This window comes from Alteraurantiacibacter aestuarii, from assembly GCF_009827405.1.
GTDB lineage: Bacteria > Pseudomonadota > Alphaproteobacteria > Sphingomonadales > Sphingomonadaceae > Alteraurantiacibacter > Alteraurantiacibacter aestuarii.
The window spans coordinates 394077-448111 of the sequence record NZ_WTYY01000001.1; the positions used below are offsets into that span (position 1 = coordinate 394077).

At 62.3% G+C, this 54035-nt stretch carries 62 protein-coding genes, 1 tRNA gene and 1 riboswitch (2 of these 64 cut by a window edge); of the genes, 30 read left to right on the plus strand and 33 right to left on the minus strand.

Translation table 11 applies throughout. The features are described 5' to 3' along the window. Both GRI32_RS01900 and GRI32_RS01905 read left to right on the plus strand, forming a co-directional pair. Positions 1–503, plus strand: partial view of a TauD/TfdA dioxygenase family protein gene (locus GRI32_RS01900; RefSeq protein WP_160589418.1) — the 3' portion only. Its footprint begins 454 nt before the window's first position; only the last 503 of its 957 coding nucleotides appear in the window; its start codon lies off the left edge, out of view; the stop codon is at positions 501–503. Continuing rightward, positions 503–1300 (plus strand): hypothetical protein, encoded by a 798-nt coding sequence (locus GRI32_RS01905; protein WP_160589419.1) that lies wholly within the window; start codon positions 503–505, stop codon positions 1298–1300. The genes GRI32_RS01900 and GRI32_RS01905 overlap by 1 nt, the downstream gene beginning before the upstream one ends. A gap of 209 nt (positions 1301–1509) precedes the next feature. On the opposite strand, the gene GRI32_RS01910 is transcribed toward GRI32_RS01905, so the two are convergent. Further along, the gene (locus tag GRI32_RS01910) at positions 1510–1752 is read right to left on the minus strand and encodes a hypothetical protein (RefSeq protein ID WP_237437312.1); all 243 of its coding nucleotides are present in this window, start codon (positions 1750–1752) and stop codon (positions 1510–1512) included. Between the two features lie 118 nt (positions 1753–1870). On the opposite strand from GRI32_RS01910, the gene GRI32_RS01915 reads away from it, so the two are divergent. Both GRI32_RS01915 and GRI32_RS01920 read left to right on the plus strand, forming a co-directional pair. Further along, complete coding sequence (locus tag GRI32_RS01915; RefSeq protein ID WP_160589421.1) at positions 1871–2356, plus strand: RNA polymerase sigma factor; 486 nt, start codon at positions 1871–1873, stop codon at positions 2354–2356. Then, positions 2353–2934 (plus strand): hypothetical protein, encoded by a 582-nt coding sequence (locus GRI32_RS01920; protein WP_160589422.1) that lies wholly within the window; start codon positions 2353–2355, stop codon positions 2932–2934. The genes GRI32_RS01915 and GRI32_RS01920 overlap by 4 nt, the downstream gene beginning before the upstream one ends. 50 nt (positions 2935–2984) lie before the next feature. On the opposite strand, the gene GRI32_RS01925 is transcribed toward GRI32_RS01920, so the two are convergent. From GRI32_RS01925 to GRI32_RS01960, 8 genes are all read right to left on the minus strand, one after another. Continuing rightward, positions 2985–3305: a winged helix-turn-helix domain-containing protein gene (locus GRI32_RS01925; protein ID WP_160589423.1), complete on the minus strand. Its 321-nt coding sequence runs from the start codon at positions 3303–3305 to the stop codon at positions 2985–2987. Continuing rightward, positions 3295–4137 carry a hypothetical protein gene (locus GRI32_RS01930; protein ID WP_160589424.1) on the minus strand — a complete coding sequence of 281 codons (843 nt, stop codon included), beginning with the start codon at positions 4135–4137 and terminating at the stop codon, positions 3295–3297. The genes GRI32_RS01925 and GRI32_RS01930 overlap by 11 nt, the downstream gene beginning before the upstream one ends. A gap of 129 nt (positions 4138–4266) precedes the next feature. Beyond that, the gene (locus GRI32_RS01935; RefSeq protein WP_160589425.1) at positions 4267–5736 is read right to left on the minus strand and encodes a sensor domain-containing diguanylate cyclase; all 1470 of its coding nucleotides are present in this window, start codon (positions 5734–5736) and stop codon (positions 4267–4269) included. Between the two features lie 130 nt (positions 5737–5866). Further along, a complete protein-coding gene (locus tag GRI32_RS01940; protein ID WP_160589426.1) occupies positions 5867–6862 on the minus strand; it encodes a dihydroxyacetone kinase subunit DhaK in 996 nt (331 codons plus the stop codon). A 22-nt stretch (positions 6863–6884) separates the two neighbouring features. Beyond that, on the minus strand, positions 6885–7550 hold the full coding sequence (dhaL, locus tag GRI32_RS01945) for a dihydroxyacetone kinase subunit DhaL (protein ID WP_160589427.1): 666 nt from the start codon (positions 7548–7550) through the stop codon (positions 6885–6887). 13 nt (positions 7551–7563) lie between these two features. Beyond that, the gene (locus GRI32_RS01950) at positions 7564–8292 is read right to left on the minus strand and encodes an HAD-IA family hydrolase (protein WP_160589428.1); all 729 of its coding nucleotides are present in this window, start codon (positions 8290–8292) and stop codon (positions 7564–7566) included. Between the two features lie 24 nt (positions 8293–8316). Next, positions 8317–9195 (minus strand): class II fructose-bisphosphate aldolase, encoded by an 879-nt coding sequence (locus GRI32_RS01955; RefSeq protein WP_160589429.1) that lies wholly within the window; start codon positions 9193–9195, stop codon positions 8317–8319. Between the two features lie 241 nt (positions 9196–9436). After that, a complete protein-coding gene (locus GRI32_RS01960; protein ID WP_160589430.1) occupies positions 9437–9817 on the minus strand; it encodes a hypothetical protein in 381 nt (126 codons plus the stop codon). Positions 9818–10014: 197 nt separating this feature from the next. Here GRI32_RS01960 and GRI32_RS01965 point away from each other — a divergent pair. From GRI32_RS01965 to GRI32_RS01995, 7 genes are all read left to right on the plus strand, one after another. Then, a tRNA-Gly gene (locus tag GRI32_RS01965) sits at positions 10015–10088 on the plus strand. Between the two features lie 144 nt (positions 10089–10232). Then, positions 10233–10409, plus strand: coding sequence for a hypothetical protein (locus tag GRI32_RS01970; protein ID WP_160589431.1), 177 nt, complete (start codon positions 10233–10235; stop codon positions 10407–10409). Then, complete coding sequence (locus GRI32_RS01975; RefSeq protein WP_337190129.1) at positions 10400–13936, plus strand: CHASE domain-containing protein; 3537 nt, start codon at positions 10400–10402, stop codon at positions 13934–13936. The genes GRI32_RS01970 and GRI32_RS01975 overlap by 10 nt, the downstream gene beginning before the upstream one ends. Positions 13937–13993: 57 nt before the next feature. After that, entirely contained in the window at positions 13994–14557 is a 564-nt protein-coding gene (locus GRI32_RS01980; RefSeq protein WP_160589433.1) for a hypothetical protein, read from the plus strand. A 105-nt stretch (positions 14558–14662) separates the two neighbouring features. Then, entirely contained in the window at positions 14663–15124 is a 462-nt protein-coding gene (locus tag GRI32_RS01985; protein WP_160589434.1) for a Dps family protein, read from the plus strand. Between the two features lie 112 nt (positions 15125–15236). Further along, positions 15237–15857 carry a 6-phosphogluconolactonase gene (locus tag GRI32_RS01990; protein WP_160589435.1) on the plus strand — a complete coding sequence of 207 codons (621 nt, stop codon included), beginning with the start codon at positions 15237–15239 and terminating at the stop codon, positions 15855–15857. Beyond that, positions 15845–16330, plus strand: coding sequence for an NUDIX hydrolase (locus GRI32_RS01995; protein WP_160589436.1), 486 nt, complete (start codon positions 15845–15847; stop codon positions 16328–16330). Before GRI32_RS01990 ends, GRI32_RS01995 begins: the two co-directional genes overlap by 13 nt. A 41-nt stretch (positions 16331–16371) precedes the next feature. On the opposite strand, the gene dinB is transcribed toward GRI32_RS01995, so the two are convergent. Continuing rightward, entirely contained in the window at positions 16372–17514 is a 1143-nt protein-coding gene (dinB, locus tag GRI32_RS02000; protein ID WP_160589437.1) for a DNA polymerase IV, read from the minus strand. Positions 17515–17622: 108 nt separating this feature from the next. On the opposite strand from dinB, the gene GRI32_RS02005 reads away from it, so the two are divergent. Together GRI32_RS02005 and GRI32_RS02010 are read left to right on the plus strand one after the other, a co-directional pair. Next, positions 17623–18876: a multidrug effflux MFS transporter gene (locus tag GRI32_RS02005; protein WP_160589438.1), complete on the plus strand. Its 1254-nt coding sequence runs from the start codon at positions 17623–17625 to the stop codon at positions 18874–18876. Next, the gene (locus tag GRI32_RS02010) at positions 18873–20351 is read left to right on the plus strand and encodes a glycerol-3-phosphate dehydrogenase (protein ID WP_160589439.1); all 1479 of its coding nucleotides are present in this window, start codon (positions 18873–18875) and stop codon (positions 20349–20351) included. The genes GRI32_RS02005 and GRI32_RS02010 overlap by 4 nt, the downstream gene beginning before the upstream one ends. Here the strand turns inward: GRI32_RS02010 and GRI32_RS02015 are convergent. From GRI32_RS02015 to GRI32_RS02040, 6 genes are all read right to left on the minus strand, one after another. Then, positions 20329–22275 (minus strand): acetyl/propionyl/methylcrotonyl-CoA carboxylase subunit alpha, encoded by a 1947-nt coding sequence (locus tag GRI32_RS02015; RefSeq protein ID WP_160589440.1) that lies wholly within the window; start codon positions 22273–22275, stop codon positions 20329–20331. The two genes, GRI32_RS02010 and GRI32_RS02015, sit on opposite strands and share 23 nt — an antisense overlap. Further along, on the minus strand, positions 22272–23339 hold the full coding sequence (locus GRI32_RS02020) for a phytoene/squalene synthase family protein (protein ID WP_337190139.1): 1068 nt from the start codon (positions 23337–23339) through the stop codon (positions 22272–22274). Before GRI32_RS02020 ends, GRI32_RS02015 begins: the two co-directional genes overlap by 4 nt. Positions 23340–23389: 50 nt before the next feature. Further along, positions 23390–23983 (minus strand): LOG family protein, encoded by a 594-nt coding sequence (locus tag GRI32_RS02025; RefSeq protein ID WP_160589442.1) that lies wholly within the window; start codon positions 23981–23983, stop codon positions 23390–23392. A 10-nt stretch (positions 23984–23993) separates the two neighbouring features. Then, positions 23994–25526 carry a phytoene desaturase gene (locus GRI32_RS02030; RefSeq protein WP_160589443.1) on the minus strand — a complete coding sequence of 511 codons (1533 nt, stop codon included), beginning with the start codon at positions 25524–25526 and terminating at the stop codon, positions 23994–23996. After that, positions 25526–26719 (minus strand): lycopene beta-cyclase CrtY, encoded by a 1194-nt coding sequence (crtY, locus tag GRI32_RS02035; RefSeq protein ID WP_160589444.1) that lies wholly within the window; start codon positions 26717–26719, stop codon positions 25526–25528. The genes GRI32_RS02030 and crtY overlap by 1 nt, the downstream gene beginning before the upstream one ends. Positions 26720–26824: 105 nt before the next feature. Next, positions 26825–27595, minus strand: a complete 771-nt coding sequence (locus tag GRI32_RS02040; RefSeq protein ID WP_160589445.1) for a DUF2059 domain-containing protein — start codon at positions 27593–27595, stop codon at positions 26825–26827. Positions 27596–27676: 81 nt separating this feature from the next. Here GRI32_RS02040 and GRI32_RS02045 point away from each other — a divergent pair, with 81 nt between their 5' ends. After that, positions 27677–28273, plus strand: a complete 597-nt coding sequence (locus tag GRI32_RS02045) for a DUF2585 family protein (RefSeq protein ID WP_202385895.1) — start codon at positions 27677–27679, stop codon at positions 28271–28273. 69 nt (positions 28274–28342) lie between these two features. Continuing rightward, on the plus strand, positions 28343–29206 hold the full coding sequence (locus tag GRI32_RS02050; RefSeq protein WP_237437313.1) for a MipA/OmpV family protein: 864 nt from the start codon (positions 28343–28345) through the stop codon (positions 29204–29206). A gap of 4 nt (positions 29207–29210) precedes the next feature. On the opposite strand, the gene GRI32_RS02055 is transcribed toward GRI32_RS02050, so the two are convergent. The 3 genes from GRI32_RS02055 to GRI32_RS02065 all read right to left on the minus strand — a co-directional run bounded on the left by GRI32_RS02055 (position 29211) and on the right by GRI32_RS02065 (position 32129). Then, positions 29211–29522, minus strand: a complete 312-nt coding sequence (locus GRI32_RS02055; RefSeq protein WP_160589446.1) for a transcriptional regulator — start codon at positions 29520–29522, stop codon at positions 29211–29213. Next, positions 29522–29980 (minus strand): hypothetical protein, encoded by a 459-nt coding sequence (locus GRI32_RS02060; RefSeq protein WP_160589447.1) that lies wholly within the window; start codon positions 29978–29980, stop codon positions 29522–29524. Before GRI32_RS02060 ends, GRI32_RS02055 begins: the two co-directional genes overlap by 1 nt. 118 nt (positions 29981–30098) lie before the next feature. Further along, entirely contained in the window at positions 30099–32129 is a 2031-nt protein-coding gene (locus GRI32_RS02065) for an alpha/beta hydrolase family protein (RefSeq protein ID WP_160589448.1), read from the minus strand. 183 nt (positions 32130–32312) lie between these two features. On the opposite strand from GRI32_RS02065, the gene GRI32_RS02070 reads away from it, so the two are divergent. Continuing rightward, complete coding sequence (locus GRI32_RS02070) at positions 32313–32909, plus strand: hypothetical protein (RefSeq protein WP_160589449.1); 597 nt, start codon at positions 32313–32315, stop codon at positions 32907–32909. 1 nt (position 32910) lies between these two features. Here the strand turns inward: GRI32_RS02070 and GRI32_RS02075 are convergent, their stop codons facing one another. The 4 genes from GRI32_RS02075 to GRI32_RS02090 all read right to left on the minus strand — a co-directional run bounded on the left by GRI32_RS02075 (position 32911) and on the right by GRI32_RS02090 (position 37461). Then, entirely contained in the window at positions 32911–33315 is a 405-nt protein-coding gene (locus GRI32_RS02075) for a DUF6152 family protein (protein ID WP_160589450.1), read from the minus strand. Positions 33316–33409: 94 nt separating this feature from the next. Then, positions 33410–34393, minus strand: a complete 984-nt coding sequence (locus GRI32_RS02080; protein WP_160589451.1) for a DUF6607 family protein — start codon at positions 34391–34393, stop codon at positions 33410–33412. Between the two features lie 21 nt (positions 34394–34414). Next, complete coding sequence (locus GRI32_RS02085) at positions 34415–36733, minus strand: TonB-dependent hemoglobin/transferrin/lactoferrin family receptor (RefSeq protein WP_237437314.1); 2319 nt, start codon at positions 36731–36733, stop codon at positions 34415–34417. Between the two features lie 98 nt (positions 36734–36831). Beyond that, positions 36832–37461: an SOS response-associated peptidase family protein gene (locus GRI32_RS02090; protein WP_237437315.1), complete on the minus strand. Its 630-nt coding sequence runs from the start codon at positions 37459–37461 to the stop codon at positions 36832–36834. A gap of 110 nt (positions 37462–37571) precedes the next feature. On the opposite strand from GRI32_RS02090, the gene GRI32_RS02095 reads away from it, so the two are divergent. Further along, entirely contained in the window at positions 37572–38699 is a 1128-nt protein-coding gene (locus GRI32_RS02095; RefSeq protein ID WP_237437316.1) for a glycoside hydrolase family 5 protein, read from the plus strand. Positions 38700–38813: 114 nt separating this feature from the next. Here GRI32_RS02095 and GRI32_RS02100 read toward each other — a convergent pair whose 3' ends face one another. Continuing rightward, positions 38814–39962: an N-acetylmuramoyl-L-alanine amidase gene (locus GRI32_RS02100; protein WP_160589452.1), complete on the minus strand. Its 1149-nt coding sequence runs from the start codon at positions 39960–39962 to the stop codon at positions 38814–38816. 242 nt (positions 39963–40204) lie between these two features. Then, positions 40205–40310: riboswitch (TPP riboswitch) on the plus strand. A gap of 53 nt (positions 40311–40363) precedes the next feature. Between GRI32_RS02100 and GRI32_RS02105 the strand changes: the two genes are divergently transcribed. The 4 genes from GRI32_RS02105 (at position 40364) to GRI32_RS02120 (ending at position 44180) form a co-directional block, all read left to right on the plus strand. Further along, complete coding sequence (locus GRI32_RS02105) at positions 40364–40762, plus strand: hypothetical protein (RefSeq protein WP_160589453.1); 399 nt, start codon at positions 40364–40366, stop codon at positions 40760–40762. An 82-nt stretch (positions 40763–40844) separates the two neighbouring features. Next, positions 40845–42704: a phosphomethylpyrimidine synthase ThiC gene (gene thiC, locus GRI32_RS02110; RefSeq protein WP_160589454.1), complete on the plus strand. Its 1860-nt coding sequence runs from the start codon at positions 40845–40847 to the stop codon at positions 42702–42704. Positions 42705–42831: 127 nt separating this feature from the next. Beyond that, the gene (locus GRI32_RS02115; RefSeq protein WP_160589455.1) at positions 42832–43722 is read left to right on the plus strand and encodes an AAA family ATPase; all 891 of its coding nucleotides are present in this window, start codon (positions 42832–42834) and stop codon (positions 43720–43722) included. Next, positions 43719–44180 carry a hypothetical protein gene (locus GRI32_RS02120; protein ID WP_160589456.1) on the plus strand — a complete coding sequence of 154 codons (462 nt, stop codon included), beginning with the start codon at positions 43719–43721 and terminating at the stop codon, positions 44178–44180. The genes GRI32_RS02115 and GRI32_RS02120 overlap by 4 nt, the downstream gene beginning before the upstream one ends. A 22-nt stretch (positions 44181–44202) precedes the next feature. Here GRI32_RS02120 and GRI32_RS02125 read toward each other — a convergent pair whose 3' ends face one another. Further along, entirely contained in the window at positions 44203–44586 is a 384-nt protein-coding gene (locus tag GRI32_RS02125) for a YigZ family protein (protein ID WP_237437317.1), read from the minus strand. Between the two features lie 93 nt (positions 44587–44679). Between GRI32_RS02125 and GRI32_RS02130 the strand changes: the two genes are divergently transcribed. Both GRI32_RS02130 and GRI32_RS02135 read left to right on the plus strand, forming a co-directional pair. Then, complete coding sequence (locus GRI32_RS02130) at positions 44680–45024, plus strand: HPF/RaiA family ribosome-associated protein (protein ID WP_160589457.1); 345 nt, start codon at positions 44680–44682, stop codon at positions 45022–45024. A 163-nt stretch (positions 45025–45187) separates the two neighbouring features. Beyond that, positions 45188–45763, plus strand: coding sequence for a fasciclin domain-containing protein (locus GRI32_RS02135; protein ID WP_160589458.1), 576 nt, complete (start codon positions 45188–45190; stop codon positions 45761–45763). A 165-nt stretch (positions 45764–45928) separates the two neighbouring features. Here GRI32_RS02135 and GRI32_RS02140 read toward each other — a convergent pair whose 3' ends face one another. After that, positions 45929–46408 carry a DUF2141 domain-containing protein gene (locus GRI32_RS02140; protein ID WP_160589459.1) on the minus strand — a complete coding sequence of 160 codons (480 nt, stop codon included), beginning with the start codon at positions 46406–46408 and terminating at the stop codon, positions 45929–45931. Positions 46409–46416: 8 nt separating this feature from the next. After that, positions 46417–46842 (minus strand): ion channel, encoded by a 426-nt coding sequence (locus GRI32_RS02145; RefSeq protein WP_160589460.1) that lies wholly within the window; start codon positions 46840–46842, stop codon positions 46417–46419. A gap of 172 nt (positions 46843–47014) precedes the next feature. On the opposite strand from GRI32_RS02145, the gene GRI32_RS02150 reads away from it, so the two are divergent. Next, a complete protein-coding gene (locus tag GRI32_RS02150) occupies positions 47015–47227 on the plus strand; it encodes a hypothetical protein (protein ID WP_160589461.1) in 213 nt (70 codons plus the stop codon). Here GRI32_RS02150 and GRI32_RS10835 read toward each other — a convergent pair. Further along, positions 47224–47358 carry a hypothetical protein gene (locus tag GRI32_RS10835; RefSeq protein ID WP_272916768.1) on the minus strand — a complete coding sequence of 45 codons (135 nt, stop codon included), beginning with the start codon at positions 47356–47358 and terminating at the stop codon, positions 47224–47226. The genes GRI32_RS02150 and GRI32_RS10835 overlap by 4 nt on opposite strands. A gap of 90 nt (positions 47359–47448) precedes the next feature. Then, complete coding sequence (locus GRI32_RS02155; protein ID WP_237437318.1) at positions 47449–47940, minus strand: YaiI/YqxD family protein; 492 nt, start codon at positions 47938–47940, stop codon at positions 47449–47451. A gap of 123 nt (positions 47941–48063) precedes the next feature. Here GRI32_RS02155 and GRI32_RS02160 point away from each other — a divergent pair, with 123 nt between their 5' ends. Further along, entirely contained in the window at positions 48064–48507 is a 444-nt protein-coding gene (locus tag GRI32_RS02160; protein WP_160589462.1) for a DUF6491 family protein, read from the plus strand. Between the two features lie 45 nt (positions 48508–48552). Here the strand turns inward: GRI32_RS02160 and GRI32_RS02165 are convergent, their stop codons facing one another. Then, positions 48553–48861, minus strand: coding sequence for an alkylphosphonate utilization protein (locus GRI32_RS02165; protein WP_160589463.1), 309 nt, complete (start codon positions 48859–48861; stop codon positions 48553–48555). A 401-nt stretch (positions 48862–49262) separates the two neighbouring features. On the opposite strand from GRI32_RS02165, the gene GRI32_RS02170 reads away from it, so the two are divergent. Beyond that, positions 49263–49475, plus strand: a complete 213-nt coding sequence (locus GRI32_RS02170) for a cold-shock protein (protein ID WP_160589464.1) — start codon at positions 49263–49265, stop codon at positions 49473–49475. A 134-nt stretch (positions 49476–49609) separates the two neighbouring features. Further along, on the plus strand, positions 49610–49870 hold the full coding sequence (locus tag GRI32_RS02175; RefSeq protein ID WP_160589465.1) for a hypothetical protein: 261 nt from the start codon (positions 49610–49612) through the stop codon (positions 49868–49870). 68 nt (positions 49871–49938) lie between these two features. On the opposite strand, the gene GRI32_RS02180 is transcribed toward GRI32_RS02175, so the two are convergent. Continuing rightward, the gene (locus GRI32_RS02180; protein WP_160589466.1) at positions 49939–50454 is read right to left on the minus strand and encodes a cupin domain-containing protein; all 516 of its coding nucleotides are present in this window, start codon (positions 50452–50454) and stop codon (positions 49939–49941) included. Between the two features lie 147 nt (positions 50455–50601). On the opposite strand from GRI32_RS02180, the gene GRI32_RS02185 reads away from it, so the two are divergent. Both GRI32_RS02185 and GRI32_RS02190 read left to right on the plus strand, forming a co-directional pair. Further along, the gene (locus GRI32_RS02185) at positions 50602–51096 is read left to right on the plus strand and encodes an anthrone oxygenase family protein (protein WP_160589467.1); all 495 of its coding nucleotides are present in this window, start codon (positions 50602–50604) and stop codon (positions 51094–51096) included. After that, entirely contained in the window at positions 51093–51545 is a 453-nt protein-coding gene (locus GRI32_RS02190; protein WP_160589468.1) for a COG3650 family protein, read from the plus strand. The genes GRI32_RS02185 and GRI32_RS02190 overlap by 4 nt, the downstream gene beginning before the upstream one ends. A gap of 41 nt (positions 51546–51586) precedes the next feature. On the opposite strand, the gene GRI32_RS02195 is transcribed toward GRI32_RS02190, so the two are convergent. Further along, entirely contained in the window at positions 51587–52207 is a 621-nt protein-coding gene (locus tag GRI32_RS02195; RefSeq protein WP_160589469.1) for a pyroglutamyl-peptidase I family protein, read from the minus strand. 32 nt (positions 52208–52239) lie between these two features. Next, on the minus strand, positions 52240–53682 hold the full coding sequence (locus tag GRI32_RS02200; RefSeq protein ID WP_160589470.1) for a S41 family peptidase: 1443 nt from the start codon (positions 53680–53682) through the stop codon (positions 52240–52242). Positions 53683–53953: 271 nt separating this feature from the next. Here GRI32_RS02200 and GRI32_RS02205 point away from each other — a divergent pair, with 271 nt between their 5' ends. Next, positions 53954–54035: the beginning of a YbhB/YbcL family Raf kinase inhibitor-like protein gene (locus GRI32_RS02205; protein WP_160589471.1), read on the plus strand. The gene runs 539 nt beyond the window's last position; the window shows 82 of its 621 coding nt (coding positions 1–82); its start codon is at positions 53954–53956; its stop codon lies beyond the right edge, outside the window.

Consider the following 54035-nt stretch of genomic DNA (forward strand, 5'->3'; position numbering starts at 1 on the left):
ACCTGTCGCCGGAAATGAAGGCGCTGATAGAGGACAAGGTCGGCCTTAATTCGCTGTGGTGGAGCCGCAAGCAGGCCGGCGCCGATATTGACGAGGCGGAAATCGACGCCCGCCCCAAGGCGCGCCATCCGCTGGTGCATGTGCACAAGGGATCGGGCCGCAAGTCGCTGTTCATTGCCGCGCACACGATGGATATCGAAGGGATGGACAAGGCCGAAGGGCGCGCGCTGCTGCAACAGCTGATCGCCCATGCCACCCAGCCGCAGTATGTCTTCAACGTGAAATGGAACGTGGGCGACCTGGTGATCTGGGACAATCTGTGCACCATGCACCGCGGCGGCGAATATGATTACACCGCCTATCGCCGCGACATGCGCCGCACCACCGTGCGCGAAGGCACCGAACCGCACACGATGGACACGGGCGACGATCCCTTCACCGAACTGTTCGCCGCCACGCCCCGCACGGTCGATATCAACGCCGCAAGGGATGCCGGCCGATAGTGCGCTGGCCGGATAGTCCTCTCCTGCTGGCTGCTTTTTCTGCCCTGGCAATTGGCACAGCAACCGGGGCGCAGGCGCAGGAGACGATTTCCAGGACCGAGATCAGGACGGCCCCGCCACAACAGACGCATGAGCGCCTGCGCGATGTGGTGTGGGGTGCGATCGAAGTGACCGACTTCCGGCGCGATGAACCGGCCACACGGCCGCTCGATGTCCTTGCCTTTGATACACGGCCCTATCTTACCCGCGTCAGGAACCTGTGCAGCTATGACAGGCTGGCGGTCAGTTTCGTGCCGCTTGACGAGGGCGCGGAAGGCCCGGATGCGCAGGTGGTCGCACGTCAGTTCCTAGCATCTTCCTGGTGGAGCTTTGTCGAGCCTCCGCAATTTGGCCAGGCGTGGCAGAGCGAGGAGCCACAAGCCGCAGACTTGTGCAGTGACCTTCCCGAAGACCAGCATTTCTACCGTGCACCAGATCTCGGCACAGCAGCGCAGGCCTATCTCGCGATGATCGGCCTGAAACAGGATATTGCGGCGGGACGCCAGTTCAAGCTGGCTTGTGAGTCCGCTTCAGCAGCAGAGGCGGACTGCAGGGAAGAAATCGCCGATCTGCCTGTCGAGAGCCTGCAGTCGGTTGATCCGTGCAATGCCCATCTCGCCGATGGCTGTTACCATCTGGACTTTGGCGAACGGCATATCACGGTGGAATATGGTGCTGGCATGCATGGCGCGGACCCCCATGTCACCAGCGCGACGCTGGAGCGGTTCATCATCCTTTTTCACCCCCGCCCTGACTAGATGCGCCCTGACTAGATCCGGCCAGAATTGAAACACCCGGCCCTCGTGGGAAGGACCGGGTGTTCCGTTGCACCGGGCGGGAGCGGCCTGGTGCCTGTTCAGAAAATGGCGACGTTGAACATCATGCTGCTGATGGCGACGGCGCAGATCAGCGAGAACAGGCGGTTGGTCATTACGGACATCGAACTTCTCCTTGGGCTGTGTGGTGGTTACTTGCCGCGCTGGCTGATCTTGCCGCGGATGTGCTTGAACACGTTGATCCCGAACCACGCGGCTCCGGCGTAGGCGATCAGCTCGGTCGCGCCGGCCCCTGCTGCCAGGATCAACAGCCTGGTCTTGAGTGCGGGCTGCATGATCGCCAGCGTGGCGAACACGCCCACCCAGATGGTGGCGATCAGGCTGGCGCCAGTGATGAGGAAGAACTTCTTGTTGCGAACAGTGGTGGTCATCATGCGTCTCCTTTATTGTCAGGACGCTGAAACAGTCCGGCTGGCGCACATTTTTCTTACTAATTTTGCGGGAAAAAGATTTTGTAAGAAGGTGCCGGGGGGAGGGGACTACTTTCTTGTAATGAACACGATAGAGCGCATCATTTCCGATCATGGGCAGGGGCTGCGACGGGTCGCGGCAGCTTATGAGGCGGATGCGATGCTGCAGGAGGACCTGTTCCAGGACATCCTGATCGCCATCCATCAGGCGCTGCCCTCGCTGCGTGAGAAGGAGCGGCTGGCGCCCTATATCTATCGCATCGCCCATAATCGCGCGGTCAGCCATGTGGCGCGCGCCGTCGGGCGCAGGAAGGGTGAGGCCGAGGTGATGGTCGAAGGCGCGGACGAAGATGTGCCTTCGCCGGAAAAGGCGCTGCTGCAAAGCGAGCGGGCCGAGAGGCTGGCCCGGGCGATCCGCCGCCTGCCGCTGTCTTACCGCCAGGTGGTGACGCTCTATCTTGAAGAAATGTCCTACGCCGAGATTGCCGAGGCGCTCGATATCTCACTGTCCAATGTTGGCGTGCGCATCACGCGCGCCAAGCAGATGCTGAAGGAGATGCTCGCATGAGCACGGATGACTTCCTCGATCGCCTGCGTGGCGACTGGCAGAGCCGCAGCGCCGATCTGGGCGATGTGCTGGCCCGCGTGCAGGCTGGTGAGGCAAGGCTGCGAAGGGAAAGGCGCCAGCGGATTTTCGGCACAGCGTGCATGGCCTGTTTTGCGATCATCTTTGCATGGGTTGGCTGGACACTGAAAAGCCCGCTGTTCCAGCTCGGTTCGGTCGCATTTCTGGCCGCCATGCTGATGTTCGTGGCAGACCTGTTCTACCTGCGTCAGGCGACGGGCGGGGAATTGCTGGAGGACACACCATCGGTGCTCGCCCGGGCAGAGCGGCAGGCACGCGTCGCCCTGCGACTGACCGAGGCCATGCTCGGCGCTGCGGTGCTGCTGGCGGTCTGTGCAGCGATAGCGCTGGCCTATGGCCTTGCGGGCAAGGTGGACATGGTGCGCGCCACCGTGATCGCTGCGTTCTGGCTGGGCGGGGCGGCCTATTGCTGGCTGCGGCAGCGAAGCCGGCGTGCCCGGGCAGAGGCGGAAATCGCGCATGTTTCCCGGCTACAAGCGCAGCTGGAAGGTGACGGGTGAGATCAGGGTCTGAAGCTGCGAAAGGACCTTGCGCCGCGCGGCTTGGCCGCTCAGCCGCCCAGTTCATCCACCAGCCGGGCCATGCGCGCGACATAGGCTTTCAGCGCCTCGCGCCCGGCAGGGGTGGCGCTCACCACGGTGCGCGTGCGCTTGTTCACGATGCTGCGATCCTGCGTGACATAGCCTGCCTCCTCCAGCCTGGAGAGGTGGGTGGACAGGTTGCCATTGGTGGTTTCCAGATGATCGCGCAGGGCGATGAAATCCGCCTCTCCCGCGCCGGCCAGATAGGCCAGTATGCCCAGCCGCATGCGCCCGTGAACAACATCGTCAATCTCGTTCACGTCAAAGCGGGCGGGCGCCTCAGCCTTCATCGCCGGTTCCTGCCTGACGCATCAGTTGCACGCCGGGGGCAAGCACCAGCAGCAGCAGGGCGATGATCAGCGATCCGAAGAAATCGAAGGTCCAGGCATAATAGAGCGCCAGCACAAAGGACCCGGCAGCCACCAGCCCCATCCACTTGCGCTGCGAAATCCACCCGCCGGCCATCCAGCCTGCGCCCCACAGGCCGAGCATTACCGCAGGCATGAGCATGAAGCCGAACCAGTTGTTCAGCCTTATGCCGGTGAGGGTGAAGGCCGCGATCATCACCGCTGCGCCTGCGAATATCGCCATCCAGCACGCGATCATGGCCTTGTTGGCGCTCGACAATGCACCGGGCTGCCGGCGCAAGGCGTGCAGGGCCAGTGCGCCCGATGCCAGCACCAGGGCCAATATGGCGAGCGGGACAGACGTCACCAGCACTTGCCCGGCGGAATCCGTCAGGCTTGTGCCGTTCCCTGTGGCGGCAGACAGGATCATCCGCCACACGGCCTCTGCGCCAATACCGGCGGCCAGCGCCATGCCCAGCCGTACCGCCAGACCTCTGGCCGGAGCGGCGAAAAGACAGGCGAGGAAGGCCGCAAGCGCGCCAAGCGGGGAAAGAAACACTGTCGGCGGCAGGAGGCCGAATGCCGCCGCCGCCACGCTGGCCGATGCCGGCAGGAAGGCCACGGCAAAGGCCACCAGCATCTCCCCGCCGATGGCCGGGCCGCGATGGCCGGCGTTGATGGCTGCACCCAGCTGATCGATCTGGGTCTTGAGTTCCTGGGACCTGAGCTCCGGGGACCTGAGTTCCGGGGTCCCGAGTTCACCTTGTGAGTTCATTGCGAATCTCCTGCTTTGACAATCGGTTTGTAATACAAACCTTATAGTCATGCAAGTGTCTCTGCCACCTGTATCTGCAAATCGGGTCGGGTGCCGGTCGCCGCGTCCGCCGCGCCCGAACGGGCCCCATCAGGAGATGGGCGCGCCTTCCAGGCAGGCAGTACCGCGGCCGTGGCGCTTTGCGTGATAGAGCGCGTCATCGGCGTTCTTGAGCATTTGCGTGCGACTCGGCTGTGCGCGATCCAGCATGGCGATGCCCATCGTCGCTGACAGCGAATAGCTGATGTCATCGCTGGCTTCATCGGTGAAGCTGAGCCGCAATTCTCGCAGCAGGTGGGACATGGTTGCGTCCAGATCGCCCAACAGCTGCTCATCGCTCAGCACCAGAACGAACTCGTCACCGCCCAGCCGCGCGGCAAAGCTTTGCTGCAGCCAGGGCGCGCGCAATCGCCGGGCCACTTCGCGCAGGACCTTGTCACCCGCGGCATGGCCCTGCGTGTCATTGATCGCCTTGAAATGGTCGAGGTCAATCAGCACCAGCGCAAGGTCGCGATCATCCCGCACGCATTCGAACATGATGTGGTCAAATTCCCGCTCGAACCGGCGCCGGCTGGCAAGCTGGGTCAGGTAATCGGTATCCGCTGCATCGCGCAGTTTTTGTTCGAGGACATTACGTTCGGTAATGTCCTGGAAAACACCGATCAGGGCCTCGGGCTTGCCATTCTTCAGTTCCAGCTCCCCGATGGCGCGGACCCGGCGCTTGTCGCCTTTTGCGGTAATGAAATCCAGTTCCAGGTCATAGGATTGACCGCTGCGGATACAGCGGCTGATCGCATTGGAGATCTGGCGGCGGTTGTCTCCGGGAAAGAAGTCGAGCGCGGTGCTGACTGGTATGGGATCATTGGGAGAAAGACCATGAATGGCATAAACCTGCGGTGACCATTCGACGGTATTTTCCTCCAGGCAAAGCCGCCACGAACCAATGCCCGCCATGCGTTCTGCCTGGTGCAGCTGGCGATGCAGCCTGGTCTTTTCGGTCATGGCTGATGCCAGCGCGGTGGCCTGGCGCTGAACCTTGTTGGCATTCAGCCGGGCAGTCAGCAGCATCTCTGTCAGCCGGGCAAGCTTGATGAGTGCATCGAGCGCTTCTGCAGTGGGCTTTTGCGGCTGGTGATCGATCACGCAAAGCGTGCCAAGTGCAACCGAATCGCCTTCGGCATTGCGCCTCAGCCTGATCGGAACACCGGCGTAGAAGCGGAATTCTGCACCCCCTGGAACCACCAGCGGGTTGTTGGCAAACTGCAGGTCCTGCGTTGCGTCCTCGACAACCAGTATCTCGTCGCGTTCCACGGCAAAGCGGCAGAATGACCATTCGATGGGTGTTTCCGCGATGGAGATATTGTGCCGCGACTTGAACCATTGGCGGTCGGTATCGATCAGCGAGACGAGCGAGATCGAACAGCCGAGCAGACGGGCGGCGGCCTGGGTTATGGCGTCAAATTCGGGTTCGGGATTGGTGTCGAGGATGGCAAGTTCGCGCAGAACGTCATTGCGTTCGGCGGACTGGGCAACCCTCGCCAGTACTGAATCATGTAACATGCGTGTAAGTTAGTCGGAGCTTGGTAAATTTTTCGTGTTGGTTGCAGGTGAAATCGATGGATCGAATCAAAACGCCCGGCCCTGCATGGGCAGGACCGGGCGCGTTGAATTTGCCAGCTGATCGCGGGGATCAGAAAACGCGGGCAGCGATCTCTGCCGGAGCGTTGAGGTAGCCCTCGATCTCGGCATCCAGCTTGAGCATGGTCAGCGATGCGCCGGCCATTTCCAGGCTGGTGCAATATTCGCCGACATAGTTCTTGGCCACGGTCATGCCCTTGCCCTCGGCCAGCGAGTGGGCCTTGCCGTACAGCAGATACAGCTCTGCCGGGGTGGTGCCGCCCAGGCCGTTGATCATCAGCGCAATCCGGTCACCCGATGCGAACGGCAGGTCGACGGCAACAGCGTCAAACAGCGTTTCGGTGATGGCGTCCGCATTGGTGATCTTGGTCCGTTCGCGGCCCGGCTCACCATGGATGCCGATGCCCACTTCCATCTCGTCATCACCGATTTCGAAGATCGGCGTGCCCTTGGCAGGCGGGGTGCAGCTGGTGAGAGCAACGCCCATGGTGCGGACATTGTTGTTCACCTTCTCGGCAACGGCCAGGATCTCGTCCAGGCTCTTGCCTGCAGCAGCAGCAGCGCCGCATGCCTTCATCACGAAGAAGTTGCCGGCCACGCCGCGGCGACCCACGGTGTACAGGCTGTCCTTCACGGCCACGTCATCATTGATGATGAACTGCTTGACCTTGATGTCCTCGGCCTCGGCCATTTCGCAGGCCATGTCCCAGGCCATGCGGTCACCCTGGTAGTTGTTGACCAGCACCAGCACGCCAGCCGGAGTGGCCAGCGCCTTGATGGTTTCATAACACGCATCCACCGGCGGAGCGGCGAACACGGGGCCCTGGCAGGCGCCGTCGAGCATGCCCGGTCCAACCGCCATCATGTGCGCGGGTTCGTGGCCGGAGCCGGAGCCCTGCACGATGGAGACCTTGTCCGCTACCGGACGGTCCTTGCGCTTGACCATCTGGAACTCGACATTGCCTTCCAGCAGGTCGGGGTTGGCGGCGAGCACGCCAGCCATGAATTCAGGCACGAAATTTGCCGGATCATTGACGAACTTTTTCATGAGTATTCCTCTCCCTTAGAAATCAGCGATTCAGTTCTGCAGCCTTGGGTGTGTAATCCACCCCATAATGCTTGCACCAGTCATTGAGGATGGTGGCCACGCCAACGATGCCCGGATCGGGCGTATTCGCGCTGCGCTCGCCCACCTGGCTGGCGCGGCCGCGATGGGCCACCAGCTTGCGGGTTTCATCAATGGCGTTGTCGGCCACTTCGGTCACGGCGCGCAGCATTTCTGCCGGGGTGGCGCTGTCGGCCATTGCCTTCATCGTCTCGGCCATCGGGATCAGCGCGTCGAGCAGGGTCTTGTCACCCAGCTTGGCGCCGCCGCGCGCCATGATGCCTTCGACTGCGGAGCCGATCATCTCGGCCAGTTCGGGCAGGGTGACTTCGGTCTTGCCCTTGGATGCCATGCCGGCCTTCATGAAGCCGGTGCCCCAGATCGGACCGGAGGAGCCGCCCACATGCTTGGAACACAGCATGGAAATCTTCAGCAACATGGCGCCGATGGCGCTCTTGTCGATTTCCGGCAGGTCCTTCTTGATGATGCGAAAGCCGGTGGCGAGCGAGGTGCCGAAGTCACCGTCGCCGGCCAGGCCGTCCAGGTCCGAAAAATACTGCTCGTTGCGGATTACCGTGTCGCAGGCGGTGTCGATCGCTTCTTCGATCTGTGCTTGGTCAAGTGCAGACATGTGTTTTCTCTCCTCAGGCTGCCGCTTGTGCGGCCAGCGCCCCCAGGTCTTCGATTGTGATGTTGATATTGGGCGCATCGCCCAGCTCGGGGACTACCTCTACCGCTTCGGCAAAGTCTTCGTCCACTGTATAAGTGCTGGTGGTGATCAGCGTGGCAATGCCAGCGCCGGTGGCGGCCAGCAGGCCGTTGCGGCTGTCCTCGATCACCAGGCAATCGGACGCGGGCAGGCCCAGCGTTTCCAGAGCCAGCAGATAGATATCGGGCGCAGGCTTCTTGGCCTTCACTACATCGCCCGCATGGACGAATTCGAACGCATCCTTGCGCTCGGCCCCGAACAGGTCGAGCACGGCGTCGATGAACTTGGGGTTGGAGGTGGTGCACACGCCCAGCCGCACGCCAGCTGCCAGCGCCTCGTCAATGATGCGCAGGATACCGGGGCGAACCGGCAGGTCGGTGACGATTTCGGACGTCAGGCGGGTCTTGGTCTTGTGCAGTTCGGCGATCAGATCGTCCTTGCCGCCAAACTTGCCCACCTGCGCTTCGGGCCAGCCGAATTCATCGAAATAGGCCTTCATGCGCTCCTTGCCGCCGGCAACCAGCACCAGCCGGGCATACAGCTCCACGCTCCATTCGGCGTCGATGCCGAATTCCTTGAACGCGAGGTTGAAGCCGACGCGGTGCGCGTCACGCTCAGTATCGACGAGAACGCCGTCGCAATCGAAAATCAGTGCCTTGATCATGGTCTGTGTGTTTCCCTCAGATCATTATTTCATGTTGCTGAGGAAAGCGGAGCCACGGTCCTTGCCGCCAAACTTCTCGATGAAGCCGGAGAACAGGTCCTTGCAGGCAGTGTACTGCGCATCGATCAGGCGCAGCGGTTCGAAATCCTTGGGCTTGGCGTTGTGATAGTCGACAAAGCTCTGCACGAACACGTGCTTGAGGTTGGTGGAGATGTTGATCTTGGCACTGCCGCGCGCGATCGCCTTGGCGAAGGTCTCGTCGGAAAGGCCGGTGCCGCCATGCAGCGCCATCGGCGTCTTCGTGGCGGCGTTGATGGCCGCGATGCGATCGAAATCGACCACCGGTTCACCATGGTAGAAGCCGTGGGCGGTGCCAACGGCACAAGCGAAGGCGGAAAGGTCCAGCGCATCGCAGAACTTCTTGGCGTCTTCCGGATCGGTCAGCACCGAATCTGCCTCGTCCACCACCATGTCGTCTTCCACGCCCATGATCTGGCCCAGTTCGGCTTCCATGCCGACATTATACTTCTCGGCAATGTCGCGCACGCGCTTGGACATTTCGAGGTTTTCTTCAAACGGGAATTCCGAAGCGTCGATCATGATCGATGTCCAGCCGGTCTGGGCGCATTTCTCGATCATTGCGATATCCTTGCAGTGATCCAGATGCAGCACCACGGGCACGGGCGAATTTTCAGCCGCGGTGCGCACCCAGCTGACGATTTCCTCGTGGCTCCAGTAATCGATGGTCTTGGAACTGGTCTGGCAGATCACCGGGGCGTTCAGTTCCTCGGCGGCTTTGACCATCGCCTTGACTGTGCCGTAATCGACGAGGTTGAAGGCGGCGACGGCATAGTTATTGTCCATCGCGTCGCGCAGCAGCGGTTTCATGTTTACCAGCGGCATCGGTTTGCTCCTTGTTTGTACCGGCCCGCTCAATGCTCCCCAGCGCGGGCGTTTCGAATCGGCTCCATAACCAGAGTCAGGAGCGCTCGCCACCCGTCATTACGTAATACTGACGTTTCGAGATTGAAAATGTCCGGCAATTGACCGGCTTCGTGCACAAATGGCGGATTTCGGGCCGTTGATGTGGGGCTGGCGGCACGTAAAGGAGATGCCGACGCGCGCCGTGCGGCCCGCCTTGCCGCTAGTCCTCGATCCAGACCTCGTCCTGATATGTCTCGGCCACAGGGGCCGGATCGAAGTCCGGCTGGCCCGGATTGTCGGGAGTGGCATCATAGCTGAAGCTGATCATCGGCTCGGCATTATCCACCGGCTGGCCCCATGTCGCCCCGTCATCGGGTTCGGCAAACACCTCATCCTCGGCCGCCAGCACCTCATCTGCTGCCAGACTGGGCGTGACGGTATGCGGCGCGCTCATGGAATTGGCCTGGTCCATGTCCTGCACGGCCGCAACTTCTTCGTCATCGGGCGAAGCGGCATCGCGGTTGTTCTCTGTCACCATCACGGCCAGGAACATAACGCCGCCAACGAACATGATCGCGTGGGATCGCCTGCTGAAGACCATTGGTATAACCTCGCCTGTCTGCCCGGATGATCGATTGCCGTCCGGCCTAATCCCCAAGTGCAAATTTTTCGCTAACTCGCCGATCGGGCCATCTATTGCCCGCATGCCGACATCTGTTGACGAGACAAGCCCCCCCGTGGCAATTGGCCACCCCATCGCCGCAGCGGACCGCAATGCGGGCGGCCCCAGGCCGATATGCGGGTGTAGCTCAATGGCAGAGCAGCAGCTTCCCAAGCTGACGACGAGGGTTCGATTCCCTTCACCCGCTCCAGCCGCATATTTTGCCCGGTGATTGCAGGTCTGGGCAGATGATGGCTGCCGGAATGCGGCAATTTACCTACATGTCGATTCATCGGAATTCTGCCTTCCGGGCCTAGTTGAATGATCTTGCCCCTCTTTCTGCGAAAGTTGAGTGATGGATCATACCAACGCCAGCCAGTGGCAAAGCGCCGTTTCCGGCAGTGCCGACTTTGTCAGCCTTGCCGGGCGCGCAGGATTGCAACGCGTGCTGATACGCCGGGTGGCGAGCCTTTTGAGGGGCCTGCTGAGGGTATCGTCACGCCGGCAAGAGGTGAAGGTGTCGTGGCAGTGACAAGCCTGACCGGGACAAATCCTGAACCGCTCACGACGAGGCAGAAAATGCTGGGGATCGCCGCCATGGCGCTGGCCTATGGGCTGGCGGGTTGGCTGGGGCTGCTGCTGGCCGTTCCGCCGGGGTATGCCACATTCATCTGGCCCGCATCCGGCATGGCGATTGCCGGGCTGATCATCTTCGGTCGCAATCTGTGGCCGGGCATCTGGCTGGGGTCATTTGCGGTGAACCTTGCCAATGGCTCGCCGATGACATCCGGGACAATCGAATGGATCGCGGTGGTGAATGCCGGGGTAATTGCCGCAGGTTCATCGGTTCAGGCACTGTTTGCCACCACGGCTCTCAGGCGATTGTTGGGGCAGCCCATCAACATCAAGGGGGCCCGCGATGTTGCCACACTGATCGTGGTGGGCGGTCCGCTGTCGTGCCTGATCGCGGCCACGGTGGGCACCGCCATCCTGTGGTTCAACGGCGCTGTGCCCACCGCAATGGTCTGGAGCAACTGGCTGACCTGGTGGTGCGGAGACATGGCGGGCGTGTTGCTGATCGTGCCCATTGCCCTGTTCGCGGCCTGGCGCGAGCCCAAGCTGATCTGGCGCGGCACGCCCATCACCCCGCTGACCCGCTCCATGACCATTGGCCTGTTCTGCCTGATGGGGGCCACGCTTACAGCATGGATCGTTACCAGCGAGGTTGTCTATGAGCGCAATCTGGCAACCTTCAACGCCATGGCCGCCGACAGTGAGGAGGCGCTCAGTCACCGGCTCCAGTCCTATCGGCAAAGTCTTGATGGCGGGGCTGCGATCATTGATGCGTCCGATCAGATTTCGCGCCAGGACTGGATCGATTACATCGACATCATCGGGATTGAGGAGTTGCCCGGGATCAACGGCATCGGCTTCATCCAGCCGATGGCCAATGGCGATGAGGAGAATTTTGTCAGGCGCGGCATGGCAGATGGCCTGCCCCCTTTCCAGGTGCACCCCGCATCTGACCGCCCCACCAGGTTCATCATCAAATATATCGAACCGATTGAAGGCAACCTGGCCGCGCTGGGCCTGGATATCAGCTTCGAGGTCAACCGCCGCGATGCCGCCGAACAATCACGCGATAGCGGGGAGGCGAGGATCACCCGGCGCATCACGCTGGTGCAGGATGATGCCCAGACACCCGGATTCCTGCTGCTGCGGCCGGTCTATACCAGGGGTCTGCCGCTGGAGACGGCGGCCGACAGGCAGCACGCGCTGCGGGGCTGGGTCTATGCCCCTTTCATCGCCTCGCGCTTCCTTTCCGGGCTGACGTCCAGCCAGGCCGAGCAGTTCACCATCGATGTCTACGACGGCACCTCTATCGATCCCGATCACCAGATCTTTGCAGGGTCATTGCCCGACACCAATCCGGCGTTTACCATCCGCAAGACCATCCCGGTGATGGGGCAGAACTGGACGCTGGTCTGGAAAAGCACACCCCAATTCGAACACAGCTCGATCAACAATGAGCCACCGCTGGTGCTGGTGGGGGGAATTCTCCTGACGCTGTGTTTCGGTGGCCTGCTGCAATCCTATGCCCGCCGCGAGGCGCAGGTTCACGAGCAGGTGATGGAAAAGACCCGCAAGCACAAGGAGGCCGCAGACGCGCTGTACGAAAGTGAGCGCCGCTTCAGCGATCTGGCGGGGCTTTCACCGGCGGGAATCATCCGCACCAATCCATCGGGCACCTGCATTTACGCCAATGACAGCTGGCTGGAGCTATCGGGCCTTGATGAGCCGGCGGCCCTCAGCTCGGACTGGATCGCCGCCATTCATCCCGAGGATCGCGCCGAATTTCATGCGGCATGGATGGGCGCGATTGAAGATCGGGCGGAGCATCGCGGCACGTTCCGCTTTGTCCACCGCGATGGCTCGGTGCGCTGGGTCGACATGATCAGCCGGCCGGAACTGACCGACGACGGGATTCTGCGGGGCACAATTGCCGTGGCCATGGACGTGACCCGGCGCATGCTGATGGAAGGCGCGCTGCAATCGGCGCGCGCGCGGGCAGAGGCGGCGGTGGAGGCCAAGTCCAGCTTCCTGGCCAATATGAGCCACGAAATCCGCACGCCCATGAACGGCGTCATCGGCTTTACCGAATTGCTGCTGGCCAGCCCTCTGGATGACGAACAGCGCCGCCAGACCCAGCTGATCGCGGATTCCGGCAAGGCCATGATGCGGCTGCTCAACGATATTCTGGACCTGTCCAAACTTGAAGCGGGACAGATGCGCATCGCCTCCGAACCGACCAATCTGCGTCAGGTGATCCACGGCTGCATCACCTTGATGCAGGCGCTGGCAACCGAAAAGCAGCTTGAGCTGACCTGCGATATCGATGACGCCGTTCCCGCGCTGATATCCAGTGACGGCCTGCGCATTCGCCAGATCCTGCTCAATCTGCTGGGCAACGCGCTCAAATTCACCAGCAAGGGTTCCGTGACGGTGCGCGCCTGTGTTGACCCGCATGACGGCGAGCGGGCGATTGTGGAAATCGCCGACACCGGCATCGGCATCGCTCCCGAGCGCCAGGCAGCCATTTTCAGCGATTTCGTACAGGCGGATTTCACCATCGCCCGCGATCATGGCGGCACCGGATTGGGCCTGGCCATCAGCAGGAAGCTGGCGCAGCTGATCGATGGTGAGATCACGCTGGAAAGCCAGCCGGGCAGAGGCAGCGTGTTCCGCCTGACCCTGCCGGCAAAGGTGCTGGAAAATGGCGCGCAGAACCAGCTCCCGCCAGATGCTGCCGCACCACAGCTGCGCCGGTTTGCGCGGGTTCCGCGCTGCCAGCGAATCCTGCTGGTGGAGGATCATGACATCAACCAGATCCTGATGAAGGATATGCTCAGCCGGATCGGTCTGGATGTCGAAATTGCCGACAATGGAGCGATTGCCGTCGAAGCTGTCGCGCGTGCGGCCAGTGAGAACAACAGCTTTGACCTGGTGCTGATGGATATGAGCATGCCGGTGATGAGCGGGGTGGAGGCTACCCGCGCCATCCGGGCCGCCGGCCATGATGCGGCTTCGCTGCCGATTGTGGCACTGACCGCCAATGCCTTTGCAGACGATATTGCCAATTGTCTTGCGGCAGGCATGCAGGCGCATCTGTCCAAGCCGATTGGCCTGCAAGATCTGGAATCCGCCATTGCGCAGTGGTCACGCAAGTCCGGCGATGTGGTCTCGCCCGTGGCCAGTGCCGTCGAAGCGCCCCGGCCCGGCTCGGCCCTGCAGGGGCGCTATCATCAGCGCAAGAAAGCAACGCTGGAGCGCGTGGAGGCGTTCGTGAGTGCCGGAGACCTTGACGATGCAACGGTGGAGGAAGTGGCCGACCTGCTGCACAAGCTTGCGGGAACGGCGGGCATGTTTGGCGAGGAGGAACTGGGTAAGCAGGCCCGCATCCTCGAAGTCGGGCTGAAAACCTGGCCTGAACAAAGCTCCGAGCTGGACATTATCGAAAAGGCCGGGAGCGTGCTGGCGGCCATGCGTCAGGCGGCGTGAGGGCACAGTTGCCCGCTCCACTTCCCCGCGCAGCACACATGCCATACAAGCCGGTCCATGCCCGCCCTGTTCCTTTGCCTGCTGGCCTGCGCCCTTGTCACCATTGCCGGGCGCGACCAGCTGCGCGTGGCGCGGCTGTCGGCCAGGCTGGGGCCGGGCGCGGGACTGTTCGCGGCCATCTGGCTGAGCGCGATTGCCACCTGCGCGCTGGCCGCCTGGATCGGCACGCAGCTGGCGGCGATGATGACCGGCGATGCCAAGCTGATGTTCGTGGCGCTGGCGGTGCTGCTGGCCGCGCTGGAGCTGTTTGTTCTGCGCGCGGGCAAGGCGCCCCGGCAGCCCACACGGTCGACCGGCGCAATCCTGCTGGTGCTGCTGGCGGTGCAGGCCACCGATGCGGCGCGCTTCCTGGTGCTGTCGCTCAGCATCATGACGGGAGAGTGGGTGCTGGCGGCCATCGGCGGCGCGCTGGGCAGCGGCATTGCGCTGAGCGCGGCAGCGATGGCCGGGGCCGAATGGGAAGCGCGCGTGCCGCTGCGCCTGCTGGCCAACATCACTGGCGGCATCTTGCTGCTGGCGGCGCTGCTGATCGGAATGACCGCGCGCGGTATCATTTTCTGATCGATTTTTGCGATCACCAAGATTGCCAAATCGCCGGAAACCCGCAGGCCGGTCAGCCGTTGGTTGGACATATGCAAAGGCAAATCCAATCAAAGGGGATACATCATGGCCAACACTGGCGATAATTCGAAAACCGCGCTGATCGAAGGTCTCAACGGACTGCTCGCCGATCATCTGGCGCTCTATTTCAAGACCAAGAACTTCCATTGGCATGTGACCGGGCCGCGGTTCCATGATCTGCACCTGCTGTTCGATGCGCAGGCGGTGGAAATCCAGAGTCAGATCGATGCGATTGCCGAGCGGGTGCGCAAGAATGGCGCCAAAACGCTCACCTCGATCGGAGCGGTCGCCAAGGCGACGCAGATTGCCGATCAGGATGACAGCGATCTGGGCGCAGAAGCCATGATCACCGAACTGCGCGACGACAATGCCGCGCTGGTCGAGAGGCTCAAGGCGCTCAAGGAACCGGCTGACAAGGCGGGTGACAACGCCACCGACGGCCTGATCGATGACTGGACCAACATGGCGGAGGAGCGCGTCTGGTTCCTCACCAGCATTCTCGACTGATTTCCCGGACGGAAATTCCCCGCGCCCCTGCTACCCCCCCCTCCCGCAGGGGCGCAAAAAGAAGGCCGCCGGACCATCGCGTCCCGGCGGCCTTTGGTTTAAGGCGGTAGCCATGACCGACATCACTTTCATCAATGACGCTTCGGCTGGCGATATTGCCGCGTGGCTGGGCGATGTCCTTGCCGCTGCACTGGATGCGCGGGAGGGCGAAGTGGCTATTTCCGTGCCCGGCGGCTCCACCCCGTTCCCGATCATGGCAGAGCTGGTGAAGGCCGATCTGGACTGGTCGCGTATTGCCGTGTGGCCGGGCGATGACCGGCTGGTGGCGGAGGATCACGCGGCCAGCAATGTCGGCAAGATCCGCGCCCTGCTGGAACCTGTCGGCGCGCGCGTGGTGGCGCTGGCAGAAGGCGCGCAGCCGCCGCATTTCGCGCTGGTGTGGCTGGGCATGGGGGCAGACGGGCACATCGCCAGCCTGTTCCCCAATACCGATCCACAGGTGGACGATCCTGTGGCGGTGCGCCGCCTGACACCCGATCCGCTGCCGCCGGAAGCTCCGTTCGATCGCATCACCCTTTCCATTCCGGCCTTGCTGGATAGCGATGCGGTGATGTTCGTGATCCGTGGAGAGGATAAGCGCGCGGTGTTCGATGCGGCGCTGGCGGGAACGCATGACCTGCCCGTGGCGCGGCTGCTGGGCGCGGCTGACCTGCCGGTGACATGCTTCACCTGATTACCCCTCTGATACCTCCGCCGCTGCACCGCACGGGCTATCGCATGGCCTTTGCCCTGCGTACGCGCTGGCTGCGCTGGAGAGGGGGCGAGATTCACGGCTGCACCATGATTGCGCGCGATGAACAGGGCCGGGTGCTGCTGGTGCGCCATTCCTATGGCGCGGCCGTCTGGTCCTTTCCCGGCGGCGGCATGCGCAAGGGTGAGGACCCCCAGCTTGCCGCCTTGCGCGAATTTGCCGAGGAACTGGGCGCGGCGATCGCCGATCCGCAGCATCTGGGCACGCTGACGGAAGATTATCACGGTGGCCGCAACGTGGCGCATATCTTCACCGGGCGCATTGCCGGGGAGGCGCGCCCCGACATGCGCGAGATTGTGGAAGCGCGCTTCTTTCACCACCACGAACTGCCGCAGGACATCAGTCGCACAGTCACCGTGCGGATGCAGCTGCTGAGCCAATGGGAAGCGCGGTGACCAGGCGGAAGTCGGATCCAGGTTTTGGCTCCAGGTGGCAGCTATAGCAGTGACAGCTGCGCATCGTCGCGCGCCGGCTCGTCCTGCGCTTCCCCGTCGCCGCGTTCCAGATTGCTCAGCGTCAGGCCCATCAGGCGGATCGGCATCGGCAAGGGCAGTTCGTCCTCCAGTATCTGCCGCGCGATTCTGGCGAAGGCCTGCTTGTCCGCCACGCCCTTCTCCTGTGACCGGGCGCGGGTGGCGGTCTGGAAATCGTTGTATTTCAGCTTCAGCGTCACCGTGCGTCCGCGCGCCTGCTTTTCGGCGATCCGGTCCCACACGATGTCGATGATCCGCTCCAGCGTGTCGCGCAATTCGTCCGGGTCGGACCGGTCTTCGCTGAAAGTGCGTTCCCCGCCGATGGATTTGCGGATGCGGTTGGCGCGCACCGGGCGCAGGTCTATCCCGCGTGCGGCGCGGTAGAGATATTCGCCGAAACTGCCGAAATGCGCGCGCAGCCATTCGGCATCCTTTGCCGCCAGGTCTGCCCCGGTTTCGATCCCCAGCTTCGCCATTTTCTCAGCCCCGCGCGGGCCGATCCCGTGGAACCGGCGGACGGGCAGCGACTGGACGAATTGCGCGCCCTGTCCGGGGCGGATCACGCACATGCCGTCGGGCTTGTTCTGGTCGCTAGCCAGCTTGGCCAGGAACTTGTTGTAGGAAACGCCCGCGCTGGCGGTCAGCTGCGTTGCCTCCTTGATCTGCGCGCGGATCAGCTCGGCAATGCGCGTGGCGGAGCCGATGCCGTGCAGGTCGTCGGTCACATCCAGATAGGCCTCATCCAGACTCAGCGGTTCGACGTGCGGCGTGTGATGGCGAAAGATCGCGCGGATCTGCTCGGACACTTCGCGGTACACGTCAAAGCGGGTGTTGCAGAAGATCAGCTCCGGGCATTTGCGCTTGGCGGTGACGCTGGGCATGGCGCTGCGCACACCGAACTTGCGCGCTTCATAACTGGCTGCCGCCACCACGCCGCGCCCGCCAGCGCCGCCCACCGCCACGGGCTTTCCGCGCAATTGCGGATTGTCACGCTGCTCCACACTGGCGAAGAAGGCATCCATGTCGATATGGATGATCTTGCGCAGGCCCATTTCATCGCCGCCGGGGGCTTCGTCATCATCGGGATCGGGCGGGGATGCGGCCATTGGTGCAATCTACAGTGCTGCGCGAAATCTGCCACCACCGGGCAAAATCGTCAGTGGTACTTACAATTGACACTTCCGGCCTTCGCACTTGCGGTATAGGGGCGCGCCATGTCTGCAATCCCTGAACACAAATCGCCCCGTTCCATCGGCCGCCGCGAGCTGGTGGTGCTGATCGCCCTGCTGATGAGCCTGAATGCGCTGGCCATTGATGGCATGCTGCCCGCGCTCGACGAAATCGCGCGCGAGCTGGGTGCGGAGGAGGGCAACCGGCGCCAGCTGATCGTGGCGGTGTTCCTGCTGGCGAATGGCGCGGGCTGCCTTGTGCCCGGCTCCTTTGCCGATCGCTTCGGGCGCAAGCCGGTGCTGATGTTCTCGCTGGTGTCCTATGTCGTGACCTCGCTGATCATCGCCTTTGTCCACCACTTCGAAACGCTGCTGGTCATGCGCGGGTTGCAAGGCCTGCTCAGCGGCGGCCTGATGGTGGCGCCCACTGCGATCATTCGTGACAAGTTCGAAGGTGACAAGATGGCGCGCACGCTGTCGATCGTCTTTGCCGTGTTCATCATCGTGCCGGTGATCGCGCCCAGCCTGGGGCAGGCGGTGCTGCTGGTGGCCGGCTGGCGCTGGATCTTCATCGGCCTGGCGCTGATGGGCGCGCTGGCAATGGTCTGGACGTGGAAGCGTCTGCCGGAAACGCTGGCGCCTGAAAACCGCCAGGAGATCAACGTCCCGGTGATCGCCGCCAACATGAAGGTCGTGCTGATGACGCGCGCCTCGATCGGCTATGTCCTGGGTGTCACCCTGCTGGTGGGTGCGGTGTTCGGCTATGTGAACAGCGCCCAGCAGCTGATCGGCGAGCATTTCAAGATGGGCACGTTATTCCCGGTGGTGTTCGGCGGTACGGCGGCGATGATGGCGGTCTCCAACATCGTCAATTCGCGCATCGTGGAAAGATTTGGCGCGCGGCGGGTTTCGCATACCGGCGTGCTGGTGTTCATCGTTGTCAGCGCCCTGCAGGTCTGGGCTTCGCATTACCACGGGGATTCGCTGGCGCTGTTCCTGCCGCTGATGGCGATCAACCTAGCCCTGCTCGGCTTCCTGGGTGCCAATTTCGGTTCCATCGCGCTGCAACCCTTCGGCCATATTGCCGGTGCGGCCAGCAGTGTGCAGACCTTCTTCCGCATGTTCGGCGCTGCCGTGGTCGGGCTGGTGATCGGCCAGTCCTATGATGGCACCGCGCAGCCCTTTGCCCATGCGCTGCTGATCTGCAGCGTTCTGGCACTGGCTCTGGTGCTTTACAGCGAGAAGGGTAGACTGTTTCGCCGACTGAACGCTCCGCAACGAAGGAATACCGTCCCGTGACCACATCCGCCGCCTTTGATCTTGTTGTAATTGGCGGCGGAGTGAATGGAGCAGGTGTTGCCCGCGATGCTGCGGGACGCGGCGCAAAAGTGCTGCTGCTGGAAGCGCGCGACCTGGCCAGCGGCACATCGGGCAATTCCACCAAGCTGGTGCACGGCGGGCTGCGTTATCTGGAATATCGCGAATTCGGCCTGGTCAGGGAGGCGCTGAAGGAGCGTGAGACATTGTGGAGCATCGCCCCGCATATCATCCGCCCGATGCGCTTTGTGCTGCCGGTGTCCAAGGCCATGCGCGCCCACTGGAAGCTGCGCGCGGGCCTGTTCATCTATGACCATATCGGCGGCAAGAGCAGCCTGCCCGATGCCGATGCCATTGATCTGAGCGAACATCCCGCCGGCGGCCCGCTGGAGAGCGACTATACCAGCGGCTTCGAATATTCGGATGGCTGGGTGGATGATGCGCGGCTGGTGGTGCTCAATGCCGTGGATGCCCGGCGCCGCGGCGCGGATATCCGCACCAATTGCCCCGTCACCGCGATCCGCCGCGAAGGCGATCTGTGGCATGTGGAGGCAGGCGGGGAGAGCTTTACCGCCCATGCGCTGGTCAATGCCGCAGGCCCGGCGGTGGACGATCTGGCCAGGCTGGCCGGGGCAAAGCCCAAATACGGCATCCGCCGCGTGCGCGGATCGCATATCGTGGTGCCCAGAATATTCGATCACGAATACGCCTATATCTTTCAGCAGCCCGACACGCGCATCTGCTTTGCCATCCCGTATGAGGATGATTTTACCCTGATCGGCACCACCGATGCCGAGCACAAGGGATCGCTCACCGATGTCCATGCGGACGCGGAGGAGCTGCGCTACCTGTGCGATGCGGCGAACCGCTATTTCCTCAAGGACATCACGCAGGCTGACATTGTCTGGTCCTATTCCGGCGTGCGCGCGCTCGTGGATTTCGGCACTGATCGTCCCGAAGCCGCCACGCGCGGATACCGGCTGGTGCTGAGCGAGCCGGAGGACGGCGCGCCGATGCTGGGCATTTATGGCGGCAAGATCACCTCATACCGCCATGTGGCGGAGGAAGCGGTGGACCGGCTGTCAAAGCGCCTGCCTGCGCTGTCCGGCCCGGCATGGACGGCGGATGCAGCGCTGCCCGGCGGCGATTTTCCCAAGGATGCACAGAGCCTGCTGGTGGGCGAATTGCTGCGCGAATATCCCTTCCTCTCCAAGGGCGAGGCCAAGAGACTGGCGCGTGCTTACGGCCTCGATGCGATCCTGTGGCTGGGCGATGCCAAGGGCTGGGCAGACCTTGGCCGCAATTTCGGCGCCGGGCTGAGCGAGGCCGAAGTCACCTATCTGCGCGAGGAGGAATGGGCGGTGAGCGCCGATGATATCCTGTGGCGCCGCACCAAGCTGGGCCTGCATATGGACGATAGCGAAAAGGCCGCGCTCACCCAGTTTCTGGGGTCTTAGCCTTCTCTACCTTGGCCAGCAGCGCCTCCACCTGAACCTGCGCGCCGACGCTGGCGGACAGCTCCACTACCGTGCCCGCAAAGGGAGCGGTCAGCGCATGTTCCATCTTCATCGCTTCCAGCACCAGCAGCCGCTGGCCTGCTGTCACCACATCGCCCTCGGCCACATCCACCGCAATGACCTTGCCCGGCATGGGGGCGATGATGTCGCCGTCGTGGGCGGAGGTGGGACCCTCCGAACCTGTACGAGCGATGTGGAGCATGCGGGTCACACCGTCATCTGTGACAATGAATCCATGCGGTGTTTCTTCAACCCACAGACTATCGTCGATGGACTGGTCGGCAAATGCGAATGCGTAGTCGGTCTGTCCGTCGGAAAGGCGAATTGAAACCTCAGCCGGTGCACGGTTCAGGCGGAAGCCCTTCATGCTCCACGGCCCATCGTCAGTATTTTGATATGTAGAACGAATATCCGTCGCATTTCCGCCGATGGACCTGTCGACGACCAGATGCGCCACTGATTGCAGAGCATTTTCGGACGCCTCTACATCTGGAATGTAATCATTGAGATTGTCTCCGATAAGGCCAGTGTCCATTGTCCCTTGCTCGAACTCCTGATCGTAGAGGAGCAGATTGAGGAACCCGGCATTTGTCTTGACCGGCCAACATTGAACATTCGCGGTCATCTCTTTCATCGCCTCGATCGCACCTTGGCGGGTATCGGCATGAACGATGAGCTTGGCGATCATCGGATCGTAAAATGGTGAAATCTCGTCTCCGCGCTGGACGCCTGTCTCGATGCGATAGCGGCGTTTGCGTGTGAGGTAGGGAAGCGCAAAATATTCCAACCGCCCCGTACTGGGCAAAAACCCCTTCGCCGGGTCCTCCGCGTACAGCCGCGCCTCTATCGCGTGGCCGTTGAAGCTCAACTGATCCTGCCGCAGCGGCAGTGCTTCCCCGCTTGCAACCCGCAATTGCCATTCGACCAGATCGACGCCGGTGATCTCCTCGGTCACCGGGTGTTCCACTTGCAGGCGGGTGTTCATTTCCATGAAGAAAATGCGGTCCGCGTTCAGGCCCTCGCTGGCATCGGCGATGAATTCCACCGTGCCCGCGCCGACATAATCCACCGCCCTGGCGGCGCGCACGGCGGCGGCGCAGATGGCTTCGCGCGTGGCTGCATCCATGCCGGGAGCGGGCGCTTCCTCGATCACCTTCTGGTGGCGGCGCTGGAGCGAACAGTCGCGTTCGAACAGATGGACGACATTACCGTGCGTGTCGCCGAACACCTGCACCTCGATATGGCGCGGGCTGGTGATCCATTTCTCCAGAATGACATCGGTGTTGCCGAAACTGGCCTTCGCCTCGCGCCGGCAGCTTTCCAGCGATGCGGCGAAGTCAGCTGCGGCATCCACCTTGCGCATGCCCTTGCCGCCGCCGCCTGCCACGGCCTTGATCAGCACCGGATAGCCGATTTTGTCCGCCTCTTCCGCCAGCACATCTGCCGACTGGTTGGCCCCGTCATAGCCCGGCGTTACCGGCACATTGGCAGCGCGCATCAGGCGCTTGGCGGCATCTTTCAGGCCCATCGCCTCTATGCTTTCGGGTGCCGGGCCGACCCAGATCAGGCCCGCTTCCTCCACCGCGCGGGCAAAATCCGCATTCTCCGACAGGAAGCCATATCCCGGATGGATCGCCTTTGCGCCGCTCTGGAGGGCAGCGGCGATAATCACCTCACCGCGCAGATAGCTTTCGGTGGCGGGGGAGGAGCCGATATGCACTGCCTCGTCGGCGGATCGCACATGCAGCGCCCTGGCATCGGCATCCGAATAGACTGCCACCGTGCGAATGCCCATGGCGCGCGCGGTGCGGATGATGCGGCAGGCGATCTCCCCCCGGTTGGCGATGAGGAGACTGGTGATCATGCCGGGTTTCTGGGTGTGGCGGGCGGTGTGGCGGGGCGCACCCCTTCATCGCGCAGCGGCGTCATCGGCATGGGCGCAGGCGGAGCATCCATGCGCGCCATCACCATCAGCGCGCCGCGTGTCCATTTGGGCATGGCCTCGGGCTGTTCCGGCTTGCGCAGCGCCTGCGTGAAGGCGCGGGCAACATGGCCCATCTTGGCAATGCTGGAGGTGTGCACGCGGTGGTCCCACGCCGCCTCACCGCGTGCGCGCACCTCGCGCCCGATCGCGCCATAGATATTGGAGGCGGACAGCACCGCCCAGCGGTGGCGGAAACGCAGCCGCGCCGCGCCCAGTCTTGCGGCAGCCTCATGGGTTTCGGCCAGGTCCACCAGCCGCCTTGCCAGTTCCGCCAGAGCGGCCCGGTATTGCGGCTTCATGTGCTGGCCCGGCGGAATGTCCATTTCCACCAGCCACTCCACCGGCAGGTAGCAGCGGCCCGCCGCATCGTCTTCCCAGATGTCGCGGGCGATATTGTTGAGCTGGAAGGCAAGGCCCAGGTCGCAGGCGCGGTCCAGCGTATCGTGGTCGTCCTTGTCCACGCCCATGACGCGCGCCATCATCACCCCCACCGCCCCTGCGACGTGGAAGCAATAGCGCATCAGGTCACCCTCCGTGCGCGGCCGCCAGTCGGCGGCATCCAGCGCAAAGCCATCCACCACGTCATCGGCCATTTCGCGGGTGAGGCCGCATTCGGCGGCGACCTGCCCCAGCGCATCGAAAGCCAGTTCCGCAGTCGGCTGGCCGTCCAGCGCGCGATGGGTGAGGATGCGGATTGCCTCCACCCGGTTGCGTGCATCGCTGCCGTCCAGTTTCAGCGTGCCGCCATGGTCCTGCCCGTCGGCAATATCGTCACACCGGCGGCACCAGGCATAGAGCAGGTGCGCCCGGTCGCGCGTGTCGCGGTCAAACAGCTTGGAGGCGGCGGCGAAGCTTTTGGAGCCTTGTTCTATCGATTCGCGCGCGCGTTCGATCAAGGCGTCGCGCTGGCGTCCGCCGCCGCTCTGGCGCGGCGTCTCCCTGATATGGCGCGAGGGCACCAGCGTGCGCGGGCGCGATTTGGCGCGGGGCGGCTTCACAGATCCTCGCTGCGTATTTGCAGCACGTTGGTGGTGGGGGTGAAGCGCGCCATCCTGTCCAGCAGATCATCAAGCGTAGAACCCTCGATGATGATGTCCCGGTGCGCTTCGCGGACAAAGCCGGTTTCGGCCATCTGCCGGTTGAATTCCATCAGCCCGTCATAATAGCCAAAGGCATTGAGCAGCCCCACCGGACTGGCGTGATAGCCCAGCTGCGCCCAGCTGACCGCTTCCCACAGCTCGTCCATCGTGCCCACGCCGCCGGGCAGGGTGATGAAGCCATCGGACAGATCGGTGAACATGCGCTTGCGTTCATGCATGCCGGAAACGACGTGCAGATGGGTGCAGTTGCGGTTGGACAGTTCGTGGTTTTCCAGCGCTTCGGGGATCACCCCGATCACTTCGCCGCCAGCGGCCAGCGCGGCATCGGATACCGCGCCCATCAGCCCCACCTTGCCGCCGCCATACACCACGCCAATGCCGCGCCGGGCCAGCGTTTCGCCCACGTCATGGGCCAGCTGGATATAGCGCGGATCGGCTGGCGTGGCGGAGCCGCAATATACGGCCAGACGTTTGAATTTCGTGCTCATGCGAGCAACCTTAGCGTGACAAGTCCTCGATCATAAGCCCCGCCGTGGCTTTTGCACTGCCAACAACGCCGGGAATGCCCGCGCCCGGGTGCGTGCCTGCGCCCACGAGGTAGAAATTGTCGATCACATCGTCGCGGTTGTGGCCACGGAACCATGCGCTTTGCGTCAGCAGCGGTTCAAGGCTGAAGGCGCTGCCCAGATGGGCATTCAGGTCCTGGGCAAAGTCCTTTGGCGCATAATGGAAGCTGGTGACGATGCGGTCATGGATATCGGGGATCAGGCGGCGGCCCACCTCGTCCAGGATGCGCTTTTCCAGCTGCGGGCCGATCACGTCCCAGTCCACCGTCAGCTTGCCCATATGGGCCACGGGCACCAGCGCGTAGAAGGTGCTCTTGCCCTCTGGCGCCATGCTGGGATCGGTCACGGTGGGGTGGTGCAGGTAGATCGAGAAATCGGCCGGCAGCACGCCCTTGTCATAGATGTCATCCAGCAGGCCCTTATAGCGCGGGCCGAACAGGATCATGTGATGGGGGATGCCCGGCCACGTGCCCTCTATGCCGAAATGGACCACGAACAGTCCGGGTGAAAAGCTCTTGCGTGAAAGCGATTTCGCCATCGATTTGCCACGCTGGCTGGTGCCCAGCAGATCGCGGTAGCTGTGCATGATATCGGCATTGCTGGCCACCGCATCGAAGGTGTCTGTCCAGCCCGATCTGGTGTGCACGGCATTGGCGCGCTTGCCGATCGTTTCGATCCGTTCCACCCCGTCGCCCAGCCGCATGGTGCCGCCCAGCCGCTCAAAATGACGGACCATTCCGGCGATCAGGCGGTTGGTGCCGCCCCGTGTCCACCACACGCCGCCGTCCTTTTCCAGCTTGTGGATCAGCGCGTAGATGGAACTGGTCTTCATCGGATTGCCGCCCACCAGCAGCGTGTGGAAGCTGAGCGCCTCGCGCAGTTTTTCGCTGCGTATATACTTGCTGACCACCGAATAGACGCTGCGCCATGCGCCATATCTGGCCAGCGCGGGCGCGGCCTTGATCATGCTCTTGAAGTTGAGGAAGGGCACCGTGCCCAGCTTGACATAGCCTTCCTCGTAAACCCCGGCGGCATAGTCCAGGAACGCCTCATATCCGGCGACATCGGCGGGATCGAGCTTGGTGATTTCCTTGCGCAGCCCGGCCTCGTCATTCGAATAATCGAAATTGGTCCCGTCGGGCCAGTTGAGCCGGTAGAACGGCATCACCGGCATCAGCTCCACGTCTTCGGCCATGTCATGGCCAGACAATGCCCACAGCTCCCGCAGGCAATCGGGATCGGTCACCACGGTGGGACCGGCATCGAAGGTGAAGCCGTCCTTCTGCCAGAAATAGGCGCGGCCACCGGGCTTGTCGCGGCTTTCGATCACGGTCGTGGCAATGCCTGCGCTCTGCAGGCGGATGGCCAGCGCCATGCCGCCGAAACCGGCGCCGATCACACAGGCTTTCGGACTGGCTTTCGGACTGGCTTCTCGGTTTGCGGAGCGACCCTTGGCAGTACTCATCACACGTCTCTTTTCTGGCTGTCGATCAGGGGAGGGCGCGCGCTGAGCAAGGCGGACATGGCGCGGCGGAGGGGAACGGGCGGCTTGCCGATCAGAACGCGTGCGCGGTCGGCAAAGGTGGAGCGGCCCGAATAAAAGCGCTCGATCAGGGCTTCGGGCAGGCGATAGAAGCGCTCGAATATGCGGTAGCGTTTCTCGGGCCGCGCCGCGCCAAACAGCATGGAGCCAAGCAGGCGATAAAAGCCGGTGGTTTTCCAGTGGCGGCGCGCGCGCGCCTCCAGCTTGGCGGTCAGCTGATCGCCCGGCAGATCTGCATCATCGGCAATCGCCAGCGCCACTTCCACGGCGAAGGGCAGGGTGTAGCTGGTGAGCGGGTGGACAAAGCCGCCGCGCGCTCCCGCCACCGCCACGCCCGGCGCGCGGTGCTGCGCCTGAAAACGAGCGAAACTGCCGCCGGTGATGACCGGCAACACACCGGTTTCGAAGCCCAGGATCTCGCCGCTCCAGCCGTGCAGAGCGCAATATTCGTCAATGCGGGAGGACAGGGCAGAGCGGTCAAGCTGCGGACTGTCCTGGTAATAAGTGTCCTCGATAAACAGCTCGTGCGAACTCAGCGGCAGGACATAGACGAAGCGGTAGCCGCCCAGTTGCGGCACGCGCGCGTCCATGATCATCGGCCGGTCCATCCCGTGCGCGGCGGGGCAGCGCAAATGCCGCCCCATGAATACCTGCCAGCCGCCGGAAAGGTGGGGTGTGGGGGCAAACCCCCTGGCATCCACCACGCAGCGCGCGGTGATGCGCTGCCCGTCAGGCAGGTCCACGCCGCCAGCATCGAGCGAGGAAATGCGCCGGTTCAGCATGATCGTCCCGTCAGGCAGTTCGCGCTCCAGCGCGGCGGAGAAATCTTCCGATGCCATGGAGAAATAGGGCGCTGAAAGCTGGCGGCGGTGACCGGGAAAGGCCACCTGATTGCCGCTTTCCCACACGGTCTGGCGGATCTTGTCCAGCAGGGCAGTGCCGCGCTGGTCCAGATCGCTGGCAAACCAGCTCCAGCGGTGATTGCCGCCCAGCGCCGGTCCGGCCTCGATCAGGCGCAGCGTCAGCTCGGGCCGGTGGCGTGTCAATGCCAGGGCAATCAGCCCGCCCGAAAGCCCGCCGCCGACAATGGCAATATCGCAAGTTCGCCCGCTCATGGCCTCTGCCTTAGCGCATGGGCATGGCCGCGCAACCGGACTTCAGGTCAGGGTGCCTTCAGGTCAGGGTGGGCGGCCTGAACTGGCCCGAATTGCCCGCCGCGATCAACCCTGCGTGCGTTCGCGGTATTTTTCGAACGCGCTGATCACGGCCTGTTCTATCAGGCGCGTTTCCTCGGCGGAGAGCGGTTCATTCTCCATCGCCACGCGCACGGGCAGCGATCGCTGCTGGAATTCGGGCATGCGGCTGATTGATGGCATGCGCACCGCCAGCGATGCCATCTCCTCCATTTCCTCATCCGACAGGCCCGCCATGAAGGCCCCCACGGACCGGTTGACCGTTATCCGGTCGCCCGCATCCAGCGCATCGGCGGTGATGTCCGTCTCGGCCAGCGCCTGATCGATGGCCTGCTCCGCCTGAACATTGGCGGAAACGCTGATCAGCAGGCGGCGGCCAAGGTCCGAGCGGTAGAAACCGGCCAGCTGCACCGCCTCCTGATCGCTGAACAGATCGCGCAATATATCCACGAACTGCGGCTCATACTTGCGCTGCCCGCGGTCACGGAAATCGCGCATTACCGGGCGCAGCGCCTGTATCAGTTCCAGCACCAGGCCGGGGTTCTGCGCTTCCATCGTAGCCAGTTGCGGGCTTGACTGGCTGATCTGTTCGGCCACCTGACGCACCAGGCTGTTGAGCACCATCTCGTCGTCAATGCCCTCGTTCATCGCATCATACAGGTCGCCGTGCACATCGACAGCGGCCCCTGCCTGCGCCGAGGTGTCTTGCGCCTGAGCCGTAAGGGGGGAGAGGGTGAGTGTTGCCATAGAGGCAAGAGCGGCCAGCGCGCCGAGCGCTATCGTGCGGAATGTCTTCATCCCCTCTTGCTATATGCTTCGGCCAGAGAAACAAGTGTCTGCGATGGTGATGTTTTATTCAGGCGCTATTTGGGAAACTCGATGAGACAAGCCAGAGTACTGTGGCCGCACCGGTCGGCGTGGATGGCGGCGCTGGCGGTCTTCATCATCGCCGTTGCGGTGCTGTTTGCGATGGGCCGCCCGCCGATGTGCGATTGCGGCACGATCAAGCTGTGGCACGGGGTGGTGGAATCGCCGGAAAATTCGCAGCACATCAGCGACTGGTACGCCCCCAGCCACTTCACTCACGGGCTGATCATGGCAGGGGTTGCATGGCTGCTGTGGAGCAAGTGGCGGCTGTTTGGCGGCATGCCCGCACGCTTTGCCCTGCCGATTGCCGTGCTGGTGGAGGCGGCCTGGGAAATTGCCGAGAACACGCCGCTGATCATCAACCGCTACCGCGAGGTGACGATCAGCTGGGGATATTCGGGCGATTCCATCGTCAATTCGGCGTCCGATATCGGCTGGATGACGCTGGGCTTCCTGGTCGCCCTGCGCCTGCCTGCATGGGCGAGCGTAGCGCTGGGGCTGTTTCTGGAACTGCTGGCGCTGGCGGTGATCCGCGATAATCTGACACTCAACGTGCTGATGCTGGTGTGGCCAGTCGATGCTGTGGCGGCGTGGCAGGCGGGCGGGTAGGACCAGCGTGAAACAGGAACCAGCGGGCCATCCATCCGTTCATTGTGTGACATTGACAGGACATCCAGCATGATCAGACATCTCGCCGCCGCAAGTGCCGTGGCCGCCGCCGCGCTCGCTATGCCCGCGCAGGCGCAGGATGTGGCTCCCGCCGATCCCTACGCCGACACCGTCTATTCGGGCGATTACCTGTCCATCGGCTTTGGCGCCGGTGTCAGCCCGTCCTATGCCGGGTCTGACGATTATGTGATCACCCCCATGCCGATCGTGCAGGGATCGCTTGGCGGGGTGGATATCAACCCGCGCGCAGCCGGTCTGGCGCTGGATTTCATTCCCGATCCCGATAATGGCGTGGGCTTCGATTTCGGCATCACCGCAAGGCTGCGCAGCGACCGGGCGATGCAGATCGCCGATCCGGTGGTCAAATCGCTGGGCAAGCTGGACCGCGCCATCGAAGTGGGACCAACCGCCGGGATCAGCTTTCCCGCCGTGTTCAATCCCTATGACAGCCTGACCGTAACCACCGATCTGCGGTGGGACGTGGCCGGTGCGCATGGCGGCATGGTGGTCGATCCCTCAATCGCCTATTTCACCCCGCTGAGCGAGGCGATTGCCGCATCGCTGACGCTGGGCGCCGAATATGGCGACGGCGATTTCCGCGACTATTACTACGCCGTCAGCCCGGCGCAGAATGTCGCCACACTGGGCGAGCTTCCGGTGTTCAGTCCCGCAGGCGGCGGCTTCAACAAGGCGGGCGCCACGCTGTTGCTGGGCTTCGATCTCAATGGCGATCTGACCGATGGCGGCTGGGGCATCGTCACCATAGCCGGATATTCCCGCATGCTGGGCGGTGCCAAACGCAGCCCGTTCACCAGCGTGCGCGGATCGGCCAACCAGTTCTTCGGCGCGCTGGGCGTGGGGTACACGTTCTAAAGGTTCAGCTATCCTGCGCCGCAGCCCTTTCTGCACTGGCAACGAGGGCCTGCAGCACCTTCATATGGTCGGCAAATGCCTTGCGCCCGGCGCGGGTAAAACTCACCCATGTGCGGGAGCGACCGTTCACGGGTGATTTGCTGAGCCTGACATAGCCTTCGTCCGAAAGCGCGGCGAGATGCTTCGACAGCACGGAATCACTGACCGCGGTAATCTCGCGAAGCTTGGCAAATTCGGCCTTGTCGACTGTACCCAGAACGGTCGCAATTTGCAGGCGGGCGGGCTGGTGCAGGTGTGGATCAAGGGAGAGAGGCATTAGCTGTCATCTCCCATCTCGCGCCTAAATGCCCGCGACCACAAGACGCTGAAACCAGTTCCGAACGCAAAGGCTGCGGCCACAAGAGAATAGTGGATCCAGCTGTCCGCGCCATTGGCCTTCAGGGCCAATTGCGCTGAAAACAGTCCCATCAGGCCGAGAATTCCAAGGATTGTCACTGGCAATGTCGCCCCTCGGCGCAGGCCATTGACGAACACACCATATGACTTGAGGTCCCAGCGGTAGATTGCATAAATCGCCAGGCCGAAAAGCAGGAGAGCCAGCAGAGGATTGAGCCAGTTCATCAGCGGCAGTGCATTGTGGAAGGCGAGTATCAGGCCAAAAACGAGATGCCTGACTGGCGGATTATGCCCAGCGGCGGCGAGCTTTCTGCGGGTATCGTCGGTGCTGGCAAGCACCGCGCGGGCTTCATCAGGGGTGGGAATATTGTTGCTCACGGGAACCTCACTTTCCAAGTTGGAAAGTAATTAGATTCGACTTTCCGATTCGGCAAGTAATAACTTTCCAATTCGGAAAGTGAGTGATCGCCTCCGCAACCAGTCAGCAGGAGGGGGCCTATTCGTCTTCCTCAAGCTTCAGCGCCGGACGCGGCGGCGGCATTGGCGCGCTGCGGTCTCCGCTCATCAGATAGGTGTCGAACCACTCCATCATCCGCAGATTATAGTCATAGCGCGCGGCCGCCTTGGCATTGCCGTGGCCTTCGCCGGGATAGAGCACCAGCCGCAGCGGCGTGTCCGGGCGCTGGACCTTGATGTGCCGGTACAATTCCAGCGATTGCGACGGGTGGACGCGCGTGTCTTCCTCACCATGCAGGATCAGCAGCGGCGTACTGGCCAGATCGGCATAATAGATCGGGCTGGTTTCCAGCAGCTTCTGCCAGTTTTCCCACGGGTATTGCAGCGCATGGACCATGCGCATTTCCTGCGGAATATCGGTCTCGCCCCATTTGCTCAGATTGTTGGAAATGCCTGCGAACACCACGCCCGCTGCGAATTCTTCGGAGTTATAGGTGGCTGACCATGCGGTGGCATATCCGCCATAGGAGCTGCCGGTCACGCCCACCCGCTCTGGATCGGTGATGCCCATGTCGGCCAGCGCATATTTGGCATCCACCAGATCGGCGAATTCGGGATCGGTATAATGGCCCGAATGCTGCTTTGAAAAGGCCGGGCCATAGGCGGTGGAGCCGCGATAGTTGGGCAGGAACACGGCATAGCCCGCACCCGCCGCCACCTGTCCGGGATTGCCATAGCTGGTCACCCAGCCGTTGCTTTCATGCGATTCCGGGCCGCCGTGCACATCCAGGATGGTGGGCGCGCGGGTGAAGGGAATGCCGCCGGCCGGTTCGATCAATATGCCTTCGATCTCCTGCCCGTCGCGCGCGGTATAGGTGAGCGTACGCTGGGTGCCGAAATCGATCTCGGCCAGCCACGGATTATGGTCGCTCCAGCGCTCGAAACTGCTGCCTGAATAAAGGAACAGCTCATTGGGATGGGCGGGCGAATTGGCCTCCACCGCCAGCCGGTTGCCGCCCTGCTCCAGGCTGGTCAGGATCAGGCCGCCAGTATCGATCTCGCGCAGCAGGGCGCCATCGTCGGAATAGAAGCGCAGCACGCTTTGCGCGCCAATGTCCACGATCACGGCCAGACGGCCATCGGCCATCCATTCGGTATCCACCGCCGCTTCCGCCGCGCCTTCGTTGACGGCAGTAAACCGGGCGGTGGCCACGTCGACCATGTACAGTGTGGTGGCCGCCGGATCGTGCTCATCGGTGGCCGCGATCATCGACAGCGTGCGGCTGCCGGGGGCAATTTCGATATCGCCGATCTTGCCCGACGTTTCGATCGCCCGCGTCTCTCCGCTGGCGAAATCGATTATATAGGGCCTGCGCGCTACATAGCTGTCATCGACCCGCGGGGTGGGGGCGGATGTCACCACCATGAAGGTGCCATCGGGGGCAAGGCGGATGGTGTCGACATGGCCGGGCACGGCGATCTCGGCTGGCGAAGGATCGATCTCCGCAGTGCCCGATGCAGCCACGAACAGGCGGTTGAAGCGCTCCTCCTCCTCAAACACCACGGCATCGAAGCCCAGGCGTTGCTGATCCTTGCGCGCATCATCGCTGGCGGCGGAGACCAGCAGGTAGATGCTCTCCCCGCTGGGCGCGATCTGATAGGCGCTGACGCTGGCATCGGCCACGCCCGCCAGCTTGCGCGGTGCGCCGCCATCCACCGGCACGCCCCACACGGCGCGGTCATCATCCTTGGCCGCCCACAGATAGGTGATCATCGATCCGTCGGGAAAAAAGCCGATGGAAGATGCGCTGACATCTTCGGGGAGATAGGCGCGCGCCTGCATCGGACCATCGGCCAGCATCAGGGCATGGCTACCCCCGCCATTATCCTCCCCCCGCGTTACATCGGGGCGGGAATAGGTGGTGTAGGCGATATGGCTGCCATCGCGCGACACGGCGATGGTGCCGGTATAGGCGATGCGCGCGACGTCTTCGGGCGTCATCGGGCGGGCAGACAGGGCAGCTGGCACCAGCACGGCGGTGGCCAGCAGAAAGGTCTTGAAGGCGTTCATGGAGAGGGTGAGCCTGATTTTCAGTTTCGGTTGCAACAATCATAGCGCAGACAGGAGGCGAGACAAAGGCACGCCTGCGCCCGCCCGCCCGCGCGCCCGCCCGCCCTGGTCCCGCCCGGATGATGTAACCTGCGGCGACAGCACGGCGAATGCATGCCATACAGCAGGCGAGGGGGACGTGACATGACATTGGGCAACAGGCATGCGGCACGGATTATCGCAGCGGCGCTGATCGTGACGGTGATCACGCAGGTGGTCTATATGATGGTTGGCGCGGGCGGGCAGTCGCATCTGGCCTATCCGATCTGGCGGACCGAGGCGCTGATGGCGCTGGTGGTGGCGGTGCTGGGATTTGCCCTTGTCTCGCGCAACGCGCTGGTGGGCGGATGCCTTGCTGTGGGCGGCATCTTCAACCTGATCCAGACAGGCATGGGACTGACCATGTTCTACCAGCTGGGCTATGGCGGGGACACACCGCCCAACCCGGTGTTCGTCCCGGTGCTGGGCATGTCCTTCTACCTCTATTTCGCGGCCAAGGCGGCGTTTGGACTGGCCGCGCTGGCGCTGGGCATCCAGCTGTGGCGTTCGGCGGTCAGGTCGGCAAAGATCATCGGATTGCTGGCCGCAGTCACCGGTCTTGCCGCGCTGGGCCTGAACGCCGCCGCCATGATGTTTGGCATGGGGCTGGTGTTTTTCGCAGGCGCAGCGGGAACGGCGGCCACGCTGTTGCTTGCCGCGGCGCTGGTGATGGCGATGACGGAGGGCGAAACCTCCGCCTGATTTATTGCGGTTGCAGGCTCTTGGGCCGCTGCGGATAGACATCGAAAGTGCGCCCGCGCACGGTGATCGTCTCTCCCTTGAACCCGCGCACATCCATGTCGCGCGCGCGGTGGCCGGTCAGCGTTGCCGTGTCTCCCGGCGCAGCATGTTCCGGTCCGAAGCCCGATGCCTGCGCCACGATGGGCGGGGACAGGTCAACCTCCCAGATCGCTCCATCCGACCAGACGCCGCCGCTGGTGCGCAATTGCAGGTGCATGTGCGGATTGCCGAAACTGATGGAGACGATCTCTCCCTCCAGCCGGCTCTCCTCTTCCTGCGTCCAGCCCCAGCCATGATGCGCGGCCAGGCTTGCCGGTAATGCCAGCCCTGCCGCAGCGGCCAGACCTGCCCAGTAGAGTCTCTTCATTTCAAGTCTCCTCGCTCGCTCCCTCTGCACAACAATAGCACAAAAGGGGCGAGCGGAGAATATCGGCCCGTTCCGGGTGCCTGTCAGGGCGCGGTCAGGGTGCCGACGTGTTGGCAGTTATCAGCGCCACGGCGCGGGCAATGGCATCGCTTTGCGCCAGTGTGCCTGCTTCGATATCACTGCCCATCTGCAGCAGCTCGCCGCTGATCACCGTGCCGGTCTCGGCCTCCTCCTCAATCGCGATTCCGCCGTTGCGATCAAAAGCGGCGGCCCATGCCGCGCGCACGGCCTGCCAGTATGCCTGCGTGGCCGCCCAGTAGGCATCCGCCGCGCCGACATCGTAATCGGCAAAGCGCGTGTAGGTGTTGAGAACATATTCCTGCACCACCGGCTGCTGCTCGCCGTCCACCAGATCCATCTTGGTGTTGTCCTGCCAGTGAATCCAGCCATCGGGGGTCAGCTGGTGGCGGTTGATGGAGGCGTACAGGTCATACACCGGGTGGCGCACGGCATCGCGGCGGGCGAGCGGGCGCTGCGTCCAGTTGGACCGCCAGCGGCGCACGCCATTGGTGGTTTCCCACTGGCCCCAGCCGGCATAGCGCGGGCTGTCATCCACCTGGAACACCGTTTGCGACCAGCGCCCGGCGCGCATTCTTTCGGGCACGTCGGACCAGATCCAGCGGTTCGGCCCGTCATAGGTGAGGATGCGCGCAGGCTCATATTCCCAGTCCTGCCGCCAGTGCTTGATCACCATTGGCTCTCCGCCTGCGTCCACCACCAGCAGGTGCTGCAACACGATCCGGCTGCCGGTATCCTCGATCACGCGGACGGATTCGTACCCGCCGGATATCTTGCGGTCGAGCGGTTCATAGCTCGCGCGCCACGGGGTCGATTCCTGCATGTCGAAACGCACGCGGTAATCGCCCGCCATCGCCAGAATGGTTTCCCGGTCGGCGGCGAAGCTGGCCTGTTCCTGCGCCTCCTCGCGCGCCGCCACCGGGCCATCGGCCAGCGCCGGAGCGGCAGGCAGGCACAACGCCAGCAGGGACATGGCGGCGATTGTCTTGAGATATTTCATGATGTGGTTCCCTCGTGATTGTCAGAAGCGATAGGAGAGCGAGACCGAGCCGTTGCGACCGGGGCGCGTATAGGCATCGGTAATGGTGGAGCTGGCCTCCAGCCCGTGCACATCGGACCAGTAGGCATAGGTCTCGTCAGTCAGGTTGAAGATGCCGGCGCGCAGTTTCAGCCGCTCGGTCAGTTCGAAATAGGCGGTGGCATCGAGGATGGTGAAGCTGGCCGGGCGCAGGCATTCCGTGGCGCACAGCCCCGCCACGTCCGCCGCCTTCTTGCGCGCGTGGTGGGTGGCGATCAGCTCCAGCCCCAGCCTGTCATCCGCGCCGCGCCAGCCGATTCCGGCCACCAGGTTGAGCGGATCGACAGAGCCGAGCGGGCTTTTCGCGCCGCCCGGGCTGGTGGTCTCCCCATCGGCCCAGGCAATGGCGAAGCGGCCATAAAGCCCGTTGTCCAGCAGGTAGCTGGCCTTGGCCTCCACCCCTTCGACCCGCACCGCATCCAGATTGACGAACTGGTAGATCGCCGGATCGGACGGGGTGAAGCTGCCGCCCACCACCTGCTGATCGATGAAGTCCTCATAGTCCGCGCGGAACGCTGCCAGGCTGAGGCGGGCATTGTCATCAGTATAGCGAATGCCCGCTTCCCAGCTTTCGCTGCGTTCGGGGCCAAGGTCCGGGTTGGGGGCGGAGGTGTAGCCAAAGGCGAGGTTCTCGAAGAAATTGTTCACCTGGCTCGGCGTCGGCGCGCGGAAGCCCTGCGCGTAATTGGCGAACAACAGCACCCCCGGTGCCAGCTTGCCGGTTACGCCCAGCTTGGGGGACAGGCGGCTGCCGCTCTGCGCCGATCCGGTGAAGGCGGGCAGCAGCGGATCATCGGTGGGGTCGAGTTCGTAAAAGTCCAGCCGCACCGCCGGAAAGATCGTCAGCGCGCCGTCCAGCAGGCTGATCTCATCGGCCAGATAGACACCGCCCAGCATGAAGTCGGTCGCCGGAAAGGCGCTGGTGGGGAAGACCTCACCGGCTGGCGGCTCGGTCCCGTCGCGCACGCCCTGCTGGCGGGTCCAGCTGATATCACCGCCAAAGGCCAGCACCTGATTCACATTACCGCTGGCGAAGGCGCTGCGCGCTTCGGCGACAAGGCCGTACACCTCGTTCTCGAAAGTGTTGCGCCGTTCGCGGTCGGGGCGCGGCGTGGCGCTGACCGGGCTGCGGTCCTCATCGGTGAACTGCACGTCCCTGCCATCCTGCCAATAGGCGGCGAGGTGGGTGTAATCGACAAGCCCGTCACCCTCCCACGTCCAGTCGAGCGAGAGACGGCTGCGGCGCGTATCGTCCTGCGCGGTGAGGCTGTCGACGATCCAGCTGGGCGAAGGGCCGAACAGGAAGGCGGGGCCTTCGCCCGAAAGCACGCGGCTGAACACGTCGCTTTCCAGAAGCTCGCCGGTCAGGCGGATGCGGTGGCTGCCATTGTCCCACACCAGCTTGCCCAGCACCGCATCGGATGATCCGTCCTGAGGGTTGGGCAAGGTGCGCCCCTCGCCAAGGCCGCCCACGGTGCCCTGATTGTCCAGCTCCTCAAAATCGCGGCGCGAGTAGGCCAGCATGGCGGACAGATTGCCATTGCGGCCGGCCACCGCCAGCGTCTCGGCAAATTCATTGTCGGCGCTGGAATATTGCGCGGTGACGAAGCCGCCCACCGGCGCATCCCCGTCCAGCAGGTCCACCGGATCGCTGGTGGTGAAGCTGACCGCGCCGGCCAGCCCGTCACTGCCGTAAAGCGCCGAGGCGGGACCGCGCAGGATCTCCACCGACTTGACCAGCGACACGTCGGCATAGCCGCCGCGGCCTGCATCCTGCGCCCCGAAGGAGAATCCCTGCGGCGTGCGTATGCCATCCACCTGGATCAGCACGCGGTTGCCGCCGATGCCGCGAATGGTGAAATCCTCATTGCGGGCGCGCCCGGTGGTGCCCAGCGCGGCGCCAAAGCGGGCAGGCGCGCGGCGCACGCTGACGCCCGGCTCATAGCGGACAAGGTCCTTGATATCGGTGACGAAGTTGTCGGCGATTTCCTCCGCGTCGATCACGCTGACCGTGGCGGGCGCTTCCTCCTGCGCCACCGGGATGCGCGTGGCCGTCACGGTGATGGCGGTGGCGGTCATGGCGGTGGCCAGCGCCTCCGCCTGATCCTCTGCCACATCGGCCCCGTGCGCATATTGCGCCTGCAACGCCATCGCCATGGCCAGCGATGCGCACAGCGGCCGGGCGATGCGCTTCGATCCTGCCTGCGGGCGATACCAGCGGGTGCAGACTTGCGGTGTGCGCGTGAAATTGAATGTCATCATGATCCCCTAGATGCAAATGCGAATGAGTCGCATTACTAATAGGAGTCGTGATCAGGTCAACCGGCTTTTGCGAATAATTCTCAATTAGTCCGCAAGCTTCAGGAAATGTCCCGATTTTTCCGCATCATGCCCGATGGGTAGGGCGCGATCAGCGCCTGCGCCGCATCCCAGCCGCCGTGCAGCCACAGGTCATGTGCGGCGCGGTCTGGGGGCAGGATTACCGGCATGGACTGCTTGCCCTCTGCCTGCAGCAACGCATTGGGCTGGCACGTCAGCAGCGCGAAAGTGGGGATCTCGCTGTCCTTCCACACACCGGCAAAGGCGAACAGTTCCTGGTCGCTGCAAGTCACTGTCAGGCGGATGCGCTTGCCGCTGGCATCCCTGCCCTTGCCCCATTCCATGAAGCTGGTGGCAGGGACCAGGCAGCGAAATTCGCTGTTGCGCAGATTGCCGATCCAGAACGGGCTTTGGGTGTTGCGCACGCTCAGGATGCCGCGCGACGGATCGTCCGAATTGGGGGGAGGCGGCACGCCCCAGATGCGCGGGATCATCCGGTGCTGGCCGCGGCCCTTGCCTGGTCCGGCAATGAATTCCCGCCCCGCCGTAATCACCGGCGCGAATTGCCCGGGCGAAACATAGCCGCCCGGCCACGGATCATTGCCCGCCCAGCAATCGAAATGCCGGGCAATCGCCGCCGCATCGGCACGCAGGTGATAGAGCATGGTCATGCGCCGGACTGGTTGGACCGCCCCGCCGCCCGCCGCAAGCAAAGAGCATTTACGTTCGCCTGTGGTAGCGCTACCAAGTGCAGACAGAACAAGACAGATGGGAGGGACCGATGACTGCCGCATTCCTGCGAACCGCCACGGTGGGACTGGCACTGGCACTGGCCGGATGCGGGGGCACCACCTCTTCTGCCAGCGGCCTGCTCGCAAATCTGCCCACGCCGTCCCCCAGCGCCGCGCCCATACCCACGCCCACGCCAACGCCCACGCCAACTCCTTCTGGCACCACCACGCCCCTTGCCTCCGCGCTGACGCAGGCGGACGCGCAGCTGGGTGCCTGCGTCAACATGGCCAACATGCTCGAACCGCCAAACGAAGGCGACTGGGGCCGCGCCATCTTCGATACCGATTTTGCCGATATCGCCGCGGCCGGCTTTGAAACCGTGCGCCTGCCCGTGCGCTGGTCCAACCATGCCAGTTACAGCGCGCCCTACACGATCGATCCGTCGTTCATGGCGCGCGTTGCCACCGTCGTGGGTCAGGCCCGCGCGGCGGGTCTGCGGGTGATCCTCAACATGCATCATTATGAAGATCCGCAGGGCAACATCTTTACCGATCCGGCGCAGCAGACCGCGCGGCTGGCAGGAATGTGGAAGCAGATTGCGGAGCGCTTTGCGGGCGAGAGCGACATGGTCTGGTTCGAACTGCTGAATGAACCGCATGAGCAGCTGCGCCACACCAACCTGCTGTCCGTTCTGGAGCCTGCGCTGGCCGAAGTGCGCGCCACCAATCCCACCCGCCCGGTGGTGATCGGCGGCGAGTTCTGGAGCGGGATCAACTCGCTCGCCACCCTGCCGCTGCCCAATGACGCCTATCTGGTGGCGACGTTCCATTATTATGACCCGTTCAACTTCACCCACCAGGGCGCCAGCTGGATCGACAATCCTCCGCCGATGGGCACCACCTTCGGCAGCGCGTCGGACCTTGCCGAACTGAACGACAATGTCGCCAAGGCCCGCAGTTTCATCTCCGCCACGGGCCGTCCGCTGTTCCTGGGTGAGTTCGGCGCGATAGACCAGATCCCGCTCGACCAGCGCGCCCATTACTACAAGATGGTGCACGACGCCTTCGCCGGCGCGCAGGTGGACGGCTGCGTATGGGGCTACACCAACAGCTTCGCCTTCCGCGATCCGGCCACGCTGGAATGGAAGACCCCGCTTCTGCAGGCGCTGGGGTTATAGAGGGCAGGGTGCCGGGGGCGTGTTCGCCCCGGCATCGGCGGAGTTAACAGAGTTGGGCCGCGGAGCAGGCTAGCAGGACCCTCTCGGAATTCGCCGAGATGCGAGGATGATGACCTAGGCCAGCTTCCTCATATGTCCCCGGACTGCCTTAGCCAGTTCGGCCATCACCGACTTGCGGTTGCTGACCGCCGAAGGACCAGAAATCAGGGTCTTTTCGACCGCCGGATTGGTGATGAACTCAAGTTCGACATAGGCTGCAACGCATTTGGCGGTCCGCGTGCTATTGCCGAGCGCGGCATCGCTCAAAACCCCGAGTGAACCGGGACCTGTGTCAGTATCGGGCTTGAGGCCGCGATTCTTGGTGCCCGGATTAACCGCTTTCAATCCTTTGAACAGGGCATCCTGAACAATCCGGCCAAAGGCCTTATCGTCTGCAAGATTGGCATTTCCGTTGACCGCTGCCCGATAGTAGGTCTCAACGCCGCTCACGCTTGGCTTTTTATCACCATTGAAATGCATGCAGATAAATGCCTGCGCCTGATGTTTTGCTGCAACGGCAGCACGATCCTTGATTCCGATGTTCACGTCGGTTTCGCGGGTCAGCACGACTTTGATCTCTTCATTGGCCACACCAGCCTGCCTGATCAATTCATCGCGCAGCAAGAGGCAAAATTCGAGCGCCAGCTTCTTTTCTTTGACGCCGCTGATGCTGGTTGCATTGTTCGGACTGCTGCCGCCAATTTTTACAGTGCCGCCATGGCCAGGATCAAGCACCAGTGTCCCCAGCTTGGTGGTGCCACTATTTGCAACCGTACCGTCACTGGTCACCGCCTCGAACAGAATCGACTGAGCCTCGGGGACAAGCGCGAGGACCTTGTCAGCATAACCAGCAGAGGGCGTATAGATCGGGCCAATGTAATGGATATACTGTTCTGGCGTATCAACGTGGCTTTCCCAGCCTGAATAGGGAGCGCGATCAATGAACGCCCAATAGCCGCGAATAAAGTTCTCAAGAGTCGCGAATTTGCAATATGCATCGGTGCCATCATGCGCCGCATAGTTCACACGGGTCGCGAACAATCCCATCTCTGGCCGCCATTTGAGTCCGGCAAAATTGTAATGATCTGTGGCCAGCGGTGATGTTGCTCGCCCACTCTCAAGCATCCATTGGGCGAAACTGACTGCGCGCAAATTGGGATAGCGAATAGTCTCTCCAGCATAGATCGTTGCAAGTCTTTTCAAGAGTTGATTGATTGCCATCATGAAGTTTCCAAAAACTGAAGAATCGGAATTATGACATATTATTCGCTGGGGTAAAGTAGATAACGTATACTTGAAGTTTGTAATGGTTTGCAGGATACTTGGTGGTACGTTACCGCATAGTCGCAAAATTTCTTCAAGGTTTAGAAGTTCTTATCTACCCGCGATTCTGAAATGCTAGCGTGAAACTCGGACAGGCATGGCCGAATGCGCACTTCCGCAGTAAGTCAAAGTCGTCTAAACCCCTCCCATCCCCGGGGAGTCATGTGACTGAGAGGGGCGTGTAACGCCGCCCGACCCGTTGAACCTGAACCCGTTAGCACGGGCGGAGGGAAGGGTGGCCCCGGCCAGCAACCGGGACAAAGGCCGCCCATCCTCCTGCCTGTCTGGAGAGGAACGCGCGCATGGCCGAGACTGCCGATATTTCCGCCTGGATTGCCCTGTTTACCGGGATTTACGCGCTGGGCGCTGCCATTGGAGAGCTGCGATCTCCGGGCAGCTGGGCCGCCATGCTCGAAGATTTCGAGAAGCGCGAAGGTTTGCGCTTCGTGACCGGCATCGTGGTGCTGGCACTGGGCGCGGCGATCTACCTCGTCAATCCGTTGCGGCCTGATGACTGGCTGTCCGTGGTGGTTACTGTGCTGGGTGGCGGCATGGTGATTGAAGGGTTCATCCTGCTCGGCTGGGGCCGTTCCTACCTCCATTTCGCCAGCAAGCTGCTGGGCCTGGTCAACCGCATCTGGGCGATGATGGCCGCCGGGATTGGCATCGTGCTGATCTGCGTGGCCATGCTGCGCTTCTAGCTTCCGGCTTCACACGCAATATCCTCGTACAAGCCAATATCCTCGTACAAGCCAATATCCTCGTACAAGAAAGACTTTTCCCATGGCTGATATCCCCTCCCACCTCGAAATCGGCGTTACCACCGGACCTATCCGGGGCAGCCGCAAGGTCCATGTCGGCCCGCTGAAAGTGGCCATGCGCGAGATTGAGCTGGAGCCTTCCTCGGGTGAGCCGCCGCTGCGCGTGTATGACACCTCCGGCCCCTATACCGATACCGCCGCGCGCATAGATATCGCCGCCGGCCTGCCGCAGCTGCGCCGCCAGTGGCAGCTGGATCGCGGCGATATCGAGGAATACACCGCCCGCGACATCAAGCCGGAGGATAACGGCCAGCTTGGGCCTGATCGCAGCGGCGGCGTGCCTGCCTTCCCCAATGTCTCCAAGACCGTATACCGCGCCAGGCCGGGCAAGAACCTCTCGCAGATGCATTACGCCCGCCAGGGCATCATCACGCCGGAGATGGAATATGTCGCCATCCGTGAGAACATCGGCCGTGAAATGGTGCGAAACCACGTGCGGGACGGGCAAGACTGGGGCGCTGAAATCCCTGACTACGTAACGCCGGAATTCGTGCGCGATGAAGTGGCGCGCGGGCGGGCGATCATCCCCAGCAACGTCAACCACCCGGAAGCCGAGCCGATGGCCATCGGCCGCAACTTCCTGGTCAAGATCAACGCCAACATCGGCAACTCCGCCGTCGCGTCCGACGTGGCGAACGAGGTGGACAAGATGGTCTGGTCCATCCGCTGGGGCGCGGACACGGTGATGGACCTTTCCACCGGCCGCAACATTCATGACACGCGCGAATGGATCATCCGCAACAGCCCCGTGCCCATCGGCACCGTGCCCATCTATCAGGCGCTGGAAAAGGTCGGCGGCGTGGCGGAAGACCTGACGTGGGAAGTGTTCCGCGATACGCTGATCGAGCAGGCCGAGCAGGGCGTGGACTACTTCACCATCCATGCCGGCGTGCGCCTTGCCTATGTGCCGCTGGCCGCCAGGCGCGTGACCGGCATCGTCAGCCGCGGCGGATCGATCATGGCGAAATGGTGCCTCTCCCACCACAAGGAGAGCTTCCTGTACGAGCATTTCGACGAGATCACCGAGATCTGCAAAGCCTATGACATCGCCTATTCACTGGGTGACGGCCTGCGCCCCGGCTCCATCGCCGATGCCAATGACGAAGCGCAATTTGCCGAGCTGTACACGCTGGGAGAGCTGACCAAGCGCGCCTGGGCGCAAGACGTGCAGGTGATGATCGAAGGCCCCGGCCACGTGCCGATGCACAAGATCAAGGAGAACATGGACAAGCAGCTGGAGGCATGCGGTGAAGCGCCGTTCTACACGCTCGGGCCGCTCGTCACCGATATTGCGCCGGGGTACGATCACATCACCAGCGGCATCGGCGCCGCGCAGATCGGCTGGTATGGCACGGCGATGCTTTGCTACGTCACGCCCAAGGAACACCTGGGCCTGCCCGACAGGGATGACGTTAAAGTGGGCGTGGTGACCTACAAGCTGGCCGCCCACGCGGCAGACCTCGCCAAGGGCCACCCGGCCGCCAAGGTGCGCGACGACGCCCTGTCCCGCGCCCGCTTCGAATTCCGCTGGCGCGACCAGTTCAACCTCAGCCTCGACCCCGATACGGCCGAGCAATATCACGACCAGACCCTGCCCGCAGAAGGCGCCAAGACCGCCCACTTCTGCTCCATGTGCGGCCCCAAGTTCTGCTCGATGCAGATCTCACAGGAAGTGCGCGACTTCGCCGCCAAGCAGAACCAGCCCAGCGATGCGTTTATCGCCGCAGCGGGCGACGTGGTGGCCGAGGCGAAAGCGGGGATGGAGCGGATGAGTGCGAAGTTTAATGAGGGCGGGGAATTGTATGTGAAGGCGGAGGATTAGTGGCTGAAGTACAGCTGATCCATTTTCGATAGTTATTGCGATATTTAGCAAATATGTGGTCTAAATATTGGAACTGATGGCGTGAAAGATAAGCGCTAGATTTGAGTGGATAGTTGGGAGATTTTAGGTGGCGCGACGCGTGGCATTTATCAGTGAGAAAGGCGGTGTGGGGAAGACTACCTGCTGCTATCACATTGCAGCAGCTCTGGCTCGCTACCACGGGAAAAGAGTCTTGGTGGTTGATGCTGATTATCAAAGGGGGGGTATCACTGGCCGGTTTTTCCCTGCTCTGATTGAGCAGTTCGATGATGGCTCTATGTCCGGTGAAACTCTTTTTCACAAATATCAGCAGCTCTACAGTGCGTCTAAATTAACGCCGAACGTTGATCTATACGAGTGGAAACACGGGAACCTCTCAGTAGATTTGCTTCCATCTGATCCGCGCTTGTCTGCGGTGTCCGTGGACAAGCTTCCAAGCTCGAACAACATTCGTGCGAATAACAAGGCGCTTCTAGCGCACCTTCGAGTCTTGGATGATGTGCTAAAGGCTCTCGATAATGAATATGACTATATCTTGATAGATAGTCACCCAGAAGTATCTGACATTCTGAGGTCAGTCATTTTTGCAGCTGATTATTGCGTGTCGCCCGTCAAGTTAGACCGTCAATCATCGGTCGGTGTGGCTACGATACAAGGCGAAATCAACAATGTGAATGACGATGTTGAGATGATAAAAGGAGCGGTGGGAAGCTTTGACTACTCGCCTACTGAATTTTCCGGTGCGATTGGCATGATGTGTCGGGAGTGGGGCGAGGCTTTGAAAGGGTCTGAGCAGACCGAATTTAATCGCCTTCGCCAAACTGGCAGCATGTACACAAATTACGTCACCGAAGGTGATGGTCTTCGACAAGCCGCAGCTCAGAGAGTGCCAGTTTATGACATAGGCATCTCGAATGCAGTCAAGCAGTCCGGCCAGTTTAAGAATTTGACCGTGGAGTTTTTGGTTGAGTGCCCATGACGGATATCAAAGTTGAAAAACTCGTTGAATGGCTCGGTCCAGAGGGAGCCGTTGCGGGATTGGATAAAAGCGATCTTACCAACGCAGATCTGATGATGGTCGCACGCCGTGACGGAATTGATTTTGAGCCGAAGGCCTCAAGAAAGCAATTGACGATTGAACTCGTTATGTCGCGCATTCAGCGTATCCATAAAAATACCGATCAACTGCTTGAATTATCTCGAGATGAGCTAAAAAGGTATTTTACTGAGCGTTTGGTTTCTAACGCCGAGATTCTTTCTTTGCTCAAGCAGTTAGAGATTGCGCCAAGTAGGAAAATAAGGGGGAGAATGCTTGATTTCGCAGCAGGTGAAATAAGTGATTTAGGGATGTATGCGAGAGTCGCTAAAGGGCGTGGCTCGCGCGAGGAAAAACAAGGGCATACTAGCAATTTGGTGCCTAAGAAGAAGTCGCAGTAATCCCGCCTGCTCCCTAGCCACCTCACCCCTCCCGCACCGCCTCAAAATAAACCCCCACACACGCCTGCACATGGCGGAACCTGTCGCCGCCCAGATGCTTGCCACCATACCATCGCGTCACCACCACCAGATGATCGCGCAACCCCTCGCGCTCCAGCATCCGCAGGATGATCATGCCCGCGCCGCTTTCGCCGTCGTCATTCTTGATCGGGCCTTCGTCGCAAATCAGGCCCCAGCTGTTGTGCGTGGCCTTGGCGAATTTCTTGGATTTGCACAGCATGGCAATCAGCGCCTTGGCCTCTTCACCCGAGCGGCACGGCGCGCCGGATACGGCGTATTTCGATCCGCGGTCGGAAATGATTCCATCGAGCGTCAGCATGGGGGCGGCGTAGGTGGCGGTGCGCATTTTTGCAAAGTCCGGGGTGCGCCAGCCCTTCCATCCCGCCCAGAAATCCCCATCTCGGGTGAACAACAGAAACAACCGAGAGGACTTCCACCTATGCAGTTCCAGTTCAATTCCGATAGCTCGGTCATGGGCACTGAAAACGTGGCGGAGCGGATCGAGGCGCAGTTGCGTGAGCGGCTGGCGCGGTTTGAGGACAGGCTTTCGCGGCTTGAGGTTCATGTGCGCGACGAGAACGGCCCCAAGGGCGGCGGCGATGACAAGGCCTGCATGATCGAGGCGCGGATCAAGGGCGAGAAGCCGATTGGCGTAACCGGCCATGCGGGCGATGTGGACAGCGCCGCACGGATCGCAGCCAACACGCTGGTCCAGCGGCTGGAACGTCATTTCGGCAAGGGTGATCGGCACAAGCACGATCCCTCGCCCGATAAGGTGATCTGATCGATAGCGCGCATTGATAGGGGCATCGATAAGGGGCGGGGGAGGCGCTGCTGACCCCGGCCCTTTGGCCCCTGTCCTTTTGTCCATATCGAAACGCGCCGGGGCGCTCTTACCTTTCCTGTGCTGGGTTCATCCATTCGGGGCCCAATTGGAAAGGACCACAATGACCAAACATATCCTCACGACCCTGCTCGCAGGCGCCGCCTTCAGTCTGTCCGCATGCAGCGAAGCCGCTGAAGCGCCTGTTGCAGACGATGCCGCGATGGCGGATCAGACCGCCAATTCGCAGGCCACCGGAACCATTGTTGATGTTGCAGTCGGCAATGAAGATTTCTCCACCCTTGTCGCTGCCGTTCAGGCCGCCGGCCTGGTGGATACGCTGTCGGGCGCCGGACCGTTCACCGTGTTCGCACCGACCAATGCAGCTTTCGCAGCGCTGCCCGAAGGCGTGGTGGAAGAGCTGACCACCAATGACACCGAAACCCTCGCCAGCATCCTGACCTATCACGTGGTGGCAGGCGAAGTGCTGGCGGCAGACGTGCTCGCCGCGATCGAAGGTGCCGGCGATGCAGGCTTTGCCATCACCACCGTCAATGGCGCCACGCTCACCGCCACGCTGGTGGATGGCAATGTCGTGCTGACCGATGCCGCAGGCAACACCGCCACCGTCGTTGCGACCGATGTCGATGCTTCCAACGGCGTGATCCACGTGATCGACACGGTGCTGATGCCCGCTTGATTAGCGGGTGGATCATGGGGCTGACTTTCAGGCCCTGAATTTGCCAGGCTACATGAGCTACACTGCAGGGGCGGGTCTTTGACGAGGCCCGCCCTTTTGCGATCTGCACCCGCGTGGCAGGCTGTGTGTCTGCTCGCGCTTGCGGAGTGTCAGTCTCTTGGCCGATCAATCAAACAGGTATCGCATCTGGATGGTGATCGTGCTGCCCGCGGCCAACGGAACCTGCGATCGGGCATAACGCGGCATTCCGCCCGGATTGCCTGAAACGCCCACGCCCTCTGTCGGCATGCCGATGAAGTTCTGGCCAAGGCGGCCGTTGCGGTTTTCGTCATGGAATACCGTCACGGCATAGTTGCCCGCAGCGGGCAGGGGCACCTGGATGCGGGTGGTGGCTCCGGTGATCGGATAGGTGCGGCGCCACGTGCCGTCGCCTTCTTCGCATTCGGGGAAATCGGCCTTTTCGCGGAACAGGCAGACGATCAGCTGGCCATTGGTGGAGCTGAGCTGCGTCACCGTCAGACTGAAGCTGGCACCCGGTTGCTGCGCCACGGCGGGGGACGATGTGATCGCGGCCAATGAGATCAGCGAGCCAAGCGCGGCGAGCGAGGCAAAACCGGCGTGGGTGATCGGTGAGCGTGTCATCATGGCCCCGCCTATTTGCGCGAAAGACGGGTGATCAGCGAGACGAAGAAGGCGGTGGACCAGCCCATCAGGATGATACCGTTCATCCCTTCGATGGCGGCAACCAGCTGCCAGTCATGCGCCAGCCCGGCATCGTCATAACCGATGGTGGAATAGGTGATGGTGGAGAAATACACCGCCGTGTGCAGATCGGGCAGCGCGTCCAGCACCAGGTACACCGCCGCATACAGCCAGATCTCCGCCCCGTGCAGCAGGAACAGGCCGACCACCAGCGCCAGGGTGAAGGCAATTCCGCGCGCACTGACGGGGGAAATCGATTCGAGCTGCTCCTCCTCCCGCTCTATCCGCAACACGCGCGCCAGGCCGAGCAGGCCCAGCCCGTGCATGATCACGGTGAGCAGGACCATGAAGGTGGCAACGGCAAGGGCGGGAAACATGGCGTCACCTTGTCTGCTTGCCGGGCGCCGGTCAATCGCGAAGCGGGCAGGGCGGGCTGCCCGGTTCAACCAACGCCCGGTTCAACTAGCGCCCAGCCTCTAGCGACCAGCCTCTACCGCTCGGCTCCCGGGCGCGCTATGGCGCCGCCAACCCCGCAATCAGGAAGTGTATATGGCCGATCTCTATCTCAAGGCGCTCGAATCCGAACGCAAGGCGCTGTGGGCGACCTGCCGGCTCAAAGGCCTGGCGAAAGACACCAGGGAACGCCTGCGCATCGCCGAGCTGGACCGCCTGCTGGCCGAGCACAAGGCCAAGGCCGGAACCAAGGCTGATACCAAGGCTGATGCCAAAGGCGGCACGAAAGAAGGCGCGAAGAAGGTCTAGCCGTTCTTCATGTTCTCCAGCCCCTTGATGCCACCGGGCTTGGTGCTGGGCTGAGAGGCGTTCTTCTTGGGGCCCTTGTCCGCCTTGGGCTTGCGCACTTCGCGGTTCGATTTCTTCTGGCTCTTGGCCATGACTGTTCCAATAGAGGCGGAATGCCTCGCCCCGCCATACGCCTGATGCGGGCAGGACCCGGCATCAAATCGTAAGTTCAGGTCGTAGGTTCAGTTCTGGCGGGCGATCCTGTGCAGCTGCTTGTCCAGCTCCTGCAGGAAGCGCGAGCGGTCGGCCTTGCTGAACGGGGGCGGGCCACCGCCAATGCCGTCTGCGCCCACGCGCAGGTCCGCCATGATCGCGCGCGTGGCAATCGCCCCGCCGATGGAGCCTGTGGTGAAAGGCTTGCCATTGTTGCCAATGACGGTCGCACCCGCCTTCAGGCAGCGATCGGCCAGCAATATGTCGGCCGTGATGACGATGCAGCGGGCGTCGGCCTGCTCGGCAATCCAGTCATCGGCGGCGTCGAACCCGTCGGACACCACCACCCGTTGGACCCATTTGCTTTCGGGAATGCGGAAAGGCGAATTGCTGACCACCTTCACCGGCACCTTGTGGCGCAGGGCGACGCGGTAGATTTCCTCCTTCACCGGGCAGGCATCGGCATCGACCAGGATCTGCAGCTGGCTGGCTGTCATCGCGGGATCATTTCCTGGCATCATCAGAGTGTTCCTGTGTCACTTTCCCAGTCTATTTCCAGGCATATTTCTACGTATATTTCCGAATGGAAAGCAGATTGCAGCCCTGCGCACCTTCTGGCTTCAATCGTGTGAGGAACCACAACCATGAACAAGTCCGTAGCGTCCTTTATCGCCCTTGGCGCCATTGCGATGAGCGCTGGCTGCGCCCCGGTGGACGGGGAAACGCGCGCTTCTGGCGATGGCTCGGCGCGCCAGTGCTTCTTCACCAGCCAGATCAATTCCTATTCCGACGCGGAAGACGGACCGGATGGCGAAGAGCGTTTCTACATCGAAACCGGCCCCAACGATAACTGGCTGTTCGAAGCGATCGGACCCTGCAACGATCTGGACTTCACCATGCAGATTGCGCTCGACACGCGCGGCATGGGCAGCGTGTGTACCGGCAATACGGAAACCTTGCTGATCCCCCGCACGCCCACCGGCACCGGGCGCTGTTCGGTGCGCGTGCTGCAAAAGATGACCGATGATGAACGCGATGCCTTCGAAGCCGCAGCAAAGGCAGCAGTGGAGGCGCGCCGCGCCCAGTAGATCGGGCAGTAAATCGGGCAGTAAATCGGGCAGTAACTTCGGCGCCTAGCGCTTGCGGACGAATTCGGCGCGCAGGACCAGACCCTTTATGCCCGGATAGCGGCAGTCGATTTCCTGCGCGTCGCCGGTCAGGCGGATGCTCTTGATCAGCGTGCCCTGTTTCAGCACCTGGCCCGCGCCCTTGACATCAAGGTCCTTGATCAGCGTCACCTGATCGCCATCGGCCAGCAGATTGCCCACCGCATCGCGGACCTCCACCTGGCCTGCCGCCGCCTGCTTTGCGGCCAGCTGGGAAGCGGGCATCCATTCGCCGCTGTCCTCATCAAAGACATAGTCCTCGTCATCGCCGGCCATCTGTTCTGCTCCTGAAGTTCAGCAGTGCGCATGGCAGTGCGATGGCGCTTTGACCAGTAAATCTACGGCAAATCTACGGCAAATCTCCGGCAAATGTGGGGCGTTTACCCCGCGTTTCCGCCGGACCTGACCTGCGTTTCCAAGGATAATTAGGTAAAGCGGGCCATGCGTGCTAGAAGCCCCGTGCTGACGTCGAAATTTGCGACGGACTTCGAGATTTGACGACCGCCGCTTGCCCACCGGTTCCAACCGCACGGCCCCGGCGTAAACCAGACGACGACTTCCTTTCATCGGACGATTTGACGCCTCCTGGTCGCAAAAGCGGCCCGGTTGAACCTTGAATGGCCGGGATCACACAATCGTGTCCTTGCCGATACTAGTTTCCGTGAAAGGAATACCCCATGTCAAAGACTGGCACCGTAAAATTCTTCAACACCGACAAGGGCTATGGTTTCATCCAGCCTGACGACGGTTCGGCTGACAGCTTCGTACATATCTCTGCCGTACAGGCAGCAGGCATGACCACGCTCGATAAAGAGCAGCGCCTGAACTACGAAATCGAATCCGGCCGTAACGGCAAGGAATCGGCTGTTAATCTGTCGGCTGCCGACTGATTGAATTCGGGCTTTCCCGGGTGGCGCCATGCGCTGCCCGGGGCACCCATTCCGGCGCGCCCGGTACAGTGCTTACGTACTACAGGCCGCGTCCACCCCGTTATCCGCCCCAGATTGCAGCCCTAAGGACGAACATGGCCCAGACATTTCAATTCTACGATGATCGTGCGAATGAAGCTTCTGCCGAAGCTGCCTCTGCCACGCTCGACAATGTCCGGGAACGGGCTCTGCGGTCTGAAAAGGCATGGCGGGGCATGGCCGATCAGGCGCTGAAGATCGAAGAAGATCGCGCCCAGGCCGAACGTGACCGTGCCGAACGGCGCGAAGCGGAAAAGCAGGCCGAAGCCGAAAAGCGCGAACAGGCCGAACAGATGATCCTGGCGCAGGACGGCTGAGCGCACCAGCGCCGCCTCTCCCGACTACCAGATCCGGCAAACAAGTTTCGGCAGATCAGGCCGGAACCCTATTCCATAAGTTCAAGCGGCTGGGGCAATGTCTCCAGCAAGTCTTCTGAAAACCGTGCATCGATGTGGAAGAACGCCATGCGGGTGACCGCGTCGCTGCGATTTTCCCACGCATGATCGGTGCCGCGCTGGACCACCACATCCCCCGCACGCATCACCACTTCGCTGTCGCTGAGGTGCAGCACCACTTCGCCTTCGATCACCAGCGCATAATCCAGCGTGCGGGTGCGGTGCATCACCGTTTTGTGGCCGCCCGCACTGGCGGGATAAAGTTCGATGAAGCGCATCAGATGGCCCGATGGCGGCATGATGGTGAAGGGGCGCTCGTTCGGTTCGGCTGCTGGCTGCGCGGTCAGTTGCGGCACCGGATCGCCCTCGTGCCAGATTTCGATGAAGTCGGCGCCCACGTCGGGGCCGCTCATCGGGTGGTTTTGCGGCGGGCGGCCATCGCTCAGCACGATCGACTTGCCGCTCGCATCATGGCCCGTGACCACGCGCCGTCCCCAATTTGCCATATGCCCTGTTCCTCTGCCTGAAAGAGCCGGGACGATAGCGGGAGGCGCGAAGCTGGCAAGAGGATGGCAAGCGCCGTGCGCTTGTGGGCCGCTTCGTCCCTCTCTACGCTTGTGCCGGGACACAAAACGCGAACAGGGGGATCAATCATGCAAGGGGCAATCACCGTGCTGCTTTGGGGAGCAGCCATTTCCGCCGGACTGATGGCGGGAATTTATTTCGCCTTCTCCACCTTCCTCATGCAGTCGCTGGCCGCGCTGGCAGGCGATAGCGGCATGGCCGCGATGCAGAGCATCAACCGGATCATCCTGCGCTCCCCCTTCCTGCCGCTGTTCTTTGCCAGCAGTGCTGTGTGCGCCGTGCTGGCGGTGGCGGGCCTTGTCGATCTGAAGGCTGCGGGCGGATGGCAGATGACAGCCGGGGCCGGTATCTACCTGCTGGGAATGCTGCTGGTGACGATCGTCGGCAATGTCCCGCTCAACAATGCCCTGGATGCGGCGACACCCGGCACGGCCCAGGGGGCGGCAATGTGGACGCAATATCTTGATCGCTGGACGGTGTGGAACCATGTGCGCACTTTGGCCTGCACGCTTTCCATGGCCATGCTGGTATGGGCCATTGCATTGAGGTGGAACCTGACATGAGAATTATTGCAGCCTGCCTGCTGGCAGCGATGCTGGCGGCCTGTTCGGCAGACCATGACGCGGCCATTCCCGGCAATGCGCAGGACGATCAGCCCTTCGCCGGTATCGGTGAGGATGAGGTGATCCGCCTGACGGGCACGGAGCCGTTCTGGGGCGGAGAGATTTCAGGCGGCCTGTTTACCTACACCACGCCCGAGAACATCGAGGGCCAGCGCCTGCCGGTGACCCGTTTTGCCGGGCGCGGCGGGTTGTCTTTCAGCGCAGAGGCTGACGGGGTGGCGGTGGACATGGCAATCACGCCCGCCGCTTGTTCGGACGGGATGAGCGATCGGACCTATCCCTTCACCGTCACGCTGCAATGGGGCGAAGATCAGCGCATCGGCTGCGGCTGGAGCGATGTGCACCCCTTTTCCGGCGGCGCGGAGCAGGAGCTTGAGGCCGCCGAATAGCGGCCCGGTAGATCAGTCTCCCACCCGATCGATCTTCCCGCCTAATCGGTCAGCGTATTGGCGATCACGGCAATCGCCTGCGCCATCTGGTCCAGCGGCATTGTTCCGGCAGCGGTGGCGGCAAGGTCGGACCCGTGCACGGCGGGCAGGTGCACGAACAGCACCTGCGTGGACAAAGCGCGGTCGGCAATCTGCCGCAGCGCATAGTGATAGGAAAAATTGCACAGATATTCGCCCGCATCGGCGGAGATGCTGGCCGAGACATTGGACCGCGACAGCACTTTTTGCAGCCGGCCCAGATCTATGGCTGTCATCAATGGAGCTTGCTCGGCATTGGCCGGGGGCGGGACATATCCGGCATTGTCGGGCTTGTCCGCGGCGCACCGGGCGCTGGCGCGGCTTTCCAGCGTCACCGCCCGTGCGACATTGCTGTATCCGGTCAGGATCAGTGCGCGCGGCGGCTGTGCCAGCAGCGCATCGATCTGCGGCACCACGCGGCGATAATCGACATCCAGCAGGCTGAGCAAAGTGCTGTGCGGCAGGCCAGACCTGACCGCGCCGAAATATTCGATCACCCGCTGGGTGGGATTGTCAGCCACGCCGGGGAAGGCGCGAAAGCCGGTGATGACGATCCTTCGTCCGGTGCCTTCTGACCGTTCCATCAGGGGTTCCCCTTCCAGGCCGGCCGGTCCGGTCAGAAGATGCCCGGAACGTTGCGCTGCGCGGTATTGGGCTGTTCGCGCTGCAGGAAGCCGCGATCGACCACCGCCTGCGTGGTGGCGGGGCCGCCCGATATCGGTGTGCACGAGCGCCCGGCCAGGAAATCCAGCGCGACCGACAGCATGCCTTCATTCGGATCGCCCAGCTGTGCGGTGAGGTCGTCCTGCGCCCGGCAGCTGTTGGGAATGGTGGAGGCAAGGCCGGTGTAATAATCGCCATTGCGGTTGGCATTTTCCACCCGCAGCGCGATCACCCGCAACCGGTCATCGCAGGCCGCCTGATCGAGGGCAATCTGCCCCACCGGCTTGCCAAAGGTGTTCTCGCCGATCAGCGCGATGCTGGTGTTGCCAAGATAGGGCTGCATGCCGTTGATGACCATTTCGCTGGCCGATGCGGTGCCGCGCGTGGTGATGAAGGCGATCTTGGTCGGCTGGATGGATTCGGGCTGCGCATTTATGCGATAGGTCGAATCATTGGCGGATTTGGAGGCGCGGAAGGTGATGTAATCGAACACCTGATTATCGTTGTCGCGCCCCATCATGTCGCCCATGAACTCGGCAATGGAGATCAGCCCGCCGCCGTTATAGCGCAGGTCAATCACCAGTTCGGTCACCCCGGCAGCGCGGAAGGACTGATAGGCGCTGCGCAGGTCCGGCCCGGCGGTATCGATGAAGGTGCGCAGGTTGATATAGCCCACCTTCTTGCCACCATCGTTGATGATCTTGAAGCCATAGCGATCGGATACCGGGTCCAGCGCATATTCGGCCTTTGACAGCGATATGGTGCGATCGATCCCGCTGGCATCGCGGATGCGGATCACCCGCGTGGTGCCCGCCGTATCCGGCCCCAGCGCGTTGATCACGGCAGATGGTCCACCATTGGCCATCAGCGAGTTGACCGTCTGCAAATTCGCCTCGCTCGTGCCGATGGCCAGCAGTTCGCTGCCGCGATCCATGTTCTGGCCCAGTGCGGGCGCATTCTCGAACGCTTCGATCACATAGACCCGGCGGGCAGCGGTGTCATAGCCCAGCCGGATGCCGAAACCGGCGCTGGCCCCCTGCTGGAAGAAGGCGTTCTCCTCCGCGATGGAGGTCAGATAGGTGAAGTAACGATCGCGCGATGCATCACGCGCCGGCTTTACCAGCGCATCGATATAGCTCTGTACGCTGGAATAGTTCGCCGGGTTGACGGTGGTGTCGAGCAGGTCGGGGAACAGGTACCATTCGTTGAGCTGCGCCAGCGTCCAGCTTTGCCGCGATGACAGCGAGCAGGTGCCCGATGTGGGCGTGGGCGTGGGCGTTGATGAAGGCGTGGGCGTGGGAACATTGCCCGTGGGCGCGCCGCCGCTGGACGTACCCCCGCATGATGCCACCATGGCTGCGCAGGCGAGGGTCAACGCGATCTTGGAAGTTTTCATGGATTCGGTTGTCCGTCTTGCCGCGCACTCGGGGAAGTTGCAGCTGCGACGATATCGACGCCCCGCCGCACTGGCAAGTATGAAGCGGACGGCCGCAGGGGTGAAGTTCGCGCGCCAGACGCTTGAAATATCACGAACAATCGCAATTCTTCTACAGGAGAAGGGGCCGATGCCCTTGCCAAGGCGCTTGTGTGGCGGCACATCGCGCACTCACTGTCCGTATCAGGGCGTAAATTACCGCATCCGCAAACGGATGCATGCTGGAGGAATAATGTCGGACAACCTGCCCGACTGGCTGAGCAAGGCGCTGCACTCGCCACGTGCAGGCCATGCAAAACTTATGGTGGCGCGGC

What these genes read in the sequence shown, in the direction of transcription:
- GRI32_RS02190 (WP_160589468.1), top strand. Translation starts at nt 51,093, where the DNA reads ATGAGAATTATTGCAGCCTGCCTGCTGGCAGCGATGCTGGCGGCCTGT.
- GRI32_RS02045 (WP_202385895.1), top strand. Translation starts at nt 27,677, where the DNA reads ATGAGACAAGCCAGAGTACTGTGGCCGCACCGGTCGGCGTGGATGGCG.
- GRI32_RS02015 (WP_160589440.1), bottom strand. Translation starts at nt 22,275, where the DNA reads ATGATCACCAGTCTCCTCATCGCCAACCGGGGGGAGATCGCCTGCCGC.
- GRI32_RS02150 (WP_160589461.1), top strand. Translation starts at nt 47,015, where the DNA reads ATGGCCGATCTCTATCTCAAGGCGCTCGAATCCGAACGCAAGGCGCTG.
- GRI32_RS01955 (WP_160589429.1), bottom strand. Translation starts at nt 9,195, where the DNA reads ATGCCGCTGGTAAACATGAAACCGCTGCTGCGCGACGCGATGGACAAT.
- GRI32_RS01930 (WP_160589424.1), bottom strand. Translation starts at nt 4,137, where the DNA reads ATGAACTCACAAGGTGAACTCGGGACCCCGGAACTCAGGTCCCCGGAG.
- GRI32_RS02160 (WP_160589462.1), top strand. Translation starts at nt 48,064, where the DNA reads ATGAACAAGTCCGTAGCGTCCTTTATCGCCCTTGGCGCCATTGCGATG.
- GRI32_RS02075 (WP_160589450.1), bottom strand. Translation starts at nt 33,315, where the DNA reads ATGAAGAGACTCTACTGGGCAGGTCTGGCCGCTGCGGCAGGGCTGGCA.
- GRI32_RS02200 (WP_160589470.1), bottom strand. Translation starts at nt 53,682, where the DNA reads ATGAAAACTTCCAAGATCGCGTTGACCCTCGCCTGCGCAGCCATGGTG.
- GRI32_RS02030 (WP_160589443.1), bottom strand. Translation starts at nt 25,526, where the DNA reads ATGAGTACTGCCAAGGGTCGCTCCGCAAACCGAGAAGCCAGTCCGAAA.
- GRI32_RS02175 (WP_160589465.1), top strand. Translation starts at nt 49,610, where the DNA reads ATGGCCCAGACATTTCAATTCTACGATGATCGTGCGAATGAAGCTTCT.
- GRI32_RS02120 (WP_160589456.1), top strand. Translation starts at nt 43,719, where the DNA reads ATGACGGATATCAAAGTTGAAAAACTCGTTGAATGGCTCGGTCCAGAG.
- GRI32_RS02005 (WP_160589438.1), top strand. Translation starts at nt 17,623, where the DNA reads ATGTCTGCAATCCCTGAACACAAATCGCCCCGTTCCATCGGCCGCCGC.
- GRI32_RS02100 (WP_160589452.1), bottom strand. Translation starts at nt 39,962, where the DNA reads ATGATGGCAATCAATCAACTCTTGAAAAGACTTGCAACGATCTATGCT.
- GRI32_RS10835 (WP_272916768.1), bottom strand. Translation starts at nt 47,358, where the DNA reads ATGGCCAAGAGCCAGAAGAAATCGAACCGCGAAGTGCGCAAGCCCAAG.
- dinB (WP_160589437.1), bottom strand. Translation starts at nt 17,514, where the DNA reads ATGGCCGCATCCCCGCCCGATCCCGATGATGACGAAGCCCCCGGCGGC.
- GRI32_RS02055 (WP_160589446.1), bottom strand. Translation starts at nt 29,522, where the DNA reads ATGCCTCTCTCCCTTGATCCACACCTGCACCAGCCCGCCCGCCTGCAA.
- GRI32_RS01970 (WP_160589431.1), top strand. Translation starts at nt 10,233, where the DNA reads ATGGATCATACCAACGCCAGCCAGTGGCAAAGCGCCGTTTCCGGCAGT.
- GRI32_RS01995 (WP_160589436.1), top strand. Translation starts at nt 15,845, where the DNA reads ATGCTTCACCTGATTACCCCTCTGATACCTCCGCCGCTGCACCGCACG.
- GRI32_RS02165 (WP_160589463.1), bottom strand. Translation starts at nt 48,861, where the DNA reads ATGGCCGGCGATGACGAGGACTATGTCTTTGATGAGGACAGCGGCGAA.
- GRI32_RS02130 (WP_160589457.1), top strand. Translation starts at nt 44,680, where the DNA reads ATGCAGTTCCAGTTCAATTCCGATAGCTCGGTCATGGGCACTGAAAAC.
- GRI32_RS02155 (WP_237437318.1), bottom strand. Translation starts at nt 47,940, where the DNA reads ATGATGCCAGGAAATGATCCCGCGATGACAGCCAGCCAGCTGCAGATC.
- GRI32_RS02145 (WP_160589460.1), bottom strand. Translation starts at nt 46,842, where the DNA reads ATGTTTCCCGCCCTTGCCGTTGCCACCTTCATGGTCCTGCTCACCGTG.
- GRI32_RS02050 (WP_237437313.1), top strand. Translation starts at nt 28,343, where the DNA reads ATGATCAGACATCTCGCCGCCGCAAGTGCCGTGGCCGCCGCCGCGCTC.
- GRI32_RS02195 (WP_160589469.1), bottom strand. Translation starts at nt 52,207, where the DNA reads ATGGAACGGTCAGAAGGCACCGGACGAAGGATCGTCATCACCGGCTTT.
- GRI32_RS02105 (WP_160589453.1), top strand. Translation starts at nt 40,364, where the DNA reads ATGGCCGAGACTGCCGATATTTCCGCCTGGATTGCCCTGTTTACCGGG.
- dhaL (WP_160589427.1), bottom strand. Translation starts at nt 7,550, where the DNA reads ATGTCTGCACTTGACCAAGCACAGATCGAAGAAGCGATCGACACCGCC.
- GRI32_RS01985 (WP_160589434.1), top strand. Translation starts at nt 14,663, where the DNA reads ATGGCCAACACTGGCGATAATTCGAAAACCGCGCTGATCGAAGGTCTC.
- GRI32_RS02085 (WP_237437314.1), bottom strand. Translation starts at nt 36,733, where the DNA reads ATGATGACATTCAATTTCACGCGCACACCGCAAGTCTGCACCCGCTGG.
- GRI32_RS01990 (WP_160589435.1), top strand. Translation starts at nt 15,237, where the DNA reads ATGACCGACATCACTTTCATCAATGACGCTTCGGCTGGCGATATTGCC.
- GRI32_RS01925 (WP_160589423.1), bottom strand. Translation starts at nt 3,305, where the DNA reads ATGAAGGCTGAGGCGCCCGCCCGCTTTGACGTGAACGAGATTGACGAT.
- GRI32_RS01940 (WP_160589426.1), bottom strand. Translation starts at nt 6,862, where the DNA reads ATGAAAAAGTTCGTCAATGATCCGGCAAATTTCGTGCCTGAATTCATG.
- thiC (WP_160589454.1), top strand. Translation starts at nt 40,845, where the DNA reads ATGGCTGATATCCCCTCCCACCTCGAAATCGGCGTTACCACCGGACCT.
- GRI32_RS02080 (WP_160589451.1), bottom strand. Translation starts at nt 34,393, where the DNA reads ATGAAATATCTCAAGACAATCGCCGCCATGTCCCTGCTGGCGTTGTGC.
- GRI32_RS02090 (WP_237437315.1), bottom strand. Translation starts at nt 37,461, where the DNA reads ATGACCATGCTCTATCACCTGCGTGCCGATGCGGCGGCGATTGCCCGG.
- crtY (WP_160589444.1), bottom strand. Translation starts at nt 26,719, where the DNA reads ATGAGCGGGCGAACTTGCGATATTGCCATTGTCGGCGGCGGGCTTTCG.
- GRI32_RS02140 (WP_160589459.1), bottom strand. Translation starts at nt 46,408, where the DNA reads ATGATGACACGCTCACCGATCACCCACGCCGGTTTTGCCTCGCTCGCC.
- GRI32_RS02040 (WP_160589445.1), bottom strand. Translation starts at nt 27,595, where the DNA reads ATGAAGACATTCCGCACGATAGCGCTCGGCGCGCTGGCCGCTCTTGCC.
- GRI32_RS02070 (WP_160589449.1), top strand. Translation starts at nt 32,313, where the DNA reads ATGACATTGGGCAACAGGCATGCGGCACGGATTATCGCAGCGGCGCTG.
- GRI32_RS01980 (WP_160589433.1), top strand. Translation starts at nt 13,994, where the DNA reads ATGCCCGCCCTGTTCCTTTGCCTGCTGGCCTGCGCCCTTGTCACCATT.
- GRI32_RS02180 (WP_160589466.1), bottom strand. Translation starts at nt 50,454, where the DNA reads ATGGCAAATTGGGGACGGCGCGTGGTCACGGGCCATGATGCGAGCGGC.
- GRI32_RS01960 (WP_160589430.1), bottom strand. Translation starts at nt 9,817, where the DNA reads ATGGTCTTCAGCAGGCGATCCCACGCGATCATGTTCGTTGGCGGCGTT.
- GRI32_RS01910 (WP_237437312.1), bottom strand. Translation starts at nt 1,752, where the DNA reads ATGATGACCACCACTGTTCGCAACAAGAAGTTCTTCCTCATCACTGGC.
- GRI32_RS02125 (WP_237437317.1), bottom strand. Translation starts at nt 44,586, where the DNA reads ATGCGCACCGCCACCTACGCCGCCCCCATGCTGACGCTCGATGGAATC.
- GRI32_RS01920 (WP_160589422.1), top strand. Translation starts at nt 2,353, where the DNA reads ATGAGCACGGATGACTTCCTCGATCGCCTGCGTGGCGACTGGCAGAGC.
- GRI32_RS02185 (WP_160589467.1), top strand. Translation starts at nt 50,602, where the DNA reads ATGCAAGGGGCAATCACCGTGCTGCTTTGGGGAGCAGCCATTTCCGCC.
- GRI32_RS02025 (WP_160589442.1), bottom strand. Translation starts at nt 23,983, where the DNA reads ATGAGCACGAAATTCAAACGTCTGGCCGTATATTGCGGCTCCGCCACG.
- GRI32_RS01935 (WP_160589425.1), bottom strand. Translation starts at nt 5,736, where the DNA reads ATGTTACATGATTCAGTACTGGCGAGGGTTGCCCAGTCCGCCGAACGC.
- GRI32_RS02095 (WP_237437316.1), top strand. Translation starts at nt 37,572, where the DNA reads ATGACTGCCGCATTCCTGCGAACCGCCACGGTGGGACTGGCACTGGCA.
- GRI32_RS01915 (WP_160589421.1), top strand. Translation starts at nt 1,871, where the DNA reads ATGAACACGATAGAGCGCATCATTTCCGATCATGGGCAGGGGCTGCGA.
- GRI32_RS01950 (WP_160589428.1), bottom strand. Translation starts at nt 8,292, where the DNA reads ATGATCAAGGCACTGATTTTCGATTGCGACGGCGTTCTCGTCGATACT.
- GRI32_RS02170 (WP_160589464.1), top strand. Translation starts at nt 49,263, where the DNA reads ATGTCAAAGACTGGCACCGTAAAATTCTTCAACACCGACAAGGGCTAT.
- GRI32_RS02065 (WP_160589448.1), bottom strand. Translation starts at nt 32,129, where the DNA reads ATGAACGCCTTCAAGACCTTTCTGCTGGCCACCGCCGTGCTGGTGCCA.
- GRI32_RS02135 (WP_160589458.1), top strand. Translation starts at nt 45,188, where the DNA reads ATGACCAAACATATCCTCACGACCCTGCTCGCAGGCGCCGCCTTCAGT.